The organism is Paraburkholderia sp. EG287B (assembly GCF_040965595.1).
Lineage (GTDB): Bacteria > Pseudomonadota > Gammaproteobacteria > Burkholderiales > Burkholderiaceae > Paraburkholderia.
Window position 1 is genome coordinate 113,206 of record NZ_JBFRCG010000015.1, and the last position, 56,414, is coordinate 169,619.

Consider the following 56,414-nt stretch of genomic DNA (forward strand, 5'->3'; position numbering starts at 1 on the left):
GCAGGCCACCGCCAAACACGTGGGACTGCATCACCGCACCGTGTTGTCGATCGGCTTCGTCGCCTCCGTTCTGTATTCGGGGCTGCCGCCGTTGATGCGCAAGCTGCGCCAGAACGCGCCCGAACTCGACATCCAGATGGTCGAACTGATGTCGGTGCAGCAGATCGAGGCGTTGAAGGAAGGCCGCATCGACGTCGGCTTCGGACGCGTGCGCCACAGCGACCCCAACGTGGCCGGCATCGTCCTGCGCGAAGAGCCGCTGGCGGTGGTGGTGCCGATCGGCAGCGAGATGGCGCAGGAGTCGACGCCCATCCCCATCGAGCAACTGGCCGGACAGAAACTGATCGTCTACCCCAAGGAGCCGCGCCCCAGCTTCGCCGATCAGGTATTGAACGTGTTGCACGGCGACGGCGTGCAACCGGGTGAAGTGCTGGAAGTGCGCGAAATCCAGACGGCGCTGGGTCTCGTCGCGGCCGAGTTCGGCGTATGCGTGATCCCCGCTTCGGCGCGGCAGTTGCGCCAGGACGTGCACTACCGGCTGATCGACAGCGACCACGCGACTTCGCCCATCATTCTGAATCATCGCGTGAACGACAACTCCGTCTACGTCGATCTCGTGAAGCAACTGGTCAAGGAAATGTACGCCGAGCCCCAGACATGGCTGCCTGCGAAGAAGCAAAAGGCTTGAAGCGACGTGCCGCCTACGCCAGTTCGTTCAGGAATGCGCGCACGGCCGCGCCGATCTCGCGCGGCGAATCCTCCTGAACGTAATGGATTCCGCCACCACGGTTTCCCGCTGGGCACACCGTCACTGCGCCGCCAGCCGCTCCGCCGAAAAACGCAAGCCGTCGAAGAGCCGCTCTGCCACCCGCTCGGGAAAGCCTTCCGGCAGCGCCGCCGCGACTGCTTCGATCGCACCGGGCGTACGCGCCAGCACGCGCTCGATCAGCGGCCCCGCATCCGGCCCGTAGTGGCACAGCCGCGCGGTGGCGTCGAAATGCGTGCGCTTCACGTCGCGCATGCGATAGTGGCGCGCCTTGCCCCACACCGCCATGGCGAGCGACGCCTTGTGCCACGACCATTGATTGCCGCCGTCGCCCTCCACGGGCCAGATCGACATGACGTCATAGAGCGGCGCGAGCTGAAAGCGCCCTGCCGGCAGCAGGCGGATGCTGAAATTCTTCGCGTGACCGTCCGGCGCCGCGAGCATCCAGAAGACGATTTGCGCGGTGAGAAACGTATCGAGGTCCTCGCGCGCCTGCAGCGACTGGCGCAGGAGCCCCGCAATTTCGCGCACACCGGGGCCGCCGTGCGCTTCGTACTTGCGATGCGGCGGCACGCCGAGCGCCTGGCAGAAGTCCTCCTGCGGCAGCCGCAGCAGGCCACCGGTGCGCGAGCGCGTACGATCGAAGCGCTCCACGCTGAGCACCTTCTGCGCGCCGAACTGGAGGATCTGCGCCTGCGAAGCGGGCAACCCGTAGGCCCTCAGCAGTGCCAGGCAAAGCCATTCGTTCTCGACCGAGGTATTGAAGTCCACCTTGCGATGGCCGATCAGCCCCAGCGGCAGCTTGAGAATATGGGTGGTGGGCGTGGCGCCGCGCGGCAGCAGCCATTTGCCGCGGTGGCGCAGGAGCGCGGTCTTCTCCTGCGCGCCCGCCAGTGAAATGCGCAGATCGTCGGTCTCGAGCGCCCCACCGGGCAGCGCACCGGCCGTTTCGAGCAGCAGACGCTCGATGACGGCATCGCTCAGCGCCGTGCCTTCGATGCGGTCGATGCGCCCCGGCGTTTCGTCCTCGCCCAGCAGTTGCACCGCGCCCACGCAATCGCGCCCGATGGCCTTGAGCAGGTCGAAGGCCTCGAGCGTATCGGTGCGAAAGCGCGTGGCAATGCGGCGGCGAATGGGCTCGCTGTCGGGCAGGAGGTTGTCGAAATAGTGCGTCACGCGCTCGCCGCGCAACGGCACGTCGCCGATGCCGAACGGCAGCGAGAGCGAAAGCGGCCGGCCTACCGCCGAACGCTTCCAGGCGTCGTCATAGCGCAGCTCGGTGTCGCCGGCGGGCGTCATGACCCACGTGCCGACACGCTCGCCGTTGGCCCAGATCGATAGCGCGCGCGAATGCGATTTACGGCCCATGCTCACCACTCCGGCGCGCCGGCCGCCGCCTCGCGCGACTGCACGCAGAGTTCCAGCCCGTAGAGCGCGAACAAAGCGAGCATCTGCTCGAGCGAGAGGCTGGCGGCGCCCGTGGTTTCGAGCGCGGAAAGACGCGGCTGGCCGATGCCGAGATGCGCCGCGGCCTGCGCCTGGGTCAGGCCGCGCGCCTTGCGCGCCGATTGCAGAATCTCGCCAAGCCCGCCTGGCGTCTGGACGATGATCTTCATGGCATATTCCTGTGAGGCATAAATCGATTATATGCCTGTGGGGAATATTTAACAAATATCACTCACGCGAATAAATCGAAAACATCGCTCACACGAATAATCGCCCGGCGAGCCCCCTGGACCCGGCCCGCTTGCCGCGCACGGCGGCGCTCACGCGCGCGCGGACTCCTGGGCCCGCTCACGCGCACGCACGTCGAACGCACCGCCCGTCAAGGCCTGGTCGCGCAGCGTCACCGGCTTCTTGCCCGGCAGCAGCGGGAACACCAGTTCGGCGAAGCGGATCGCCTCTTCGAGGTGAGGATAGCCCGAGAGCACGAAGCTGTCCGCGCCGGCGTCCACGTATTCCTTCAGGCGCGCCGCCACGGTTTGCGGATCGCCCACGAGCGCCGTGCCCGCGCCGCCGCGCACGAGGCCCACGCCGGCCCACAGGTTCGGGCTGATCTCGAGCTTGTCGCGGCTGCCGCTGTGCAGCTCGGCCATGCGGCGCTGGCCCACCGAATCCATGCGCGCGTAGTTTTCCTGGGCGCGGCGGATGTCGTCATCGTCGAGCTTGCTGATGAGGCGCCCGGCGGCGCCCCACGCTTCGTCATTGGTCTCGCGCACGATCACGTGCAGGCGCACGCCGAGCCTGAGCGTGCGTCCATGGCGCGCCGCCCGCGCGCGGATATCGGCGAACTTCTGCGCGACGGCCTCGGGCGGCTCGCCCCACGTGAGATAGGCGTCCACGTGCTTTGCCGCCAGTTCGTGCGCCGCCGGCGACGAGCCGCCGAAATACAGCGGCGGATGCGGCGTCTGGACCGGCGCGTGAAAGTTCTGCGCGCCCTGCACGCGCAAATGCTTGCCCTCGAAGTTCACCGTCTCGCCGCGCAGCAGGTCGCGCCAGATCGTCAGGAATTCGTCGGCGGCTTCGTAGCGCTCGTCGTGCGAGAGGAACACGCCGTCGGCCGCGAGTTCGGTGGCGTCGCCGCCCGGCACGACGTTGAGCAGCAAGCGGCCGTTCAACGCCTGGTCGAGCGTGGCCGCCTGGCGCGCCGAAGCGGTAGGACCGCCGAGCGACGTGCGCAGCGCGACGAGCAACTTGATGCGCTGCGTGACCGGCGCGAGGCTCGCCGCCGTCACCCACGGGTCGAGGCAACTGCTGCCGGTGGGAATGAGGAGGCCGTCATAGCCGAGTTCTTCGGCGGTCACGGCGATCTGGCGCATGTAGGCGTTGGTCGGCGCGCGGCCGAAATCGGATTTGCCGAGGTAGCGGGTGTCGCCGGAAGTCGGCAAGAACCAGAAGATATCGAGGCTCATCAGTGATCCTGCTGCGGGTAAATGAAGGCGCGGGTGAAGACTGGAAGCGTGATGGCACGCGGCGCAATCGCGTGACTATCGCCGCCCGTGCGTCGAACTCAGTCGCGCCCTCATTGAAACAGCCTGCAGCGTTTTCCCCTACCAGTTAATCTGCAATTGCATATGATGTATTCGGCTAAACACCCGTATTTCCCCTTTCGCGAGGAACCCAGCCATGGACACCCGGACCGTCAAGATTCCCGGCCCCGATCATCCGATCACGGTCGAACCGGCGCACACGCGCGTGGTGGTGAAAGCAGGCGGCCGCGTGGTCGCCGACACGCGCCGCGCGCTCACGCTGCAAGAGGCGAGCTATCCTGCCGTGTTCTACATACCGCGCGAGGACGCCGACATGTCGCTGCTCTCGCGCACGGAACACAAGAGCTGGTGCCCGTACAAGGGCGAGGCTTCGTACTACTCGATCACGCCAGGCGGCGCGCGAGCCGTGAACGCGATATGGACTTATGAAACGCCGCATGAAGCGGTGTCGGCGATCAAGGACCACCTTGCGTTCTATCCGAATCGTGTCGATTCGATCGAAACGTCCGACTGAGCGCCCTGCGCCGCCTTTCGATGCGTAGCGTATCGCCTGGCGAGGTGACATCTGCATCGTCGATGCCCACTCGGGCCCCAAGGTGTGCCAGGATTCGGTAATTCGTGCGGTGCAGCCCGCCGCACCCCGTTCCCTTACATCCAACCGACATGCAACAAGGCACCCCGGCCACCGCGGCCAGTTTTGCCAACATGGGCGTCGATCTGCTCGACTTCTTCGACGTGACGCCCACTTCGCTGTGGCTCGAAGACTATAGCCAGCTGCGCGCGCTGTTCGACCGCTGGCGCGCACAAGGCGTGACCAGCCTGCGCCAGTTCCTCGAAGACGATCCGCGCCGCGTGGCCGAATGCTCGGCCTGCATCCGCGTGCTCAAGGTCAATCGCCATACGCTCGATCTTTACGGTGCGCGGGACTACGAAGAACTCGCCGCGCATCTTCCGCAGGTGCTGCGCGACGACATGTTCCAGGCGCACGTGGGCGAACTCGAGCAGATGTGGGCCGGCCACGCCACGTTCGAGAGCAAGAGCGTGAACTACACGCTGCGCGGCCGGCGCATGGACATCCTGTTGCGCGGCGTGATCCTGCCGGGCCACGAAGCCGACTGGAGCCGCGTGCTCGTGGCCATCGAAGACGTCTCGGCGCTCGAAGAAGCGCGCCATCGGGCGACCGTGAGCGAGCAATACGCGCTCGGCGTTTTCGAACACTCGCCGGTTTCGCTGTGGGTCGAAAACTTCTCCGCCATTCGCGAGCTGCTCAACGAAGTCCGCGAGCAGGGCATCGTCGACTTTCGCACCTTCACCGACGTCCACCCTGAATTCGTCGAGCGCTGCATGAGCGAAATCCAGGTGCTCGACGTGAATCACTACACGCTGGGCATGTTTCGCGCACCGGACAAGGCCACGCTGCTCGCGCGCCTGCCCGAGGTGTTCCGCGACGAAATGCGCCCGCACTTCCGCGAGCAGTTGCTCGATCTCTGGGAAGGCCGCCTCTTTCAGCAGCGCGAGGTGGTGAACTACGCGCTCGACGGCAGCGAGGTCAACGTCCACCTGCAGTTTTCCGTGTTCCCGGGCCACGAAGCGCAATGGGACCTCGTGCTGCTCGCGCTCACCGACATCACGGCGCGCAAGAAAGCCGAGGCCTACCTCGAATTCCTCGGCAAGCACGACGTGCTCACGAAGCTCAAGAGCCGCTCGTTCTATGTGGACGAACTCAATCGTCTGCATCGCAAGGGGCCGTTCCCGGTAAGCGCGATCGTCGTCGATATGGACAACCTGAAGACGGTGAACGACCAGCTGGGCCACGCGGCCGGCGACGCGTTACTGCGCCGTGCCGGTGAAGTGCTCGCGAAAGCGATCCAGAAGCCGTATCAGGCCGCGCGCATCGGCGGTGACGAATTCGCCGTGCTGATGCCCGGCGCCGACCTGCGCGATGCGGAAACCGTGGTGGACAGCATCACCAAACTGGTGGAGTTGAACAACCAGTTTTACGGCGGACCGAAGCTGAGCTTTTCAATGGGCTTTGCGAGCTGCGGGGAAGGCGAAAGCGTGGAAGCGATGCTGCGTGAAGCGGACGCGGCGATGTACGAGGCCAAGCGCCGCCGCAACGAAACGAGCCGCACGTCGCTGGAAGCCGACGCCGCGCGTGATGCGTGACGATCGAGAAACGCTTCGGATACCGTAAGAAAGGCGGGGAAGAAAAAGCGGCCGGCATGTGAACATGCCGGCTTGCCGAGGGCCTTGCGCCCTCGTTTCACGCACTCAGGCCAGCGGCGCGACGCCACCTGCCCGAGTGCGGGCCACCGCACTGGCGTGATGCTGCGCCGCGCGCCAGCAAGCTAGCCGGCAACGCGCGCGCCGCCATGACGGCGGACCTGGCATCACGACGCGTTGACGGCGTCCTTGAATGCCTTGCCAGCGGTGAACTTCACCGTCTTGGCGGCGGCAATCTGGATCTCCGCGCCCGTGGCAGGGTTGCGGCCCACGCGGGCGGCACGCTGGCCAGTCGAGAACGAGCCGAAGCCGACCAGTTGCACGGAGTCACCCGAGGTGACCGCACGCGTGACGACGTCGAGGATCGCGTCGATAGCTGCGCCCGTGGCTGCCTTGGTCTCGCCCGTGCTAGCGGCGACTGCGTCAATGAGTTCCTGTTTGTTCATCTGCTACCTGTGTTGAGTTGAGAAAACCTGCATACCCTACCTCACGCGGGCGAAACAGGCAAATCGCGTTGCATATGGAAACGCGCCGATCGCCCGCCCGGCACGTGTTTTGCCTCCGACGTGCATGACGGCGAAAGCCGAATCAATAGCACAACACGGAGTCAGTGTGTAGACAAAAACACGTTAAAAATGGGCAAAAATGCACAAAAACGACATTGCGGCGGTTTCAGGCGGGTTTATGCAGGAATAATTCGTGCAGATGGCCGCTGAGGCGTAGCGAAAATCGGCGATATTTCCGGTAATCACCAAGCCAGAAAAAAATGTCTCGCCGGGACTGCCGCCAGCCTGCTCTCCCCCCTCGGAGAGGTCGCCCGGCAGCATCCGGCGAGCCAGCCGGGCCGCATCGACCGCGGCGCCTGGGTCGCCCCGCAGCTTCGGCGGCGTCCTCCGGAATGGGGATCGCGGCGGCCCGAATCGCATCCTGTCTTTCAGTTGCGCAACGTAAGGCGGCATGCGCGCCTTTCGACTCTGGTGTCGTCCGCGCAAAGGGAAATCGCGTCGTCAGCCAACGGATTGATCAGTGATGCTGATTACCGCGGTTCAGGTGAAAACCCATAGCACGCGCGCGGGCGCATCGGCGAGATTGGCGTAGCGAAAGCGGCAACGCGCCGGCAACTGAAAGCTGTCGTTGGTCCGCAGCGTCACGGGCTCGTCGCTGCCCTCCACCCAGACCGTCAGCTCGCCTTCGAGCACGAAGCCGCCCTGCTCGTCGCTGTCGTCCACGGGGCGCTCGCCGCTCGTCGCGCCGGGTTCGAGCCGGCTCTCCAGCATCGAGAAACCCGACGACATGCTGGGCGAAACGAGCACGTCCGTAATGCCGCCGCCATAGTAGAGCGTGCGCCGCTCGCCAGGCCGCGTGACCCACGGCAGCTCGCGCGGCATGCTCACGCTATAGAAGTACGTGGTGGGCGTCTGCAGCGCCTCGCCGATGGCCGTGAGATCCGCCACCGTGGGCCGCGAAAGCCCCCGCTCGACCTGCGAAAGAAAGCCCACCGAGCGGCCGATCTTTTGCGCGAGTTCGGCGAGCGTCACCTTCTTGTGCTTGCGCAGATCGCGAATGAGGATTGCGAGGCCTTCGATTTCGTCCTGCTGGTCCATGCGGTTCTCTCTGTCACACGACGTCGCGCAGGCGATACCACAGCTTGCCGAGCGCCTCGAGCGGCGCGGCGAAGCGCTCGCCGCCCGGAAAGCGCGGATTATGAATGCGCTCGTAGAGCGAGAGCAAGTGCGGCTCGCCGAGGATGGCGTCGGCAACGGCACGCGCCGCCGCGAGCGTCGGCAGGATGCCGTGCCCGGAAAAGCCCTGCAGCCAGTAGCGATCGCGTGCGTGACCGACGTCGGGCGTGCGGCGAATGCTGATGTCGATATGACCGCCCCACGCGTATTCGAATTCGATGCCGCGCAACTGTGGAAACGCACGCTCGAGACTCGGCCGGATCGCGGCGCCGATGTCCTTCGGGATGCCGCCGAGATACGTGCACGCGCCGCCAAAGAGCAGGCGATCGTCCGGGCTCAGGCGAAAGTAGTCCGGCACGAACTGATTGTCGATCACGCAACTGTTGCGCGGCAGCAGCGAGCGGGCAAGCGCAGGGTCGAGCCTGCGCGTGGCGATCTGCCAGGTGCCCACGGGCAGCACGCGGCCCGCCAGCTCGCGATCGAGCCGGTCGATGTAGGCATTGCAGGCGAGCACCAGCGTGCCGGCGCGCACCGTGCCTTCCCGCGTGCTCGCCACGTAGCCCCCCGGCGTTTCGCGATAGGCGAGCACGCGGCTTTGCTCGAAGATGGCGCCGCCCGCGCGCTCGATGGCGTCGGCGAGGCCGAGCGCCAGCTTGAGCGGATCGAGATGCCCCGCCTCGGGATCGTAGAGCGCCGCGCGATAACGGCGGCTGCCGATCCACTCCGGCATCTCTGGCTCGGTGATGACGCGCAGGCGATCGTAGCCCCACTTCTGCGCGGCCTCGTCGCGCGCGGCTTCGAGCATGGCGACACGCGAGCGCCGCACCGCCGCCCACAAGCTGCCTGGCCGGTAGTCGATGTCGAAGCCATGCCGCGCGGGCAACTCGCGCACCTCGGCGGCGGCCCAGCGCATGCTGTCCCACAGCGCCCGCGCGCCCGCCAGACCCAGCGCCTGCTCGAACGGCGGCATGTCGCACGACCAGCCGGGCAGCGCCTGACCGCCGTTGCGCCCCGAGGCGGCCCACGCCACGCGGCTCGCCTCGACAACCGCGACGCGGCGGCCGGCCAGCGCGAGCCGCAACGCCGTGTGCAGGCCGCTGAAGCCCGCGCCTACGACCAGCACGTCTGCGTGGTAGTCGCCTGCCAGCGCGGGGCGCTCGGGCAGCACCCCGCGCTGGGCGTAGTGACGGGCGTAATAGCTTTCGATATGACGAGTCGATTCGGCGAACATGACGGGTTCGTGAAATTTTTCATGTTAAATTTCATGAAAAACTAGCACGACAATTTCACGTGCGCAAATCGGCATATTCCCGGTGGCGACACCCCCGGAGTCCGCTTAGCCTGGATCACGCCGGGCAAGTGCGGCCCGCGCCGGTGTTCGCGGTTATATCGTCATCCTCATCAATTGGTTAAAAGCCCGGCTCACGTCGCGTGAGCAGCGCATTGGCGATCCACTGCAACGCACCGCACAGCAGCAGATAGACGAGCCCGACGAACAGGAAGATTTGCGCCGGGTACACCAGCAGACGGTTATTGAGCTGATTGGCGAGGAACGTGAATTCCGGCACGCCGACGATATAGGCAAGCGACGTATCCTTGATCAACGCCGCCCACTGGTTGACGAACGACGGCATCATGACCCGCACGGCTTGCGGCAGGATGACTTCGCGTAATGCCTGCCAGCGCGTCAAGCCCAGCGAAAGCGCTGCTTGCCGCTGGCCTTCGCTGATCGACGTGATGCCCGCATAGACCGAATGCGACAGATACGCCCCGCCGATCAGCGCCAGCGCGCACACGACGGTCGCAAGACCAGGAACGTCGATGTGCAGCAGGATCGGCATCAGGAAGAAGGTCCAGAAAATCAGCATCAGCACGGGTATCGCGCGAAAGAACGCGACCACGGTGGTCAGCGCGAGACGGACGCCGCCGCGCGTCATGGCGAGCGCGACACCCAGCGCGAATCCGGTCAGGGCCGCGAGCAGCGCCGACACCACCGAGAGCGCGATCGTCAATGCAACGCCTCCCAGCGGCCCCGCCGGAAATGCGCCGATCAGCAAATAACGCAAAGCAGGAAACCACGCGAACCCGTTCACGCACGGCCTCGCTGCAAACCGTGCAGGCCGGCGCGTTGCCAGAGCACCAATGCGACCTCGATGACCGCGATGGCCAGCACATAGAATACGGTCGCGGTGCCGAATGCCTGGAAGGTCCTGAAGCTTTCGGTATCGACCTGCCGCGACATGTACGACAGTTCGCCCACGCCTATCGCCATCGTCAGCGACGAGTTCTTGATCACGTTCATGTATTGGCCAGCGAGCGGCGGCGTGGCGATGCGCAACGCTTGCGGCAGGATCACGTAGCGCAGGGTTACGTACCGGCGCATGCCAAGCGCCGCGGCCGCCTGCCACTGCGCGTGGTTCACGCCGCGCAAGCCGGCCAGAAACTCTTCGCCGATGAACGCCGTGGTGTAGCAGGTCAATCCGACCCAGCCGGCGAACAGTTCGAAGCTCGGCCAGCGCAGCGTGAGCGGCCCGAACGTCGCCAGGTGCGGCGTGTTAAGCCAGGTCATCCAGCCGGACGGCAGCAAGGCCGCGACGCCGAAGTACCAGAACAGCAATTGAACGAGCAATGGAGAATTGCGGAAGACGAACACGTAGAGCGCCGCAGCGCGCGCAATCGCGCGAGTGCGGGCCGTGCGTGCAACCGCCAGCAGAAAGCCGAGCGGCGTCGCACACGACGCCGCGCAGGCAGAGAGCATCAGCGTGACGAAGAAGCCTTGTTCGAGCCACGCGAGATACTTCGGTTCAAGCCAGTTATGCATGAATCAAGCGCCGCGCTCAACTGTTCTTTTGCGGGTCGCCGATCTTGAAGAGACGGGGCAGCGGCGCTGCACTCTTCGGGCCGAACCACTTGTCGTAGATCTGCGCGGCCTCGCCGTCGCTTTCCAGGTGCGTCAGCGTGCTGTTCACCGCATCGAGCAGACGCGTCTCGCCTTTGGGCACGCCAACGCCTTCGTAGTCGTTCGAGATCGTGAACGGGGAAATCTCGTAGCCCGCCTTGTCCGGCGCGCGTGCCAGCAGCGCGACGAGCTTCGGGCCGTCCTGCGTGATGGCCTGCACGTTGCCCGTGCGCAGCGCAGCGAAAGCGAAAGGCGTGTCATCGTAAGCGACGATGGTTGCGCCCGGGAATTTCGCCCGCACTTGCTGTTCGTTGGTCGTGCCTTTGTCCGCGCCGATACGCAGGCCATTGAGCTGTTCCGAAGACTTCAGCACGCCCTTCTTCGCAATGAACTGGGTGCCCGACGCGAAGTACGGCGTGCTGAAATCCACTTCCTTCCTGCGATCGTCGGTAATCGTAAAGTTGGCGAATACCAGATCGACCTTGCCCGACTTCAGAAAGGCGATGCGATTGGCGGGATTGGTGGGCTGAACTTCGAGCTTCACGCCCAGGCTTTTGGCGACGGCGCGCGCATAGTCCACGTCGAGCCCAACGATCTGATTGTCTTGCGGATCGACGAAACCGAACGGCGGATTGCTGTCGAATGCAGCGACGCGCAATACGCCCGCCCGCTTGATGTCGTCCAGACGATCCGCCTGCGCGGACGTCGATGCCACCACCAGAAGTGCCGTCAACAGTGCGCCTGGCACTGCGCCCCAGATGCTGCTTTTCATTATCGCTTTTCCTTTTTTTCTCGTTGCCCTTGCGCTGCCGCTGAACCTGCGCGCCGGCGAAGTACGCAGCCTATCTGCATGATGGGTGCGAACGAACCAAGTATTTCTCAGATCGAAAGCATGGCTGGCGATATCGGCCAACGGCACGCCGCCTGCCGCAAGTAATGTTGACGCGTGCTTCTCTGCATGCAGCCTCGCGCTGCAACTCTTGCCGGGAAAATCCATTGAGCCGGTAATGTCGACTATCGCGAATGCCATAGACATGCATTTCTTTCGCGCGAAAAAATTGAATGCGAATAGGTTCTTAAGTTCTTACAAATTCAAAGGGTTATCACTCTTGACCTGGGCACATCGGCTGCTTAGCATCAACGTGGGACTTTGCTTTGAGCTTCTTCATCGATGCGTCGATGAGTCAGTTTCAGACTTCAGCAAGACTCACTGTAAAGCCCGGTTTGTCTGCATTAGGGGGACTTGTATGTCTTACCGCCGCTGGACGTCTCCTGCCGAGACCGCAGAATGGATCATCCTCGTCGGCGCGGCGTTCGCAGTGCTGGGCGGGTGGATACCCTGGATGGGCCACGCGCCTTACTACTTCGTTGCCGGCGTTGCACTGATCGGCGCTGGCATCCTCATGCTATGGAACCGCTCAGCGGGACTATGGTGGTATTTCGGCATGTTCGCCGCCGCCCTGGGCTGGTCGATCTTCAAGGTTGGGCTGGATGGCTTTAGTCTGCTGCCGCGACTCTTCGTGCTCGCGCTGATCGGCATCGGGATAAGCCTGGTCGTTATCACCAGCAGTTCGGCAGTCGGCCGGCCGCTCCGCGTGGCGGCAATCATCACGGCAGTGTTCTACCTCGTCGCAATCGCCAGCATGCTCTGGTCCGCCATCGCCTGACCAGGATTGAACGCGACCGTTCGCGATCAAATTTTACGGGCTCGGCAATCGCCATGTTCGTCGTCGGTCGGATCTCCACGTAGTTGATCATTCAACGGACTAATCGAGCGGCAACTCATGCCGAAGGCCAAACGCATTCATGCGATGGTGCGGTGCGTTTTACCGCAAGTCCGTATTCCTCCTACCACCCTTTCACCAGGCATTAGTCGTCCGCCGCCAATTTCAAGCAATCGGAATACTTTCGCGCGCTGTGCGAGTTATTTCGATGGATCATATGGATATGCCTCCGATGTTCATACGTATCTCGTTCGGAGTCCATAGCGATAAGGAAAATGTGAGATTGACGCTCCGCCGAATCGGACTACCGGGACAACATGATGCGAAACTCACCGACCGAGACTGCTTTCCTTCCCGACGTCGCCGCCCGCGCGACCACGGGTAGCCTTCGCCACGAGATCCGCGTATGCAGCACCCACGCGGATTTCCTGAAACTGCGCCCTTGCTGGGAAGCCGTCTGCACGACGTGCCCGGCGACACTCGAGTTTACCTACTGCGAACTTGCGGCGGCCAAGGCATTCGCGCGCGGCGCGGCGGTCAGTGTCGCGCTGGTCTACGACGGCGCCGCGCTCGTCGCGCTCTGGCCGCTGTGCATTGCGCGCGAAGGCGCGTACCGGGTCGCACGCGCACTCGGCTGCGGCAGCAACGAGGAATATGGCGGCCCGCTCGTATCCGATCGAGGCGACGCGCGCTTCCATGACGCCGCCGTCGATGCGTTACGCAGCGTCGACGCCGACGTGCTGGAGATACGCTTCGTCGAATGCAATGGCCCGCTTCACGAGTCGCTCTCGCGTGCGCCTCTGTCGTGGGTCTTGCGCGCGCTGCCGGAGCGATGGCGCCTGCTGTCCGGGTACTCCATGGAACTGTCGCGGTTCCCCAGCTTCGACGCCTTCATCGCCACGAGGCCCGACTCGCTACGGCGACCATTGCGACGTCTGGCAAGGCGGCTTTCGGAGGACGGCGCAGTTGAATACGGCTGGTGCAAGGGCGTCGACGACGCCCGAGCAGTACTCACGTGGCTCTTTGCGACCAAGCGCAACTGGGTGCTCTCTCGCGGCCTCGACGCCCCGTATCTGATGAATGACGACGTGCGCGACTTCTTCATCGAACTCGCCGGGCGGACCGATCTCGTCACGACTCCACTGGTCTCGTTCGTCAAACTGGACGGCGTTCCGATTGCGGCATCCGTCAATCTGACTGGGCCGCGCAGACTGGAGTATTTCATCACGACGTATGACGAGGCCTACGCCGCCCGCTCCGTCGGCAACCTGCTGGTGGACAGCATGGCGCGATGGGCGCTCGCGAACGGCCGCGATTTCGACTTCCGCCCATACTTCTCGAGCTACAAGGAGCGTTGGTCAAATCATAAAAGCTGGTACGAGTCGCATTTCGTCGTACTCACCTGGCGCGGCAGGCTCATTGAATTTCCCCTCGCCGCGGAGCAGCTTCGGCGCGTATTGCGCAGAGCGCGCGAGTTTGCCATCGACCCGCTGCGCGCGAAGCTGCACTCCCTCACGTCGGCGCGGTGAACGCCGCAGTCCGTGGTCAGCCGTCGCGCCGGTTTGACCAGGTCTTCACGTAAGCCGGAGCCTCGCGCTCCGGCGTTGCGGTATCGGCCACGGGCGGCAGCGGCGCGAGCGTCAGCGGCAGCACGCCTGCCCAGACGGGACGATCCATGTCCTCCTCGTCGTCCTTCGGGCCGCCTGTGCGGATCTTCGTCACGGACTCCGCGAGCGCAATGCGCATGACCGTGGTCGCCGCCAGTTCCTTGCGGTTGCCCGCCCGCACTTCATGCCGGCGGCCCGGCGCGATGTGCTCCATGAAGGCATCGAGCACGGCTGCCTTGTGTTCCTCTGTCACGACCTCGAACACGCCGTAAATCACGGCGGAACGATAGTTCATCGAATGATTGAACGCCGAGCGCGCGAGCACGAGGCCGTCGAGATGCGTCACGGTCACGCAAACCTGGGCGCCATCGGCCGCGAGGCGCAGCATGCGGCTGCCGTTCGAGCCGTGAATGTAGAGATGATCGCCCTCGCGCCAGCATGCAGTGGGGATGCAATGCACGCCGTGCTCGTCGCTGAAGGCGACGTGGCAGACGTAGGCTTCGTCAAGAATCGCATGCAGCGTCGCTGCGTCGTAGTGCGCGCGCTGCGCGACCCGGCGCACGCGCGTGCGTTGCGAAGGCGCCGCGCTGGTGTCGGCGGCGGGTTCGTTGACGGCATCGGCGAAGGACATCGTTTGGCTTCCTCTACGGTTCGGGTTGAGATGCCGCCTACGATAGACAAGCAGTGGCCCCATGGGTAGATCCAGACTTGCCTTGCGTGGTGGAGCCACGGGATGGCCGAGCGCCGATTGGCCGTAGGTAATACACCGTAACCCGTTATATTCCCAACTTAATCCTCCCCAATCCGCCTCATCGAGATTTGTCAGGAAAAAGCTGCAGGATCAAAAAATCTCCTGTACAATCCGGCCTCCTTGATTCCCCGATAGCTCAGTCGGTAGAGCGCCGGACTGTTAATCCGTAGGTCCCTGGTTCGAGCCCAGGTCGGGGAGCCAGACATGCGGGAGTAGCTCAGTTGGTAGAGCGCAACCTTGCCAAGGTTGAGGTCGCGAGTTCGAGACTCGTCTCCCGCTCCAGCATCCAGGCAGGCCATCCGCCTGCGATCGGCACAGCGTCTAAGCGCGCCTGCCACCGCCTCCGCCTCCGCCTTGAGGCAGCGAAAACCGGAAGCACGCCCCTTTCCCCTCCAGCGAAGCCGCTTCGATCTGTCCGCCATGCCCGGTTATTCCGGCCATTCGAGCGATTCGGGGTCGGCCAGGCGAGCGCCCCACGCCTCCAGCGACGCGGCGAGGATCATCGCCCCCGAATTCAACGGGACCTTGTAGCGGCGCGCCAGCGGCCGGAAAACCGCATCGCCTCGCTTGATGTGCTCGCCGGACAGCACACAGATGCCCGACTTTCTGGCGATTGCGCGCTTCCAGACCTGCTCGCGGTAGCTGCAGCGCGTCGGGTCGCTCCACGAGAGCGTAAACGACGAATTGGCCAGCCGCTCTTCTATCTTGACCGTGCAACTTGCGTAGGTGCTGTGATCCGCGGCGCGCAGATCGCTGCGCGTGCGCACTGCGGGCGCGCGGCGCGCAACGCTGGTTCTCGAAGCCGGCGAGGCCAGCAGGCCCGAGACCACGTGCGCCCACGGATTGCGCGTGCAATCCGGCGCTACTGCTGCGGCGTCGCCATCCGGCGCGTGTGTTCGATCGTTGGGGTCATCGGCACCACACGGCTGCACGAGGCGCATGTTTTCGCCGGGGCCGCCGCCATCGAGCGCGCCTCCCGCGTATGTCGACCGCCACGAATCCAATCTCACCACGGCTAACTCCCATATTCTGGATGAGCGTGTATGTCACGCATGCCCCGTCTGCCGAAAGCGGAACGTCCTGTGTCTTGCGCCCACTCATTGCGAATGACTGAAGCTTAAGGACAAGCGCGGCTGGCCGCTATTCTTCCCGCGCATAAACGGACAGACGCTTTTGGATGACGCCCCCATACGTAGGTATACCGTCGTCGTTCAGTGCACACAGAATAGCGGCAAGCGGATTACCATAACGGCCTCGCCGCATGACGGCAACGCACGAGATTCATAGAGGGCCTTTCCATGCATCAGCGGCTGTATGAGGCCCCTGCGCTGATTTATGTCCCGTCTTTCGCTTTCGCAACTCATTGTCAGGTACGCATTCATCGCGCTCACGCTAGCGGCCTGTGCCGCGGCGTTCGCATGGACCGCGGGCTGGATACACTGGCCCGGCGCCCGGGCCGCGCTCACGCCCGACCGGCTCATCGACGCATTCGAACGCAGCGCCGGCACGCATCCCGGGTTTCGCCGCAACCATGCAAAAGGCATCTGCGTGAGCGGCTATTTCGACAGCAACGGCAACGGCACGGCGCTGTCTCGCGCGAGCGTATTCGAGCGTGGCCGCACGCCGTTGCTCGGGCGCTTCTCCGCGCCCGGCGGCAATCCCGCTGAAGACGACGCGGACACGACCGTGCGCAGCTTTGCGCTGCGCTTCGCGATGCAAGACGGCGAGCAATGGCGCACCGGCATGAATTCCGCGCCCGTATTCGCGGTGCGCACGCCACAAGCGGTTTACGAACTGCAAGAGGCCATGGAGCACGACAAGCGCACGGGCCGCCCCGACCCCGCGAGACTCGACGCGTTCTTTGCGAGCCACCCCGAAACCAACGCGCTGCGCGACTGGCTCGCCGCGCATCCGCCGGCTTCTGCGTTCTATAACGCGAGCTATTACGGTATCGATGCGTTTCGCTTCACCGACGCAAGCGGCAACACGCGATTCGTGCGCTGGAGCGTCGTGCCCGACGTGCCTTACGCGCCGCTAGATACGCATGATCCGGACGCGAGAGACCCCGACTTTCTCGCGCACGACCTGAAGGTGCAATTGGAATCGGCTCCGGTGCGCTGGCACCTCATGCTGACGCCCGCGGGTGCGGGCGACCCGGTGGACGACGCCACCCGCGCCTGGCCCGTCGAACGCGAGCAGCATCGCGTCGATGCGGGTACCATCGTCATCGAGCATGCCCAGTCGCAGATCGACGGCCCCTGCCGCGACATCAATTTCGACCCAACGGTGCTGCCGGTGGGCATCGCGCCCTCCGACGACCCGCTGCTCGCCGCGCGCGCCGCCGCTTACGCGGTGTCGTTCGACCGGCGCACGAGCGAAGAAGCGCGCGCCGGCACGAAAGGCCGCTGAAGGCCATTGAAGGCGGCGCGAACGCAACCCGAACGAAAGCATGGAATAAAGCCCACCGGCCAGGTGTTTCGTTACTAGTTCACCAAAATGGCCCGAGCCGCGCGCCCTTGACCAGACGGTCGCACACGACCGCAGCGCACGCCAGTCCGGATTGAACGGGGATCGTGGAGAAAACCCTTCGATGAGCGGTACAGACTTACCGGGGATGCTTCCCGCCATGATTCCGCGGCTTTGGGCGTTTGCGCTGCGCCTGTCCGGGGACCAGCACGACGCCGAAGACCTCGTGCAGCGCGCCTGCCTGCGCGGGCTCGAACGCGCGCATCAGCTTCAACCCGACACGGCTCCGCTGAGCTGGATGTACTCCATCATGCATTCCACATGGATCAACGAGCTGCGAGCCCGCAGCGTGCGCAAGCGCGCGAGCTTCGAGTGGGACGACGATTTCCTCGAAAATCTCCCCGATCCCGTCGATAATGGCCCCGAAACACAACTCATGCATAGCCAGATCATCGAGGCAGTCGAGCGCCTGCCCGAAGCCCAGCGTGTGGTGATGCTGCTCGTCGCGGTCGAAGGCATGACGTACCAGCAGGCCGCCGACGTGCTCAAGATACCCATTGGCACCGTAATGAGCCGGCTCTCGCGAGCGCGGCAATCGGTCGGCGCCATGTTCAGCGGTGCAGCGCCCAAGGCGCCGCCCGCCCCGCAGCAGAAGGACTCACTCGCATGATTGCCGACGACGCACAGTTACTCGCCTATGTGGACGGCCGCCTGTCGCCGGACGAGCGCGCCGCGATCGAAGCGCAGTTGCGCGAGTCCGCCGAGGCGCGCAAGAAGGTCACGCTGCTGCGCACCTCGCAGGTCGATTTCGCCGGTGCCTTCGCCCAGCAAACGCTGCCGTCCGTGCCCGAATCGCTGCAACTTGGCATCGAGGAAATGGTGCGCGCGCAAACCGGGCAACCCGCGCAACCGTCTTCGAGTGCGAACGACGCCACGATGCCAGCCGCGGAGCAACAACCCTCGGCGCCCGTGAGATCGCGCCTGCGCCGCGTGCCGGTCTGGCTCGCGGCGGCATGCGTGGCGGGCGCGTTCGTGGCCGGCCAGTTCGTGCGCTTCGACGCGCTGTTCGGGCCTGGCGGCCAGGGCTCCGGCGCCTCGCAACTCGCGAGCGCATCGGAGCCGTCGCCGTGGGTGAAGGCGGCGGTTGGCTACCAGAAGCTCTATACACGGGAAACCGTCGCCTACCGGCAGGACGATCCGGCGCTCGCCGCCCGGGTCGTCGAAGACATCCGCCGCGACGACCGTCTCGCGCTGCGCGTGCCCGATCTGAGCAGCGCCGGGCTCACCTTCAAGTCGGTGCAGCGCCTGCGCTTTCACGACAAGCCGCTCGTGCAGATCGTTTATCTGCCGCGCAGCGGGCCGCCCATCGCATTGTGCGTGATGAAGGACGCGCGCCCGGACGAAGCGGTCGCCTCGCGCACCGTCGACTCGATGGGCGTCACCACATGGCGGCAGAACGAGCTGGCCTACGCGCTGATCGGCCAGGCGGGCGACGTCGATCTCGCCGCGCTCGGCAAGCGCATCTCCAACCTCGATACGGCCGCGCTGTTCAGCGAGGCTCAGGAAGCCGTACAGCCGCATAACGGATAAGCGCCAGGGTCGGCGCGGAATAATTTCGCCGCCGGGCTGTTGTGTTGAGGAACCCTCGATCAATGGCTCGGCATGATTCATCGATTGCACATCTGGGTAGCGGGCATCGTCATCGCGGCGGTGCTCGCGTCGCCTGCGCAGGCCGCCTGGCGGCTCGCGAGCACCGATGCACCCATCGGCGTCGTGCGCGGCGCGAGCGTGACCTCGGCAGCGGCGGGCGACACCTTGCGCGACGGCGACCTGCTCGAATCGCGCGATGGCGTGGCGCATCTGCAGGACGAGCACGGCACGCTCGTCGCGCTCGGTCCGCGAACTCGCGCGATGCTCGTGGCCGACGCCCATGTCGCCTTGCTCAGCGGCTGGCTGAAGGTCGCCGCAGCCGCGTGTGCCACCGCGCCCTGTGCCCAGGTGCGCGTGGACACGGAACCCGGCGCGCTCGATGTTGGATCGAGCGCGGCGGCGATCATCGCAGCGCAAGAAGGCACGCAAACGGTCAACGTTTTCAGCGAAACCGGCACGCATGCCTTCGCGGCCAGGCCGCCCACGCAGATACCAACCGGCCGCTTCGCGAGCATCGGCAGCCCTGGCCATGTGCAGATATCGGCGCGCCCCACCGACGCTTTCGTCACGGGCATGCCGGTCGCATTTCGCGACGCCTTGCAGCCGCTCGCCGTCGCCAGGCCCGCACACACTGCGCCGCCATCGCACGCCGCCACTTACGACGACATCGCGCCGTGGCTGGACAGCAAACTGCCCGCGCGCAAGAGCTTTCCCGCACGTTTTCGCTCGCGTCTGACCGATCGCGCGTTTCGCCACGATGTTCAAGCGCATCTGAACACCCTGCCCGACTGGCGCGCCCTGCTCTATCCGCCCGAGCGCCCAGGCGTTCGCAAAGTGCGCTATCCATAAGGCTCGAACCTTCACTGCCATGAAGCCCGGACTCTCGCTCAGCGTCAAATTCAACCTGGTATTCCTGATCATCTTCGCAATCGCGCTGGTGGTGATCGGCGTGGTCTCCGACCGTCTGCTGCAAAAGCAGGCGCTCGAAGAAACCGCGCACGACGCCAACATCCTCGCGAGCGCCGCATCCTCGATGCAGAGCTACACCGCGGCGCACGTCACGCCGCTGCTCGCCACGCAGATCAAGTACAGCTTCGTGCCCGAATCGATCCCTGCGTTTTCGGCCATCGAGATGCTCAAGCTGCTGGGCAAGGACTTTCCGAACTTCTCGTACAACGCCACGATGCTCAACCCGACCAATCCGCGCGACCGCCCGACCGACTGGGAGACCGACGTCATCCGCCATCTGCACGATCATCCGGAACTCAAGGAACTGACCGGCCAGCGCGATGCGCCGGGCGGCCGCTCGTTCTTCCTCGCGCGGCCCAGCAGCATTACCGACACTGCCTGCATGCAGTGCCATAGCACGCCGAACGCCGCGCCCGCGACGATGATCGAGAAGTACGGCACCTCGAACGGCTTCGGCTGGACCATGAACGAGGTGATCGGCGCGGAGTTCGTGTCCGTGCCGATGGCGCAGCCCATTGCGCGCGGGCGAGCCGTCTGGCGCACGTTCATGCTTTCGCTCTCCGCCGTGTTTGCGGTCGTGCTGATCGTCATGAACGTGATGATGCACGTGCTGATCACGCGTCCCATCCGCGCGCTGTCACGCGCCGCCGACGAAATGAGCCTCGGCAAGCTCGATGCGACCACGCTGCCAACGGGCGGATCGGACGAAATCGCATCGCTTGCGGTGTCGTTCGGACGCATGCAGACCAGCCTCATCGAAGCGTTCCGCATTCTCGACGAAGAGCAGACGTAAGCGATGTCCCACTCCGCCGACATCCCCTCGACCTTCGACCGCTACGTGATCGAGCGCGTGCTCGGGCGCGGCGCAATGGGCGTGGTGTATCTGGCGTTCGACCCGCGCATCGAGCGCAAGGTGGCGCTCAAGACCATCGAGCGGCCTGCGGGCGGCGAAGCGGATCACGAACTCACCGCGCGCTTTCTGAACGAAGCGCGCGCCGCGGGACGTCTCGCCCATCCTCACATCGTTGCGGTGTACGACTATGGCGAAACGGGCGACACCGCCTTCATCACGATGGAATACGTGCGCGGCGCAACCCTCGCAGCGCATCTCGCGCAGCACGCGCGCGCGGGTGCGCAGATGAATCCGCTGGCCGCTCTGCGCTGGTTCGCGCAACTGCTCGATGCGCTCGACTACGCGCATGGCGCAGGCATCGTACATCGCGACATCAAGCCCGCCAATCTGCTGATCTCGCCGCGCGGCGAATGCAAGGTCGCGGACTTCGGCATCGCTCAGCTCGACACGTCCAAGCTCACGCAAACCGGCACGCTGCTCGGCACGCCGAGCTATATGTCGCCGGAACAGTTCACCGGCGACGCCGTCGACGCACGTTCCGATCTCTTCAGCGCCGCCGTCGTGCTCTACGAAATGCTTACCGGCGTGTGCCCGTTCGCGGGCACGCCGGGCGCCGTGATGCGCAAGATTCTCGACGAGATGCCGCCTCCCCCTTCCGCCGTCGTGCGCGGCTTGCCTGCGTATGTCGACGCCCTGGTGATGAAGGGCATGGAGAAGCGCCCCCAGATGCGCTATGCCGGCGCGCGCGCATGGCGCGATGCGCTGCTTGCGGCACTCGCTGCCGATGTCCATGAGGATGCCGAACGAACCGTGCTCGCGCATGCGGCTCTCGAAGCGCCGATCCCCACGCCGCCCACGCAGACCCAGCTCGACCCCGAACTCGTCGCGCACCTGGAGAAGCGCCTCGCGAGCCATGTCGGGCCCGTGGCGTCGCTGCTGGTACGGCGGGCATGCGTAGGCGCGACGAACATCGACACGCTGCGCGAACGCCTGAGCGCTCACTTGCCCACCGACGATGCGCGGCGCGACTTCGATTCGCTGTTGCTTCCGGTGGGCGCCGGTGCGCCGCGCACGATCGGCGCGCAGACCATCAGCGCCGAAAGCGTCAACGAAGCTACCTCGCGCCTCTCGACGCTTCTCGGCCCCATCGCCCGTATCGTGGCGCGCCGCGCCGCCACCCACGCCACCGATCTGCGCGCCTTCCACACGCAACTGCTCGACGCCGTGCCGGAACCGCACCGCGAAGCGCTGCGCCGCGAATGGGATGTCGACAGCGACTAGCGTGCGATATCGTAGGCTTCGAGCAGATCCAGGAACAAGCTCGCATCGAGCGCGCCCTCGTGTCGATGCGTTGCGCCATCCTCCTGAGTCCACCACATGCTGGCGCCTTCGCACGATGCCAATGCGACTGGCTGCTCGTGCAGCGTAGCAAGTTTCGACTCGAACGCCGTTAGTGAAAACGAAGGCGCCAGCGTCGAGAGGGCAAGCGCACATGCCTCGACGTGCCAGCGCGAATCGACGGCACGCGCTGCGCCTTCGATTTGCCGCGCAATCACGAATGGAAAATAGCGCCCCACGGCGTCGATGCCGGGCATGAGCACGCCGGTGCACGCGCAGTCGTCGATCACGGAGGGTGGCGCCGAAAAACGCCACACGGGCATCTCCAGATAGCGCTCGAGCCAGCCTCCGGCATGGCGCTCGCGCGCGGCCAGCAGGCCGCGTTGCAGCCACGCGTCCCAACGGCCGACGAAAGCTGCGGATAGTCCGCGTCCGACGAAATCGCCATGCGTGCGGACCTTCCCGTAAAAGCCGGCGTCGATTCGATCATCTGCGTTCATAGCGACGTCGGGCAACGAAAGCCACTGAGCACACCCGCGCGCAACGGATTGTTCACGCTGCCGGCCACGAGCGCGAGCATGACCTTGCCGCCGTCGAACGTGGCGTTGAAATGATCGGCCTGCCCGGCCTGCTCGATGCGCGCGGCGTCGAGCAGATGGAACAGCGCCCAGGGGCCTTCCGCGCGAGGCGGAGGCACAGGCGCGGGGTCGAGTTCGACATGTGCCTGCCCCGTGCCCTTCCCGCTCGGCCACTGGAACGCGGCGGTGGCGTTGGGCGCATCGCTCGTCGCGCTCAGTTGCGTGCCGTCGATATCGAGCACGAAGCGCTTCAGCGAAGGATCGAGCGAAACCACCTTTGCCGAGAAATGCACGGACACGTCGTGGCCGCCGTCGCGAAACAACGCATCCCGCAAGGTCGCCGCACGCTGGAACGCCACCGGCACATCGTCGGGAATACCGAGGGATTTCGCCTCGGGCCGCCACTTCCATACCGTGCCGGACGTATCCACCCGATTCTGCAGATTCTTCTGGAAGAACGCGTCGATCAAACCGCCCGGCGCCAGCACGCGCGCGAAGTCGTCGGGCGCGGCGTCGCGCGTCGAGGTCCTCACGAGCGGGTAGCGGCCGTCGAGTGCCTGCCTGCACGCGGGCGCGACCGTCGTGGCCCAGAGCGTCTGCAATTGCGCACGCTGGCCCTGGATCTGCACGGTATCGGCGTTGCCCGCTACGCCTTGCAGCACCGCCGCGAGCGGCGCGGGCGCGTTCTGCGAGAGCAGCTTCAGGTGGTCGAGCGGGCCCGTGGCGGGCGGCGGCAGCGACTGCCTGCGCGCCGTGTCTTCCGCCTGCAGGGTCGCCGCGGCGTCCTTGAGCGCGTTGATGTATTCGTCGAGCGCCGCGCCCGCCAGATCGTGCAGCGCCTGAAAATGCGTATCGACGGGCGTCGGCGCGGCGGGCGGCTCCGCCTGCGCGCCGATGCGGTTCTTGAGCGCGTCGAGCTTGCCGGGCGCGGCGGCCGGCGGCGTGAAGGTCGTTTCGCGCGCGACGCCCTGGATCAGCGCGCGCAACGGTGAATTCGCCGAGCCGAGCAGGTTCGCGATGCGCGCGCCCTGATCCGGCGCGCTGAACGGCACGACGGCGATATCGGCAAGCAATGCGTCCCACTGGCGGATCGCCTCCTCGCTGTAGAGCCGCGTGAGCGCCGCGCGCAATGCCTCGGTGCTTTGCACATCCGTATGCGTCTGGCCCGCGCCGAGCACCCAGTCGTCCTTCGACAGATTGGCGAGCGCGTCATCGCGCAAACGCACGAACGCGTCGAAGCCCGCACGCGTGTAGGCGCCCTCGATGCCTTGCGTGAGCGGCGCGCCGCTGCGTCTCACGAACACGATCTGTCCGCTCGGCCCTGCCGCCTTCGCCACGGTGAAATCCGCCAGGCGCAGTTGTGCGAGTTGCTGATCGATACGACCTGTCAGGCGCTGCGCGAGCGGCACCCGGTTGAGCACGGCGCGCGCCTGGGCGATCAGGTTCTGATCGAGCGGCAAGTTCGCATCGAACTCGCCACGCCGGAACAACGCCTGCAAATGCTGCTCGATGTCCGCGCGCTGCGCGTCGCTCGCGTCTTTCATCGAAGCCGTTCGCCAGGTACGCAACGCCCAGACCTGCAGCGCGTCCGGGTCGAAATGCGTCGGGTCGCCCAGCATCAGGTACGCGCGCAGGGCTTCGTAGAGCGTGGCGGGATCTTCCGCGCTGCCGCGGCGAAGCTGGTCCTCCATGCTTTGCACGACGATCGGCAGCAAGGTCTGCCGCAACAAGCGCTGGTACACACGCTGCGCTTGCAGGCCGAGCTTCTCGCGCTGATCGAGGCCAAGGTGCGCCCACCACGGCGTGTCACGCGAAGCACGCTCCGCTTCGCCGCCGGGCAGATCGCGCGCGGCGTCGAGCAGCGGCAGAACCGTAAGCGGACCGTCGCCCGCGCTGGTCCTCTTCGCAAGCTCGGCGAGCGCGGCGGTCTGCTGACGGCTTGCATCGACGAAACGGCGATTCGCACGGTCGCTCGCGAACAGGGCGATCAGCCCCGCCGCCAGCAACACGGCGATGCCCGCGATCGTGGCCTGCTGAATGCGCGCGCGCCGCCGCACGGCGCGCGGATCGCTGCCCGCGATGCCCTGCTCGGCGAAAATCACGTCGCGCAGCAGGCGCTTGACGAAATACGCGCGGCCGCTCGAGGCGTCCGCCATCACGACCTCGCGGCTCAAGCCCAGCGATGCCGCCATCGCGCTCATCATGCGGTCGAGCGGACGTCCGCTCTGCGTGCCGCTCGTGAAGTACACGCCGCGCAGCGACGGCGCGCGCGCGAAACGCGATTCGCCGAATGCCTCTTCGAGAAACCGCCGCAACGCGCGCTCGATGCCCGCGAACTGCTGCGGGAATGCATAGATCAGCGCGCGACGCCGCGGGTCGGTTTCCTGCTGCATGCGTTGCAGCACACGGCCTTGTAGCTGTGCATGCAAAAGGCCGAACTCTTCGGAGAACTGCGCGAGCGGCGCACTGCCTTCGCCGGCCTCGTTCTCCGCAGCGAGCGGGAACGTCATGCCCCACACCTGCTCGCGCTCGTCGCGGCCGAAGTCGTCGAAATACTCGGAGAAGCCCGCGAGCATGTCGGTTTTCGTCACGACGACGTACACCGGCAGATGCACACCGAGTTGCTGGTTCAGTTCGGCAAGTCGCTCGCGGATCGCGGCGGCATAAGTGGCGCGCTGCGCATCGGACTGTTGCAGCAGATCGGCGGCCGAAACCACGGCCATCACGCCGTCGAGCGGACGGCGCGGCCGGTACTTGCGCAGCAGCCCGAGAAAGCCGAGCCATGCGCCGCGATCGGCCTGCTCGTGGCTGTCCTGCGTGGTGAAGCGGCCCGCCGTGTCGAGCAGCACGGCGTGATCCGTGAACCACCAGTCGCAGTTGCGTGTGCCGCCCACGCCGCCCACCGCCTGCGCGCCGAGCCGGTCTGCGAGCGGGAAGCGCAGCCCCGAGTGCGCCAGCGCAGTGGTCTTGCCCGCGCCCGGCGCGCCGACGAAGAGATACCACGGCAAGTCGTAGAGCGTCTCGCGGCGCGGGGCGAGCCACGCGAACAGGCGCCGCATGCCGCGCGCGCCGCTGGCAGGCGCGCGCGACTCGCGCAGTGTCTTCAGGGCCGCCTCGAAGCGCGTGCGCAGTACCGCGACGTCGGCATCGGCGGCCTTGCGCGCGGGGTCCGGCGCGTGCTTCGCGGGATCGAGCGCATCGGACACGAGGCGCTGCACGAACGTCGAACTGGCGATGCGCGCCTTGGCAAACCGGACGCCCCAATAGAGCGCCCAGCACGCGAGGATGAACGCGATCACGGCCCAGCGCCTGGCGCTGCTCTCGAGCGGCGCCGAGCCATTGAACGCCACGAGCGGCCCTTCGAACCAGACCAGCGCGCAAAGCGCCAGTACGCCCGCAAACGTGACGACAGCGGGCCTTTTGAACCACTGGATCCACTTCATGGCGCGGCTCCCGGCGCAAGGATGGCGATGGTCACGCGGCGGTTGCGCGCGCGGCCCGCCGCGGTGTCGTTCGATGCGACCGGCTCGGTATCGCCGCGGCCTTCGGCGCTCACGCGCGCAGGGTCCGCGAGATGCGCCGCGAGGATCGCGCGCACCGTATCCGCGCGCGCCTGCGAGAGCGCGACGTTGGAAGGAAAGCGCGCCGACACGATGCGCTGGTCGTCCGTATGCCCGATCACGACGACATTGCCCGGCTTGTCCGCCAACGCCTCGCCGATGCGCTGCACGAGCGGCACGAAACGCGGGTCGAGTTCGGCGCTGCCGGACGCGAAGATCTGCGTGCCTTCGGCGCTGTTGTTGATGGTCACGGTCGTGCGGTCCCCCGATTCGCCGACGGTGACCAGCCCTTGCGCGATCTCCGGGGCGAGAAAGCCATCGAGCGCCGACCCGAACTTCGGCGCAGCCTGCGTCTTGGCCGCGAGCACGGGCGCGGGCGCCACCCGAATCCCGCGCATCGCCTCGAACACCGGGTCGGAGAACGCGTTGATGCGCAGCCCGAGCACGAGGCTGGTCGCCATCAGCACGAGGGCCGCGAGCGCCAGCGCGACCCACAGCGGCACGAAACCCAGCGTCCGTTCGCGCGCCTGCTCCGCGGGTTGCCAATGCGGCGACAGCGCGCGCTCGACCGGGCCGCGTTGCGCGCGGATCATCTGTTCGAGGCGTTCGCGAATCTCGTCGAGCTGACGCTTGCCGCCTTCGATGAGCCGGTAGCGCCCGTCGAAGCCAAGCGCGAGCATCACGTAGATCAGTTCGAGCAGGTCGATATCGGCGGCGGGGGTTTGCGCGAGCCGCTGCAACATGACGAACAGCCGCTCGCCGCCGGAGGCCTCGTTGTGAAACGTCACGAGCAGGCTCCTGCGGCCCCAGACTCCCGCGCCCCACGGCGTCGCCGCGATGGCCTCGTCGATGAAGGTGCACAGGCAATAGCGCGCCGGGCCGAGCTGCGTGTCGGGCACGCCGAACGCGCGGCCGTCGGCTTCGAAGCGGCGCACCATCTGGATCAGCTGCGCGCGCAGCGTGTCGAGGTCCGGGTGGCTCGGCAGGCGGCGCAGCGGCAGCGCGAGTTCCAGCAACGGATTGGCCGCGCGCAGCAGCGGGTTGCGCCCGGCGATCGCGGCATCGAGCGGCACGAGCGCGGGCCCGGCGGCTTGCGGCTTGCGCTGCGGCGCGGGTTCGGCTTCGGCGCCGGCCGCGCGCTCGCGCTTGCGCCCCGGCGTCGGCATGCGGATCGTGCGCGCCGCGTCGAGATAGTCCGCGTCGTCGAGCGGCGCGTTCGTGCTATCGGTCATGGCAAGGGTCCTCGATGCGAGACTTCAATGACGGATGGCCCAGAGTTCCATCGCGAGCCCCGGGAACTCGCCCGCCACGTGCAGCGCCATGCCCGCGGAAGCCGCCAGCGTTGCCCACGCTTCGTTGTGGTCGTCGAGTTCGAAATAGCTGTAGCCCGCATGGAACGGCAACTGGCGCGGCGCGACCGCCAGCGCGCGCAACGCGATGCCTGGCAGCTGCAGGTTCACGAGATCGCGGATCTTCTCGATGCTGCCGATCTTCACCTGGCTCGTGAACGCGGAAATCAGCGTGCCGGCCGGCACCTGCGCCCGCACCGCGAGCACGAAGGTCGCGCCGGCAAAGAGCGTGCGGTCCGCGACCCGCGCCACCCGCAAGCCATATTTGCGTTCTTCGAGCGCAATCGCCACGACCTGCGGATCGGCGACGCGCGACAGCGCGAGCCGCAGCGCATCGATCACGGGCTCGAACGTCTCCTTGAGCCGGTCGTGCCGGTAGGCCGCGAACGTGGGCGGCCGCCGCCCCGCCTGGCTGAAGGTGGCCAGCTCGCCCGCCAGCGCGATGCACGACTGATAGAACGCTTCGGGATGCAAACCATCCATCGCATTGAAGTGCGTGACGAGCGGCTGCGCGCGATTGACGATCTGCAGCAGCAGAAAATCGGCGATTTCGGCCATGCCCGCGCCATCGGGTTGGGCGAGGCGCCCGGCGAGCGCTTCGCCGCGCTGCTGAAGCAGGCCGCCCAGTTCGGTCGAGAAGCGCGCGAGGCGGCCCGCCACGCGATAGTCCAGGCACGGCGCGCAGTAGTCGTCGTCGAGTACGACGCGGCCGTCGCTACGGCGCTCGACCACGTGCGCCACGCCCGCGCACGCATGCGCATTGGCCACCTCGGGCGCGAGCGCGAGGCGCAGGCGCAGCTTGCCGATCTGCAGCAACGTGCTGGGCGCGTCGGCGTCGTTGCTGTCGTGCACTTCGAAGTCTCCCGCGCCGTAACGCGCGAGATCGTCAGCGTGCCCGTCGCCGCCCGACTCGGGCGCGCCGGCGCGGCGCACCGGCAGCGCGAGCATCACCGTGACGTTCGCGGCGTTTTCGGGAATATCGAGCGGTTCGGGCAGATCGTCGTCCGCGGGCAGGTTGAACGGCGTGCCGTCGGGCAGCACGCCTGCCGCCGCGCGCAACGCCAGTTTGCCGAGCTTGAGCAGCGCCTCGTCGATCTCCAGCGTCGTGAATCCCCAGCCATAGGCGCGCAGGCCGTTCACGCGGCCCGCGAGCAGCGCCTCGACGTGCCGGTCGTGCTGCTGGAGATGCTGCGGCTGAAGGAACATGCCCTCAGACCAGATGACTCTGTTGTTCCAGTACATGCTATGACTCAATCCTTCGGAAATTGCAGCGCGTCGAGCTGTGCCTGATAGGCGCGGCCGAACGGTTCGCCAAAGCGCTGCTGGAAATCGTCGCCCGCGTCGCGCGACACCTGCTCCCACGTCTTCACGAAGCGCTGCCACAGGCGCGCCCGGCGATTGCCGACGAGCGCCTCGAGGCCGGAGGGCGCATCGAGCGAGCGCTCGATCGCGGCGGGGTCGAGGCGCGCCATGGCGTCGTCGAACGCGGCGCGCATGCCGGCGACGAGCGCGAGTTCGTGGGCCTGGATATCGCGGTAGGCGGCGCGCAAGGCTTCGTCCGGCGCGAGATAGCCGCGCCCGGGCGCGCCCAGCATTTGCGTCAAGGCGCGGTCTGCGTCGGGGAAGAACTTGAGCGGGTTGTTGTCGCGCGCCTCGATCATCGTCATCGCCATGCGGGCCTCGCGCCGCGCCATCGCGCGCGAGCGCAACACGCTCATCGTGCCCTCCGTGGCTTCGCGCAGCAGCGCACCGGCGAGGCGCGCGACTTCCGGCGCGCTCAGGTGGGCGACATCGGCGGGCGCGATGCCGAGGCCCTCCAGCAATGCGTCGAGCACCGCGGAATCGTCCGCGCGCCGGGCCGCGGGGCGCGTCTTCGGCACTGCGGAATCGTCCGCGCGCGGGGCTGCGGGGCGCGTCTCCGGTGTCGCGACGCGCGCGTCCTCGGACCGGTGTACCGGTAGCGCAGCCAGCGCTTTTTCCGGCGACACATGCTCGAAACTGCGTGACGCCGCGGCTGGTTCGCGCGCCACCCGCGCGGGCGCGTCGCGCAACGGATCGGCGGCGCCCAGCACGTCCAGCAGCGCCTGATTCGCTTCGCCGCCGAAATGGCCCGGTTCGCGCAGCAGCGGCGTCGCCGCGAGCGGGTCGGGCGTGAACGGCGCGTCGTCGCGCAGTGGCGGCGGCGTGCCGGAAGCGCGCGGCGCATCCCAGTCGTCGGGGATGAGCGGCGGGCCCGGCGGCGTCTCGAACTCCGGCGTGCCCGGCAGGCTCGCCGCAGGCGGCTGCGTGGGCGTGGGTTGCGTCATCAGCGTTTGATCGAAGGGCGCCCAGCTTTCCTCGCCTTTTTCGAGCGAGACCGCAAGCGTATAAGCGCCGATCCGGATCTGGTCGCCATCGGACAACACCGCCTCGCGCGAGCCGTTCAGCGCCTCGCCGTTCAGGAGCGTCGGATTGCTGCCGGCATCGACCAGCACGTAAGTGTTCCCACGGCGTTCGATGCTCGCCTGCATGCGCGAAATACCGCGTTGCGCGTCGTTCAGCACCACCGTGCTTTCCGGCGCGCGGCCAATGGTTGCGCGTTCATCGATCTCCATGGTGTGAGGCGCGGCGTGCTCGCCGGCTTCGCCGCCCTCTACAGTCAGCGTCAATCTCACGGGGCCTCCTGAATGCGAATCTTGCTCGTGCCGTCGTCGGCGTCGCGCGGCGGCCTGGGCGGCGCGGGCGGCACGGCAAGCGGCACCGGCGGCACGCCCGGGCCGAGCGGAATCGGAAAGCTCGACATCTCGATCGTTTCCGGGCCGATGAGGATGTACGCCGCCCCCGCGCGCAGCGCGATGGTCGCGCTCGCCTCGATCTCCACGGCCGCGCCCGCCTTGATGTGCACGGCCGCGCCGGCGTCGAGCGAATACGCCTCGCCCACGAACTGCTCATGCGTCGTCATGCTCGCCGCCGAGACGCTGCCAAGCACACGCGACGTGCTGCTGCCCAGCACCGAATCGTTGCGCGCGCCGCGCGTCTCGCGAAACTCGCCGCCGCCGACGCGCAGATGCCGCTCGCCGGTGACGTTCATCAGCGCGTCGTGCTTGACCCATGTTTCGTGATCGCGCTCGGCGTGAAAGAACATCTGCTCGCCGCCCTTGCGGTCGTCGAAGCGGACTTCGTTGTAGCCGTTGCCGCCCTTCGTCGACTGGCTCTTGAGCGTGGACACCGCGCTCTGCGCGGGCAGGTCGTACGGCGGCATGTTGGTCGAGTTGTAGACCGCGCCGACGATCACAGGCCGGTCGGGATCGCCTTCGATGAAATCCACCAGCACCTCCTGGCCGATGCGCGGCAGGCACATCGCCCCCCAGCGCCGGTTCGCCCAGCCCTGCGCCACGCGCACCCAGCAGCGATCGAGCCGATCCGCGCCGCCTGCCTGCGAAAGCTGCTCCCAGTGGAACTGCACTTTCACGCGCCCGTACTTGTCCGTGAGAATCTCCTCGCCCGGCGGGCCGATCACGACCGCGGTCTGCGGGCCCGCCGCGCGAGGAACGGGCGTGATGCGCGGCGAACGGAACGAGTTGTCGCTGCGAATCGCCCTGAAATGGCAGTCGAACAGCGGCTGCGTGGGGTCGCTCGTGGAGACGTAGGCATCCGATACGATCTCGGCCTGATTCTCGATCACCAGATACTGGCGGTTCTGCGCGCCGCCCGGATGATCGCGCAGCCCGAACAACCCGGCCGCCGCGATGCCGCGCGCGGTGGTGCGCCCTTCCATCGCGTCGTTCTGCGTTTGATGGATCTCCACGTTGATGCGCGCGAGCCGCTCGCCGTCGCCCGCTTTCAGATGTCCGCTCAGATGCTCCTGCATCAGATAGCGCGGCGGATCGTAGGGTGCGTTGCGTGTCGCGCGCGAAACGAGCCCTTCGCTGTTGCTCACCGAGGCCTTTTCGAAGTCGTAGTCGTTGACTTCGTAGCGCCCCGTTTCGAGCGTCGCGCCCGCGTGCCAGCGATAGACGCATTCTTCGTCGGGTTCCGGCGTGTCCCAGCCCTGAAACGGCACCGACTCGTAGTGCGCGATGGGCCGATGCTCCGCGCCGGAATCGGCCAGCACCAGCGTATGCTTGCCGCCTGCGTGTTCGAAGAAGTAATGCATGCCTTCGCGTTCCATGAGGCGGCTCACGAAGTCGAAATCCGTCTCGCGATACTGCACGCAATGGTCGAGCGGCGGATAGCTCGCCGTACAGGCGTTGCGAAAGTCGATGTCGTACGTCTCCAGCACCTGCGCGACGATTTGCGGCGCCGTGCGCTGATGGAAGAAGCGCCGGTGCGAGGCGCGCGTGAGCAGCCACAGCCGCGGATGCACGACCGCCTCATAGCGCGCCATGCGGTTCTTCGTGGCGTCGCCGGGTGCGAGCAGACGCAGTGTCGTGACGATGCCGTTGAACTCGCGCGACCCGCCCGCCGGATAATCGAGCGTCACGGAAAGGTTCTGCCCGAGCACCGCACCCGGTTCGATATCGTTGTGCAGGCTCAGAAATGCGATCTCGAAGCGGCTCAGGCGTCCCAGCGCCTCGCTCGTCGACATGCGCAGAAACACCGCGTCGTCGCCGAGCGCCGCACAGGTCATGCGCACATGGCGGTCAGTCGAAGGCATAGCCGAACTCCTCGCCCTCGACGCTCACGTGCACGCGTGCAAGCGCTTTGCCGTCCATCACGCGCGCAAGATACTCCGTGCTGATGCGCGGCAGCACGCTGTTGGTGAGGATGGCGTCGATCATGCGGCCGCCGCTATCCATGCGGGTGCAGCGCTGGGCAATTTGCGCCACCACGCTCTCGTCATACGTGAACGGCACGCCGTGCGTGAGCGTCACGCGCTCGGCCACGCGGCCGAGTTGCAGCCGGATGATGGCGCTCAGCATCTCGCTGGAAAGCGGGTAATACGGAATGGTCACCAGACGCCCGAGCAACGCGGGCGGGAACGTCTCCACCAACTGCGCGTGGAGTTCGCGTTCGATCACCTCCATCGGCGGGTTCGTGCGCGGATCGCGGCACAGTTGCGCAATGCACTCGGTGCCCGCGTTGGTCGTCAGCAGAATGAGCGTATTGCGGAAGTCGATGGAACGGCCTTCACTGTCGTCCATGCGGCCTTTGTCGAAGACCTGGAAGAACAGCTCGTGCACGTCCGGATGCGCCTTCTCCACTTCGTCGAGCAGCACGACGCTGTGCGGCCGCCGGCGCACCGCTTCGGTCAGGACGCCGCCCTCGCCGAAACCCACGTAACCCGGCGGCGCGCCCTTGAGCAGCGACACCGTGTGCGCTTCCTGGTACTCGCTCATGTTGATGGTGATGAGGTTCTGCTCGCCGCCGTAGAGCGCCTCGGCGAGCGCGAGCGCCGTCTCGGTCTTGCCCACGCCCGATGTGCCCGCGAGCAGAAACACGCCGACGGGCTTGTCCGGATCGTCGAGACCGGCGCGCGAAGTCTGCACGCGCCGCGCGATCATTTGCGTAGCATGCTGCTGGCCGATGATGCGGCGGTCGAGCACCTCGTTCAGGCGCAACACATTGCCGATCTCGTTCTTCAGCATGTTGAGCACGGGCACGCCGGTCCAGTCCTGCACGACCGCCGCCACCGCATGACGGTCCACGCCCGGCAGCACGAGCGGCGCGTCGCCCTGATGCGCGGCGAGCTGCGCCTGGCGTTCGCGCAACGCGGCCAGATCGGCGTGCGGTGCGCCCTCCCGCAGCGCCTCGCGGCGCACGAGGATGTCCTCGACCATCTCGCGCTCCACCTGCCAGCGCGCGTGCAGATCGGCAAGGCGAGCGGTTTCGGTTTGCAATGCCGCCGCCGCGGCGTCGCGACGTGCCGCCGTATCGATGCCGATCGCCGTTTCGCGCCCGATCACCGCCAGCTCCGTGTTGAGCGCATCGATACGCCGTTGCGCGTCGTCGACGGCAGGCGGCGTGGCGTGCTGGCTCACCGCAACGCGAGCGCATGCGGTATCGAGCAGGCTCACCGACTTGTCCGGCAGTTGCCGCGCGGGCAGATAGCGATGCGAGAGCTTCACCGCCGCCTCGATCGCCTCGTCGAGCACCTGCACGCCGTGATGCGTTTCGAGCGCGGCGGCCAGGCCCCGCATCATCGTCACGGCGCGCGCCTCCTCGGGCTCGTGAACCTGCACGACCTGAAAGCGCCGCGTGAGCGCCGGATCCTTTTCGATGTGCCTGCGGTACTCCGACCACGTCGTCGCCGCGACGGTGCGCACGCTGCCGCGCGCGAGCGCGGGCTTGAGCAGATTCGCCGCGTCGCCGGTGCCCGCCGCGCCGCCCGCGCCGATCAGCGTGTGCGCCTCGTCGATGAAGAGAATCACGGGATGCAGCGCCGCCTGCACGGCCTCCAGCACCTGGCGCAACCGCGCCTCGAATTCGCCTTTCACGCCCGCACCGGCCTGCAGCAGTGCAACGTCGAGCGCGCACAGGCTCACGTCGCGCAGCGCGGGCGGCACGTCGCCCGCCGCGATGCGCAGCGCGAGGCCTTCGACCACCGCTGTCTTGCCGACGCCCGCCTCGCCCGTGAGGATCGGATTGTTCTGCCTGCGCCGCATGAGGATGTCGACGACCTGGCGAATCTCCGCGTCGCGGCCCACCACGGGATCGAGCCGGCCCTCGCGCGCCTGGGCCGTGAGGTCGACGGTGAAGCGCTGCAAGGCGTCGTCGGTGCGATGCGCCGTGTCGGGTTCGTGCGCCACGACAGCCGCCGGCGTCGACGCTTCCGGCGAACCGTCGAGCACGTCGGCAAAGTTGGCGACGAGGTCGTCGAGCTTCACGCGGTCGAACTCGCGCGAAATGCCGCGCAATGCGTTGCGCAGCACCGGCGTCTGCAACATGCCGACGAGCACATGCGCGCTGCGCACCTTCGGCGCGTCGAAGAGCAGCGAGGCATAAACCCAGCCGCGCTCCACGGCCTCTTCCAGTTGCGATGCAATATCGCTGACGGAGGCCGCCCCGCGCGGCAGCCGGTCGAGCGCCTCGGTCAGATCGCGCGCGAGCGCGGCGGGCTCGATATGGGCGTGGCGGATCACGCGATGCAGGTCCGAATCGGGCAACTGCAGCATCTGATGCAGCCAGTGTGCGAGCTCGACGTACGCGTTGCCGCGCAAGCGGCAGAACGTAGTCGCGCTCTCCATCGCGCCGAAACTGAGCGTATCGAGTTTGCCGAACAGGACGGCACGGCTGATGTCTGCCATTGAACTAGTCCTTTGCATGAGAGGGGGCCGACGGACGCAGCTTGAGTTGCGACGCGTCGGCCGCGGCCGCGCGCGCGTGCAGCCAGGTCGTGTAGCCGAGGCGCTGCTTGCGCCCCAGCGCGAGACGCGGCACCTGCGCGCGCCGCAACTGCAGGTTCACGTCCCATTCGAGTGGATCGCGCACGTACAGACGCACCCAGTCGGCGAGCCGCGCGAGGCTTGCGCCGCCCGGCAGGAAGCGCTCATAGTCGTCCAGCGAAAGCGGTCCGAGCACCACACGGAACTTGTGCTGCCGATCGAAGACTCTCGCCCCGAGCATCGTGCCGACGCCCATGCGGGCGCTTTCGTCGCGCAAACCGACGCGCGTCAGCGCAGCTTCGGGCAGCTTCATCCAGTGCCCCACGTTTTGCACGACCGCCACCGGCAAGCCAAAGAATCGCGACAGCACGATCCGCAAACCCGCCGCGTGGCGCGTGGGCCCCGCGAGCAGCCCCGCGAAATGCAGCTTGGCGAAATCGGGCACGGTATCGCGATGGCGCAGCGCGCCTTCGTTCAGGCCAAACACGGTGCCCACGTAGGCGGAGAACCGGTCGTCGACGTCGCGGTCGAGGCTCACCACCGGCTGCGCCGTGGCCCACGCGCGATAGAACAGCGAGGCCATGCGGTGATGAAAGACGTCGAGAAAACGCGCAAAAGTCGGATCGCCCGCGTTACGCGCGCGGTGACGCACGTATTCGGTCAGATGCGTGGGCATCGGGCCATTCGGGCCGAGCAGACCGAAGAAGTTCACGGCGAGCTTCGGTGCGGTGTCCTGCGTGCTGGCGAAACGGCGCAGCGCCGTCGGAAAGAATATCAATTCGGGTTCCTGACCGAATCGCACCGCGTCGTCGCGCGGGCGCAGCGACGACCCCACGCGCGGCAACCCACGATGCGCGCATTCGACCAATCGCACGGCCTGAAAGAAGTCGAAGCGGTTCGCCTCGGCGGAAAAGCGCTCGAATAGCATCACAGCGTCCGGCATTGCCCGCTCCCCGGCGCCCAGCGCATGATTTCACCGCGTGTAGTCGAACTCACGCAGGTTTCGGTAAATGAATTCATCGACACGTATTGCTCGAAGAAGCGCGCGAGCACCGCGCCGAACAAAAACGCGCTCGCCCCTTCAAAACCGCTCTCGTCGAGCAGCACATCGAGCGCGAGGCCGCGGCCGAACACGATCGGCCCGCGTGACGGCAAGCGGCGCGTGACCGCCCGCGTGCCGATGGAGCGCAGGCCTTCGATCTGCCGCGCGGCCGCGCCGTCGCCTTCGGGCGCGTAGAGCGCGAGCAGGTCGCGCATGGCGCGCGCGCCGCTCCCGTTCGCGTCGTCCACGAGCGATGCGTAGTTGAGCGACAGGTGACTCAGGAGGCGCCACGCGACTGCCCCTTGCGCATAGGACGGCAACGGGCGGCTCGGGCCGGCGACACAGCGCACGCCGGAAACCGGCGCTTCCAATTCCAGCGTGAAGTCGGTTTCGCCGCGCCCGAGCGGCAGGGTCAGCGTGAGATCGCGGTTGGTGCACAGCACGCTGACACCGAGTTGATGCAGATCGCCGGGATACGGCGCTTCGTGCGTATCCACCAGCGCGATCCAGGTTTCGCTGCCCGCATACGACGAACGCGCGCCGCGCTCCTGCTCGCGGGCGGACGGCAGACGCTTCTCGCGCCGCACCTGATAAAACGCCGTGTCGGGGTCGCCTGCGCCGAGATCGCGCATGCGGTAGAACGGCTGAAACTCGACCGGCGCGCTCCCGCCCGAGCGATGACCCGTCACGCTCTGCACGCGATAGACCTCGAAGTCGCGCGGCCGCGTGCGGTCCACCACCACGTGATGCTCGAACTGCTCACCCGTCACCGCGATACGATCGGCGCGGCGCGCAAAGAGGTTGATCGCGGGCGTGCAATGGAGCGCGAAATTCTCGCGGTCGACCCGTTGCTCGAGCGCGGTATCGCCCTTCGAAAGCAGGACGACCAGCTCGATCTCGCGGCTTTCACAGCGAGCGAAATGCGCATGCAATCCATCGATGCCGACGAACATGAAGCGCTGCGCGAATGCGAAATACTCCTGCAGCAGCCGATAGCCCGGAAACGATTGATCGCTCACGGGCAGCAGCGCTTCTTCGTCGGAGAAGCCGAGCGGGCGCAGCGACGAAGGCGGCAGCACGCCACTGGGCGTCGCGATGGCGAGCGTCGAGCCGACCAGCAGTTCATGGAGCTTTGCCGCCGTGCCGTCGCTGCCGCGCAGGTAAATGGGCAGATGATCGATGGCGAGGTCGTTGATCTTGCGTTCGCCGAGTGCGCGCAGCTTGAGGCGCAAGCCTGCCTTCACGCCGCGCGGCATGGCGGCGGGGACGCCGGGCAGCGCGCCGGCGTGCGTAAACAGGCGCGCCTCCACCAGTTCGAGCAGCGACAAGGTGAGCGCGTGCGCCGTGCGAAACTCGCAGCGCGTCGCACGCTCGCCGTCGAACCGGCCCTGCAGGGGCGTGCCGCGCGGCACGGCAACGCCGTCCGCAAGTGCGGGGTGAGTCTTGTCGGGCTGCAGTTGCACGACCGTCATCGCGGGCGTCGGCGCGAGATAGTGCGGGTACACCAATTCGGCGAGATGCTGCGTGAAGCGCGGGAACTCGGCATCGATTTTCATCTGCACGCGCGCGGCAAGAAAGCCGAAACCTTCGAGCAAACGCTCCACATAGGGATCGGCGCAGTCGAACCCTTCGAGGCCCAGCCGTCCCGCGATCTTCGGAAACGCCTTGGCGAACTCGCCGCCCATCTCGCGAACATGCTGCAGTTCGCGGCTGTAGTACTGGAGGAAGTCGGGGTTCATCGGGGCGTCACCTCTTCGTACACGTTTGCCTTGCCGGCTTCCAGGTCGAGTTCCGTGCGCAAATAAAGCCGCTCGGGCACCGGATGCGCATGGAGATCGCCTTCGACGATGAACGCCAGCGCGTGGTGTGCGATATCCACGCCACCGGACTGAATGGCGCGCACGCGCAAGGTGCCGCGCACGATGCGCGGCTCGAACGCGCCGATGGCTTCGGCGATCAGCCGTTCGACCCGCGTGACGTCCACGTCCGACGCGCTCTTGCCCGCCAGCTCCGCGAAGCCGAAGTTGAGCACCGAGTCGGCCACGCGCGGATAGCGCGCGATCTCCTGCGCCGACGCGATGCCCCGCGCATTGAGGAGCCAGCCGATATCGCGCATGACGCTCAGGCGCTGCGCACGCGCCGAACTGGCCCGATGCTCGCGGACTTCGCTGGTCGCTTCGGGCGCATGGTCGGTCAGCCGCTCCAGCAGCGAGGGCTGCACGCGCTCGGCGTTTCTCGTGCGCATGATCCGCTTACGCCGTGGCGCTGGCCGGAATGTTCCACTTGCACTCGACCACGCCGCCGAGCGCCGAGCCAGTGGTCGGGTCCTGCTGCTGGTAGGTCACGTGGAACTTCTCGAAGTTGAGCGTCACCGTTTCGGTGAAGCGGTCCTCGCCGTCCGAGCCGCCCGTCGCGTAGTTCGTGACGAGCACCTTTTCGAGGTCGATCGTGTAGTACTCCAGCGGTTTGGTGCCGCCCGCCTTGCGCACGGTGAGTTTGCCGGTGGGGAAGTGCTTGCCCGTCACGCACGCGGTCATGATGGCCGGCGTGGCATGATCCGTGTACTTGGTGATCGACAGATCATGCACGTCGACCTTGCCGCCGCCACCGCCCGTGCCGAGGTGCATCGTGCCGGACTGATCCATGCTCCAGCTCCAGGAGAGCACGTCGATCTCGTCCTTGTGAGTCTGATCCAGCGACTCGCCCGTGACCGTGCCAAGTTTCAGAAAAATATCGACTGCCATTTGGATTCCTTATTGATCGGATTCGTACAGAGTTAACAAGCCGCCGCGGTTCAGGCCGCTTTGGCCGAGGGTAGCCGCGAAACGAGCCGCAACGAGACGGTCAGGCCTTCGAGCTGATAATGCGGACGCAGATAGAATTTCGAGGTGTAGTAGCCCGGATTGCCCTCCACCTCCTCGACCACGACTTCCGCGGCCGCGAGCGGCCGGCGCGACTTCGTCTCTTCCGACGAGTTGGCGGGGTCGCCGTCCACGTACTGAAGAATCCAGTCCTGCAGCCAGCGCTGCATGTCGTCCTTCTCCTTGAAGCTGCCGAGCTTGTCGCGCGCAATGCACTTGAGGTAGTGCGCGAAACGGCTGCAGGCGAACAGATAAGGCAGGCGCGCGGCGAGGTTCGCGTTCGCCGTGGCGTCGGGGTCTTCGTATTCGATCGGCTTGTTGAGCGACTGCGCGCCGATGAAAGCTGCGATATCCGAATTCTTCTTGTGGACGAGCGGTATGAAGCCGTTCTTCGCCAGCTCGGCTTCGCGGCGGTCGCTGATGGCGATCTCCGTCGGGCACTTCATGTCGACGCCGCCGTCGTCGGTGGGAAACGCGTGGACCGGCAGATTCTCCACCACGCCGCCGGACTCGATGCCGCGAATGCGCGAGCACCAGCCCCACGTCTTGAACGAGCGGTTGATGTTCACGGCCATCGCGTAGGCCGCATTGGCCCACGCGTACTTCGACGCGTCCGCGCCCGCGGTGTCTTCCTCGAAATCGAACTCCTCGACGGGGCTCGTTTTCGCGCCGTAGGGCGTACGCGCGAGAAAGCGCGGCATGGCGAGGCCGATATAGCGCGAGTCTTCGGAATCGCGCAGCGAGCGCCATGCGGCGTGCTCGGGCGTCTGAAAGATCTTCGTGAGATCGCGCGGATTCGCCAGCTCCTGCCACGAGTCCATCAGCATGACGGCCGGGTCCGCGCCCGCGATGAACGGCGCGTGCGCGGCGGCGGAAATCTTGCCCATCTGCGTGAGGAAATCGACGTCGGGGCCGCTGTTGTCGAAGTAGTAATCGGCCACCAGCGCGCCATAAGGCTCACCGCCGAACTGACCGTACTCTTCCTCGTAAAGCCGCTTGAAGAGCGGGCTCTGGTCCCACGCCACGCCCTTGTACTTGCGCAGCGACCGGTGCAGGTCGGCCTTCGAAATGTTCATCACGCGCAGTTTGAGGCTCTCGTCGCTCTCGGTATTGGTGACGAGGTAGTGCAGCCCGCGCCATGCGCTTTCGAGCTGCTGGAACGGCTCTGCATGCAGGATGACGTTGATCTGCGCGCTCAGCTTTTCGTCGATGCGCGCGATCAGCGCTTCGATGGTCGCGAGCGCATCGTCGGACACGCGGTGCGTGTCGAGCAGCGCCTGCTCGGCGAGCGTGCGCACGGCGCTTTCCACCGCTTCGCGCGCTTTCTCCGTGCGCGGGCGGAATGCCTTCTGCAAGAGCTGTTGAAACTCGCCGGAGGGGCTTTCCGCGTCGGCTTCCTGCCTTTCTGGCTGCGCGAACGCGGATGGATCGAGTTGAGTGTCTGCCATCTTGGGTCCTTTATTCGGAGTCGGTCGCGTCCTGCGGCTTCGGCGCGGCGGCGAGCGCATTCATCAGCGCGGGGTCTTCGAGCAGGCGAGCGACGAGCTTTTCCGCGTCGGTCTTGCCGTCCATATAGGTCAGCAGGTTCTGCAACTGGCTGCGCGTTTCGAGCAGCCTCGCGAGCGGCTCGACGTTGCGCGCGATCGCGGCGGGCTCGAAGTCGTCCATGCTCGCGAAGGTCATGTCCACGCCGATCTTGCACTCGCCGGTCAGCGTGTTGTCGACCTGCATCGCCACGCGCGGCTTCATCGAGCGCAGCCGTTCGTCGAAGTTGTCGATGTCGATCTCCAGAAACTTGCGTTCCGCAACGGGCGGCAGCGCTTCCTGCGGCTGCCCCGAAAGATCGGACAGCACACCCATCACGAAAGGCAAGTTGACCTTCCGCTCCGATCCGTACACTTCCACGTCGTACTCGATCTGCACGCGCGGCGCCCGATTGCGCGCAATGAACTTCTGACTGCTCTCCTTGGCCATTTGACCGTTCTCCTGGTTGAGTTGCGTTGCAATGCGGCTTCGATCATTCCACCGGCGTTTCGACGGCAGCCGTACCGACCACCTGGGTAAGTTGCGCGAGCCCTTCCGGCGCGAGGTCCTTCAAGAGATCGACGAAGGTCTTCTCGACGAGGCCGCGCGCCCTTTCGAGCAGTAACGGCACGGGGCTGGCAGGTTCGTGTTGCGCGTACCAGGCGCAGATCCGCTGCAGCGCGGCGGCCACGTCGGCGCGGCTGCCGATGGCATTGGTGGGGGCGTTACCGTTGGCGCCGACGGGCGACGCGACACCGGTCTCTTCTGCGTGCTGCATTTGCGCTTCGTCCCGGTGCACGCCCACGCCCGTTGCAAGCAGCGACGATGCGCGCGCCAGCAACGCCTTCAATGAGGCGAAATCGAGCGATTGGGTCGCGCCAACACGTTGGGCAAGCGTCGCTTCGATCGCGCGGACGCTGTCGTACGCGGTGTCGAACGCCTTCTTCGCGTTGCGCGCGGCATCAGGCGACACAGCGATCGACGCTTCGATCGCCGCGAGGCTCATCGCCGTGTGCCCCACGGGCGCGACGGCTTCGCCATTCGCATACGACCACTCGCGCAGCGTGACCGGGCAAATACCTCCCAGCAGCGGGCTATCCATCAGACCGGCGAGCACGCCGCCCGCCTCCGTCCATCCGGCAAGCGCGTTGATGCGGGCCGTCGCGTCGTCGCCGTCGCCGGCGTCGAGTTGCGGGTGCACGTGCCCCCAGTGGCGCTCCAGCAGTGCGGCAGTCAGGACGAGCCCGTCCGCAAGACCGGCAATGCCCTCGCGAACCCAGCGCGCCCGCGCCAGATGCATCACCACGCGAAGGTCTCGCGTGCGCGCCATCAACGCGGTGCCCAGCACATCGGCGGCCTCCCAGTCGGGCGGGACCGCGGCCACGAGCGTGGCGCCATACTCTGCCTCCGGACGCCCGCTGACCGCTTCTTCGAGTTCGCGCAATTGCGCGTCATATTCGAGGTCGGGGCCGCAGGGTTCGGCCTGCGTGAGTGGCTCGAGCCACGCGGTCCAGTCCTGATGCGTAATGAAATCGATGGTCATGGCCAGGTTGAATCGATTAACTTTGCATTCCGAACTAATTGTCGATCCATCTTTCCTGACGGACCGTACAGTGATCGGTCTTCTTACCGATAGAAGATGTAATTCGCGATATAGGGCGAACTACCCGACTCGTGCTCGACGGTGCACGGCGCAGCCGGCTTTACGCCGCCAACCGTCCTGACCCGTTGCACGTAGCGCACCGGGGCGAGCATGCCCTGCGATCCAGTGGAGTGCGCCTCGAGCAGCAGTTGAGGCACACTGCCTGGCGTATCACTGGGCGCTTGCGCGACGACTTTTCCCTCGATGCGGCTGCCGTCGCGCGCTTGCCACGACGGACCGGCCGAATGCTCGATCACCTCGGCGCCGTGTGCGTCGTAGAGCGTGGCGCGCGGCTGCTGGAAGACCCAGCCGAGTGCGTGATCCGCACCGTACTCGCAGGCGTAGATCTGCACGCCCGCTGCGGTCGTGCTCAGAAACGGCTGTGCGCCCGGCATGTCGACCGATTCGGCTTGTGCGGACGGTCCGCTCATCATCGAAATCAGCCCAGCCCCAATTGCAATGTGCTTCCCGCGTGAGAGGCGATGCATGGAGACGCTCCTTTGGCTCAGCGGGGTCGATCCAGTTCGATCCGCTCTTCCACAACAGCCCGGCGCGGAAAACTATTCCATTTGTTTTTGCAGCCGGGTGCCAGGCACGGGCGGGAATATCTGGAAACGTCCGGCTGTTATGGCTGCATCCGCAATTGAATGGAGCCAGGCCATGAAAGCCCGCATGACGATTGCCAGTCTCGCTGTGCCCTTGGAGCGGATCAAACCCATCGGCGGGCGCTCCTCCAGGGGCACCGCGGGTCATCAGTTCGACCTGACGTTTCGCGCCGAGGTCAAGGCGCCCATGCTCGGCAAGCTCATGGCCGATGACATCGAATGTCCTCAACTGGAATGGAACGAGTGCATCGAATGGTTCAGGTTAGACACCGCGACGCAGAAATGGGACTTCGAAGGCAGGATCGTGCGAAACATGTATGCGCACAATCGCGAGTCGAATACCTTCAGGAACTGGCACAGGTCGCGTTATACGATCGCGACCGATGTGACCAACCGTCCGCCCGCCGCACTCATGGCCATGAAGCGCGAGGAGGATGCAAAGAAGTGGATTGCGCGCCATGGCTTCAGCTGGAATCTCCACATCCGGGATATTCCCCAGATGGGCGTGCTCGGCGGCACCGGTGGCGGCGGTGGCCTGAGCCTCGTCACCGGGGATACGCGTCGCCGTGTCATCTATTTCGATCTGGGCTTCGAGGGCCAGCGGGAGCGCGCGCGGCTAGTGCAGATCCTGGAGACACAGCAGGGGCGGCTCACGATTCATCACCTGATTCGCGGCGACATCGAGAAGAAGACCGTGGATGAACTCTCGAATCTCGAGCGCTGGCGCTTTCAGTTACGCACGAGTCACGGCTAACGCCCGTGCGCGCTGCGCAACCTGCAATCAATATCTGGCCAGCTTCGGGATCATTCCGTGCGGGTGCGCGTGGCCGTGCCCTCTGTGCGGCGTCGTGACGGCCAGCCATACTCGGCCGCTTGCCAGGCAAGCAGCCCGGGCAGATAGAACATCAGATCGCGCACGCGCCTTGCGCCTGCGAGCGCGAGGCAAGTGGGCGCATCGAAGCCCAGCAGTCCGCCGATTATGACGAAGCCGCCCTCCTGCACGCCAAGGCCGGCCGGCACCAGAAACGCGATGCTGCTCAGCATCTGGATCAGGGCTTCGATCACGAACGCCTGCACGAAGGTCGCGTCCGTGCCGAGCACGCGCAACGCGATCCAGATTTCGAGCGCGTAGCCGAGGCATTGCAGCGTCTGCCAGACGAGCACGTAGCGCACGACTACGCCGGTCTGGCGCCAGATCAGCTTGAGGGAGAGATCGACGCGCGCGGACTTGCCCACGAGATCGACGACCTTGCCGCTCGTGACGCGGTTGAGCGTGCGTGCCGCGCGCTCGAACGGCCGCGCATGCTGCACGAGTGCAAACAGCACGAGCAGCGGGATGAAGCCCGCGAGGCCCCATGCGAGCCGCCCCACGAACCGCGCGGTATCGGAAGAGGAATGTTCGAGCAGATAGCCGGCTGCGAGCAACGCAAACAGCACCTGGCTGATGAGCGTGAGCTGCATGTCGGCGATGAGACTCGCGACCGCCGTGGCCGGCCGTACGCCCGCACGGCCAAGCAGGCGGAACGACACGAGTTCCCCGCCCACGCGCGCCACCGGCAGCAAGCCGTTGATCGACTCGCGAATCCACACGAGTTTGAGCATCGTCGCGAACGACGGACGCTGCGCCGCGCGAATCAGGCTGCCCCAGTCCCATGCATTCGCGCACATCGGCAGGATATGCACGATGGCCGCCAGCACAAGGCCCATGCCCGCGCCGCGCAACAGTTGCAGCACTGCCGCGGGATGTTCGCGCCATACGAGCCATACGGCGATCGCAAGACCGACCAGGGCGGCGATACGTCCCATGTGCTTCATCTGCGGGTATGCTCCCGTCTCATTGTGCCCCCCAATCTACTGTGACGCTCAGGTCTCGTGGACTGGCGAAAGCATGCCATTCCTGTCGACGCGAAAGCGCGTGCCGCGCCAAACGACGCCAGACGAACAAAAGCTCGCGACATAGATCGCGAACTGGACCATTTCCCAAAGCGGTAAGCATAGCAGTCCGCTGGACTTGTCGCCGGTCGCGCGATCGGTCCGCCAGATCAGCCACGCGCGCGCGCACAGCGCCACGGCGGCCAGGATCCACGCGGGCGCCGCGCCGCCGGACAAGGCCACGGCAAGCATGGCGAGCGCGAACGGATGCATCAGCACAGCGCCCAGATGTCCCGAGCGGTCCGCCGCGCGAACGGTGCGACTCCAGCGCAACTCGTGCGCAAAGAGCTTGGCGAACGTATTCTCCACGCACGCGTGCCGCACGAGAATGGGCGGAATGGAAACTTCCGCGCCGGCGCGGCGCACGGCTTCCCCAATCGCGTGGTCTTCGGCGAGGTGATGCGCGAACTGCGCCAGACCGCCAATGCGGTCGAGCATTTCACGCGTCATGGCGATGGACTGGCCAAAGCACGGCCGCGCGCGCCCGATGGCGAGCCCCGTGACGACGCCGGGCAGGAAATGATAGTTCGTCAAGGCCGACGCGACGCGCGGCCAGAATCCCGGCGCGCACAGGCCCCGGTAAACCGCGCTCACGAGGCCGACGCCCGGTTGCTGCAGCGCCCCGACCACCTGGCGCAGATAGTTCTTGTCGACGAGCACGTCGCTATCGGCAAAGCACAGCACATCGTGCTCGGCCTTTTCGAGCATGTTCACGAGATTCGCGATCTTGCGGTTGGGACCGTACAGGCGCGCATCGGCGACGACCGTGATGTGTGCATCGGGATAACGCGCGCGTAGACGCTCGATGGCGTTGAGCGCCTCATCACGCGCATCGTGAACGCCGAACAGATACTGGACTTGTCCAGGATAGTCCTGCTCGAAAAAGCTCGCGAGGTGCTCCTCGAGGTGCCATTCGTCGCCGTGCAGCGGCTTGGCAAGCGTGATGGCCGGAAAGTGCTGCGGCGTCGCCACCTCGCGTGCGAAGAAACGGCCGACCAGCGCGCTCGCCGTGCAGGTATAGATAATGCCGACCACGGCGCAAACGCCGCTCAGGACCGCGAGCGAATCGAAGAGCAGGTGCGAGAAGCCCGGCAATTCAGCACGCATGACTTCGATTGCCGCAGAAGCGACCGCAAGCACCGTCACGGCCATCGCAACGATGGCGCCCGTTCGCCCCGTCGCATGCGCGCGGTCCATCATGCCTCGTGTGCGCGCAGGAAGCGGAAGAACTCCACGCCTTCGCGCAGACGCCGCTTCATCATGTCCCAGCTCGTGAGCATCTCTCGCACGATCTCCCAGATCTTCGACGGACGGAAATAGAACTGGCGATAAAACTGTTCCAGGTGGTGATAGATCTCGTCGCGCGACAGATGCGCATAACCGATCGCCGCCAGCTGCACACCTTCCTTGCTCACCAGGTTGATGGTCTTGTTCTCTTCCATCCAGCCGTTTTCCACGGCCTGCTTGTACAGCGTCGTGCCCGGATACGGCGCGGCGAGCGACACCTGAATCGTATGCGGATTGATTTCCTTCGCGTACTCGATCGTCTTCCTGATCGTGTCCTGCGTCTCGCCCGGCAGCCCCAGAATGAAGGTGCCGTGCACCTTGATGCCGAGCTTCTTGCAGTCGGCGCTGAAGCGGCGCGCGAAATCCGTGCGCACACCCTTCTTGATGTTCACGAGAATCTGGTCGTCGCCCGACTCGAAGCCCACGAGCAGGAGGCGCAGGCCGTTTTCCTTCATGACCTTGAGCGTCTTGTACGGCACGTTCGCCTTCGCGTTGCACGACCACGTCCAGCCGAGCTTGCCGAGGCCAATGGCGATCTCTTCAGCACGGGGCAGGTTGTCGGTGAAGGTGTCGTCGTCGAACATGAGTTCCTTGACTTCCGGCATGTTCTCGCGAATCCACTTCGCTTCCTCGAGCACGTTCTCGACCGAACGCGTGCGGTAGACGTGGCCGCTCACGGTCTGCGGCCACAGGCAGAACGTGCAGCGCGACTTGCAGCCCCGGCCCGTGTAGATCGACACGTACGGGTAGTTCAGGTAGCCGATGAAGTAATTCTCGATCTTCAGGTCGCGCTTGTAGATCGGCGCGACGAACGGCAGCGAGTCCATGTCTTCCAGCACCGGACGGCCCGGGTTGTGCTCGATCGAGCCGTCCTTCGCGCGCCAGGAGATGCCCTTGACCTCGGCGAGCGGCATGCCTTCGGCGACTTCCTTGCAGGTGAAGTCGAATTCTTCGCGGCAGACGAAATCGATCGCCTCGCTTGCCGTGAGCGAATTGTGCGGATCGACCTGCACCTTCGCGCCCACCAGCCCGATGACGATCGACGGCTTGCGCTTCTTGAGGTCTTCGCAGAAGAGCGCGTCGGTCGGGAACGACGGCGTGCTCGTGTGGATGATGACGAGGTCGTACGCGGCTGCAATCTTCAGCGTCTCTTCGACGGAGAGGCTGTCGGCCGGCGCGTCGAGCACGCGGCTGTCGGGCACGAGGGCCGCGGGCTGCGCGAGCCAGGTGGGATACCAGAACGAGCGGATCTCGCGCTTTGCCTGGTAGCGCGAGCCCGCGCCACCGTCGAAGCCGTCATACGACGGGGCCTGCAGAAACAGCGTTTTCATATTCCTCGATTGTCCGCGCAGTATGGTGAAACCCGGTTAGCGATCGCGTGCGCCTATCGGCTTGCACGGCCGGCGTCCCGCGCCGTGCAATTCCCTCGAAATGCATTACGAAAATCATACGATCAGCATTCCGGCTCGCATGTTTGTTGTCGAATTGAAGGACTTGGCGCCACGGGTGAACCCTAAGATATTAAGCCGAAAATCTGATGCTGACCTTAAGCGCTTTCCCTTCTTCCGATGTATTGAAACATGCCAAACCTCCAGTGTGACGCATTGATATGACAGTTTTCATCGCACCGCGCCAATTGATGTCCATTGTGATGACAATCAGTTACGAACCACGCATAACCCGCCCTCTGGCACTTGGAAATCGCGTCAATCGAACCAGGCCAGCAAGTCGTGTGCCATTCCGTGTGTGCGCCTTGCGTATTCCTCGGGAGAATTGACCGGCAAGGTTTCATCTGCTTTGCATCGCCTCCGCCATATCGGACAAGTTTTCGCTGATCACCGACATTGCGTAAAAACGCCTCGCAATCGGGTTACGATGCAGCAAACGGCGCGACTGCGAGTCCCCGCCGCGATTGTGCGAGCGGTTTGGCGCAGCCAACGCTGCCCGGCAGGTCAGGACGACTGTCCGGGATTTCATGCAGGCCAGGCACCCGTGGTGCGCTGCCTGCTCAACCAAGCGCCACCGTGAGCCGTCATTGTCCATGCGTATACTGTTCGTCATCGGCAACCTGGGCGACTATCACGTCCCTCGCTACGAGGCTCTCGTCAGCGCAGCCTCCAGTCGCGGCCACCAGGTGGCGCTGCTCGAGGTCTTCGCGCGCTCGGGCGTCTATGGCTTCCCGCAGGAACGCCGCGCGGCATTCTTCGCGAACCGCCCGCGTATGGCGGAAACGCTGGTCGAGAACGGCGCCGACAGCGACGGCCTCGGCGCGCTCGACACCGCACGCCTGATTGCGAAGGTGCGCAACTTCGAGCCCGACGTGGTCATCACGCTCGGCTACAACACCGGCTATTCGGCCGTGCTCTGTTTCCTCAGACATCTCACGCGGCGCTTCAAGCTCATCTACATGTCGGACTCGAAGGCCGACGACGGACTGCGCCAGCGCACCAAGGAGCGCCTCAAGCGTTTCATCGTGAGCCGCTTCGACGGCGCGCTCGTCGCGGGCGAGAAGCATCGCCGCTACGCGCAATCGCTTGGCATCCCGAAGGAACGATCCCGCATCGGTTTCGACGTGATCGACGTCGACTATTTTTCGGATCTCGCGCAGGCCGCGAGCGTCAACCCGGAGGCCGTGCGATCCCGCTTTGGCCTGCCGCAGCGCTATGTGCTGTGCGTGAGCCGCTTCGTCGCGCGCAAGAACGTCGACGTGCTGATCGACGCCTACCGCAAATCCGGGGTGTACAACGAAAATATCGGCCTCGTGCTGGTGGGTCAGGGTCCGCTCGAAGCGCAATTGCGCGCGCGCATCGATTCGCTCGGCCTCACGCCGCACGTGACGATACTCAGCTCACTCGCCAACCAGGAAATGCCGAATCTCTATGCGCTCGCGGAATTCGTCGTACTCGCGAGCGAATTCGACCAATGGGGCCTGTGCGTGAACGAAGCGTTCGCGGCCGGGTGCCCTGCCATCGTCACGCGCACCTGCGGCGTGGCTGGCGAAGTGGTGATCGACGGCGTGAACGGTTTCGTGGTCGAACCGCGCGACGTCTCGACGCTCGCGCAGCGTATCGGCGAACTGGGCGGCGAGCCTGAGTTGCGCGAACGCTTCGCCGTCGGCGCGCAAAGCACGATCCAGCGCTGGACCCCCTTGCTCTTCGCCTCGAGCGCGCTGGAACTTGCCGAGGTCACGACCCGCCGCGCAAGCGATCCCGCGCGGCACGAACTCGTGTAGCAGCGCGCCATATCGTTCGCTACACGACGCCCCGCCGCTCAGAGATTGGGGGCGAACACGCGCCCGGGCGCAATTTTCCGTTTAAGCGTACGCATCAGCAAATAAACCGTGCCGTGGCGCTCGACGCCCAGCCGCTGCGTGAGCGTCGCGCCGAATCCATTGAGGAAGCTGAATGTCGACGGGCTCGAAAAGCCGTCGAAGTCGAAAGTGAGCTTGCGCTCCAGCGCGCGGCCAATGCCGGTCCACAGCAGCAGGCTGATCGAGCCGCTGTGCGCGTCCTGCGCGCGCGACGACAGCAGGTAATACATGGCCTGATGGTCCCAGACGAGGCCGACCGCCGCCACGAGCTTCCCGCCTTGCCCGTAGGCGCCGAGCAGCATCCCCGCCTTGCGCTCGACGAACGCGTTGACGAGGTCGCGCATGACCGCATCCCCGTACGCGTTGGTACGCGAACGCGCCGCGAGATTCGCTTCGTAGAACGCGATGAACTCGGCGGGCGCGATGTCCGGCACGACGGTCAATTCACGGGAGGCGCTGCGGATCACGTTGCGCGTCTTGCTGTTCAGGCGCTTCCATGCTTCGTCGGCCGTCGTGTTCCGGTCGATGCGGAACGTGTAGCGCGCCGTCACGGTAAAGCCGTGCAGCGCGAACGCCAGGGCGTCGTCGATGCGCGGGTCGAGCACCTGAAAAAAGCTGTCACAGTCGGGCAACTGCTCGATCAGCTTGCCGGTGACGTCGAGTTCATGATGCAGTTGGCGGGCCTCGCTGCCCGTCACGGACTTGATGACCGGCCCGAGCGTGCGCGTGAGCGGCGGCAGGTGCGAGACACGCCATAGTCGCGTGCGCTGCATCGCGTACGGCATCTCACCGATGACCTCGTCGTCCTGCTTCACCACCGCAAGCTTCCAGTCGCCTTGCGTGGCGATGTCGAGCCACCAGCGCTCATGAAAGATCGAAGGCGCCGCGCGTACCGGCACCGGCGTAGCAGTTGCAGCCGGTGCCTCGAGAACGGGCAACGTCCGGTCGTTTATGGTCGTCATCGATCACCGGTATATTCTGACTGCAAGCGCCGCGGGATCACACATGCGCTCCACCTCCCCCAGCACCTACGCTCCTCAATGACTTCTCGTCGACGTGGCAGCGGCGTGTACTCAATATGACAGTTCACGCGGAGGGGTTTTGCCCCTCCCGGGTCTTGCAGGACTACACGCAAGACGGCGCTTCGGGCGTTTCTGTTTTCGTTTCCGGAGTCACCGGCTCGCGCTGCGATGGATTGCAAAGCTCCATGGCGGCGAACTGCCATTTCGTACACCGCCTTCAGTCTACGAATAGCCACCTGACCGTTTACGCCAAAACCAAGACGCATGCGAACAGGTTATCCCCTGGTCAATTTTCGTCCGACCATACTGCTCGATTTCGCAATGCAGCAATGCAGCAATGCGCGCGCCTGCTGAACGTCTGCACGCCAATCATCCAATGAGAACGATTCGCGATCAGAAGATTTAGTTAGGAATGCGTTCGACTGAATCGATCCTCGCCCGTCGTCGCTCAAGCCAAAGGTTGCGTCGTCATCGCTCGCGTGAGCCCATGCATGGGACGGCGCACCGCCACATCGAACGGGTTCGTTTGCGGCCCGATGATTTCGGCCTGCCGCTTGAGCAATTCGACGATCGTCGGCAACCGGTCTTCCGTGAGACGAGCAGCCAGCGTGCCCACGCTCAATGCGCCGACGGCGCAGCCGGTCTGGTCGAGAATCGGCACGGCCACGCCCGCCATGCCCTCGAGCACCCCGGTGTTGCGCCCCGCGTAGCCGAGCTTGCGCACGCGCTCGATCTCCGTGCGCAAGTACACCTCGTCCAGCACGCCGTAGCTGCGCAAGCGCGGCACGTTGAAACGAATGATTTCTTCGCGCTCGGCCTCGGGCTGGAAAGCGAGAATGGCAAGACTGCCCTGGCCCACGCCCAGCGCTACGCGCCCGCCGATATCGCCCGTGAACGAGCGGATCGGAAACGGACCTTCGCACATGTCGAGGCACACCGCGTCGAAGCTGCTCTTCACGAGCAGGAAGATGGTGTCGCCAAGGCTTGCGCACAGGCGCAGCAACGCGGGCCGGCATAGCGTGCGCATGCCGCTGGGATTGCCTGCCTGCGCTGCGAGCGCAAAAAAATCCACGCTCAGCCGATAGCGCCTCGTGCCTTCGTCCTGCTCGACCACGCCTTCGGCGATCAGCCCCTGCAGCAGCCGATGCACGGTAGCCTGGGTCAGGCCCACGGCCTTCGCGAGCGCGGTCACGCGGCTGCCTTCCGCCTGGCTCGCCCCCAGTGCGCGGATCACCGCGAAGGCGCGCTGCAACACGCCCGCGCCGCGCGCGTCGTCGGCCGGCGTTCCACTTTTCTCGTTCATTGACCTCATATCGACCTCGATTTATTCCATACAGCGGAATCTCCGCCGACGCGCGTACGAATTGGCGCACTACCCGAAAGGTGGGACCGCCAAACGGCGCTGCGCTTGCGGCTAGATCGTTCAGGGATTTCCCGAAGTTCATCGGGTGAAACGATCAACAGACCAACTCGCACGCGCATTCCATCAAACGGAATATAAGTCAGATTCCTATCGCTTGATGGAATTTTAAATTGACGACCAAAAATTTGGCTAGCTACAGTCGGTTCAACGCCCTGCATCGCGATCCGCTCAGCGGGTGCCGGCGCAACCCAAGCACTGGAAGGCCACACCATGTCGTTCCTCACCCTGACCGATGTATCGAAATCGTTCGGCGACCTGCAGGCGGTCGCCGGCGTCAATTTGTCGGTGGAGAAAGGCGAGTTCGTCTCACTGCTCGGCCCCTCGGGCTGCGGAAAAACCACGACGCTGCAGATGATCGCCGGCTTCGTGGAAACCACGCGCGGGCGCATCACGCTCGACGGGCGCGACATCACGCACATGCCGCCGAACAGGCGCGGCCTCGGCATCGTGTTCCAGAGCTATGCGCTCTTTCCGCACATGAGCGTGGAGCAGAACGTGAGCTTCGGCCTCGAAATGCGCGGCGTGGACAAGACCGAGCGTCGGGATCGCATTCGCGAGGCGCTCGCGCTCGTGCGCCTCGACGCCTACGCGCAGCGCTTTCCGCGCGAGCTGTCGGGCGGCCAGCGCCAGCGCGTGGCGATCGCGCGCGCCATCGTGATCGCGCCGCCCGTTCTGCTGCTCGACGAGCCGATGTCCAACCTCGACGCCAAGCTGCGCGAAGACATGCAGTTCGAGCTGCGCGCCATTCAGCGCAAGATCGGCACGACCACGCTGATGGTCACGCACGACCAGTCGGAAGCGCTCTCGATCAGCGACCGCGTGGTCGTGATGGAAAGCGGCCGCATCACTCAGGTCGATACGCCTTATCGCGCGTATGAGCGGCCCGAGAACGACTTCGTCTCGCAGTTCATCGGCAAGGCCAACATGCTCGCGGGCCGCATCGTCGCGCGCGAGGGCGACACGATTCGCGTGGATCTCGGCAACGACCTCGCGGAAACGGGCTCGACGGCGCAACTCCCCGAACGCGGCCGCGCGGTGGGGGTGGGCGACGCGATCACGCTGTGCATCCGCCCCGAAAAGCTCAAGCTGTGCGCAACCGGTTCGGGACGTCTCGCCGGACGCGTGACGAGCCGCTTCTTCCTCGGCAGCCAGTGGCTCTATCGACTCGACAGCCGCGCGGGCGAAATGCTCGTGTGCTGCCAGAACGAGGGCAAGGAGCCGCTAGCTGAGGGCGACCAGGTGGGCATTGACTGGCATAGCGACGCGATCCGCTTCATCCACCAGGAGGGCGCCCGTGTCTAGTACGCTGCGCACTTCTCAGCCTGCCCCGCGCGCCACGGTGCGCGCCGGCTGGCAGGCTTACGTGCCGCTCTGGCTCATGAGCGCGCCCGCGCTGCTGCTGTTCGCCGCGCTCGTGCTCGTGCCGCTCGCCATGACCTTCGTGCTCACGTTCTACCGCTTCGATCCGATGAGCGGCCCCATCGCCGCGTTCGATCTGCACAACTACGTAGAAGTGCTCGGCTCGTCGTACTTTCACACGATCTTCCTGCGTACCTTCGGCATTGCCGCACTCACCACGCTGCTGTGCGTCGTGATCGGCACGCCCGAGGCGTACATCCTCTCGCGCATGCGCGACCCGTGGCGCTCGCTCTTCCTGCTCGTGATCCTCGCGCCGCTGCTGGTTTCCGTGGTGGTGCGCGCGTTCGGCTGGAGCATGCTGCTCAACATGAACGGCCTCGTGAACCAGTTCTTCGGCCTGTTCGGCGCGGGGCCCTTCAAGCTCGAATACACGACCTTCGCCATCGTCATCGCGCTCGTGCATGTGATGCTGCCGTTCATGGTGATTCCGGTGTGGACCGCGCTGCAAAGGCTCGATCCGCAAACCGAAAACGCGGCGCTGTCGCTGATGGCCTCGCCGGTCACCACCCTGCGCCGTATCGTGCTGCCGCAGCTCATGCCCGGCATTCTCTCGGGCAGTCTCATGGTGTTCGGCCTGTCGGCGAGCGCCTTTGCGATTCCGGGCCTGCTGGGCGGCCGGCGCCTGAAGGTGGCGGCCACCGCCGTGTACGACCAGTTCCTCAGCTCGATGAACTGGCCGCTCGGCGCGACCATCGCCGTGCTGCTGCTCGTCGCCAATCTCGTGGTGATGCTCACCTACTACCGCGTGCTCGAACGGCGCTACGCGCGCAGCATGGGCTAAGGCCCCAGGACACAACATCATGCGCAAAAACGGACCGCTCGCCCTCACGTTCCATAGCTTCGTCATCCTGTTCGTGCTGGCGCCGCTCGTCATCGTCATCCTCGTGGCCTTCACGCCCGACGAAACCTTGACGCTCCCCACGCACGGCCTCTCGCTGCGCTGGTTCCGCGCGATCCTCGACTACCCCGACTTCATCACCGCGTTCTTCAACAGCCTCAAGCTCGCGTTCGCCTCGGCCACGCTCTCGCTCGTGATCGCGTTGCCCGCGGGCCTCGCGATCGGCCGCGCGCGCTTTCCGGGCCGCGGCTTTCTCAACGCGCTGCTGCTTTCGCCGCTCGTGATTCCGGGGCTCGTGCTGGGCATCGCGCTGCTGCGCTTTTTCGCGCTGATCGGCGCGACCGGCTCGTTCGCGTGGCTGATCCTCGCGCACATGATCATCATCACGCCGTTCGTCATGCGGCTCGTGCTCGCCTCCGTGAGCGGCCTCGACCGCAGCATCGAGCATGCGGCCGCGTCGCTCGGCGCGAACGCGTGGACCACCTTCCGCCGCGTCACGCTGCCGATGATCGTGCCCGGCATCACGGGCGGCTGGCTGCTCGCCTTCATCAACAGCTTCGATGAATTGACGATGTCGATCTTCGTGACCTCGCCGCAAACCGTCACGCTGCCCGTTCGCATGTACATGTACGCGACCGAGTCGATCGACCCGATGATGGCTTCCGTTTCCGCGCTCGTCATTTTCATCACCGCGGGCGCGATGTTCCTGCTCGACCGCGTGTACGGGCTCAACCGCATTCTGATCGGGCAGCACTGAACGCCGCCCGCCTCTTTCGATTCCAGCTGCCGCGCCACCGACCTTCCATGAGCACCGTCACGCTGCTTTCTCTTGCCCAGTTCGTCCGCGTTGCCGAAACCGCGCGCGCGAGCGTTTCCTTCGTGTTGGACGGCGTCGAAGTCAAGGCGCTCGCGGGGGATACGCTGCTCACCGCGATCCTCACGCATCAGCGGCACGTGCGCCGCAGCGAGTTCAGCACGGAACCGCGCGCGGGCTTCTGCCTGATCGGCGCCTGCCAGGACTGCTGGGTGCGCAGCGAAGACGGCACGCGCCTGCGCGCCTGCTCCACGCCGCTGCGCGAAGGCATGCGTGTGCTGACGCGCACCGCTTCGGAGACCGAATCTTATGACGGAGGTGCGCGATGAGCGCGGCCAGGCCTGATCGCATCGTCATCGTCGGCGCGGGCCCGGCCGGCATTCGCGCCGCGCAAACGCTCGTGGCCGCGGGATTGCGCCCCACCGTGATCGACGAAAACGCGCGCTGGGGCGGCCAGATCTATCGTCAGCCCGCCGACGGTGCGGGCTTCTCGCGCACGAAAATCGCGCTCTACGGCTTCGAGGCGAAGAAGGCCGATGCGGTCCATCGCGCCATGGCCGAACTGCTCCCGAAGATCGACTACCGGCCCGACACGCTGGCCTGGTCGTGCGAGCCGGGCCGGCTCGACACCTTGCGCGAGGGCCGCGAAGCGAGCGTGCCGTGGTCGCATCTGATCATCGCGAGCGGCGCCACCGACCGCATCGTGCCGCTGCCCGGCTGGACGCTGCCAGGCGCCTATACACTCGGCGGCGCGCAGGTCGCCCTGAAGGCGCAGGGCTGCGCAATCGGTCAGCGCACCGTGTTCGCCGGCACCGGGCCGCTGCTCTACCTCGTCGCTTATCAGTATGCGAAAGCCGGGGCGCACGTGGCCGCCGTGCTCGACACGAGCCCGTTCGCGCGCCAGGCCGCCGCCGCGCCGAAGCTGCTCAATCAGCCGGGAACCTTCGCCAAGGGCGTCTATTACGTTGCGTGGCTCAGGGCGCATGGCGTGCGCATGGAGCATGGCGTCTCGCTCGAAGCCATCGAAGGCGGTGCGGCCGTGCAATACGTCCGCTGGCGTGCGGCCGACGGCAAGGAGCACGCCATCGCCTGCGACGCGGTCGGCCTCGGCCACGGCTTGCGGCCCGAAACCCAGCTCGCCGATCTCGCGGGCTGCCGCTTCGCCTTCGACGCCCTCAACCGCTGCTGGCTGCCCGAGCGCGATGCGGCGGGCCGCAGTTCCGTGCCGGGCGTCTATCTGGCCGGCGACGGCGCGGGTATCGCAGGCGCCGATGCTGCCGAACTCGCGGGCCGCCGCGCCGCACTCGCGGTGCTCGAAGACATCGACATCGAAGCGCCAACGCACGATGCCGATTTGCCCGATGCGGCAACGATCGAGAAGCGCCTCGAACGCATTACGCGCTTTCGCGTGGGCATCGAGCAGGCGTTCGCCCCGCCGGCCAACTGCGCCGCCAGCTGGCCCGACGATCTGACCGTCTGTCGCTGCGAGGAAGTCGACGCGGGCACGCTGCGTAGTTGCATCCGCAACGGTTTCGCCACCGAGGTCAACCGCCTGAAGGCGCTCACGCGCATCGGCATGGGGCGCTGCCAGGGGCGCATGTGCGGCGAATCGGCCATGGCGCTGCTGAGCGCGGAGACCGGCAAGCCGCTGCACGAGGTGGGCCGCTTGCGCAGCCAGGCGCCCATCAAGCCGATTCCCATTTCACCAATGCTGTTCGACGACGGCGTGCAGGTCATCGAAGAGGAAGCCCATGATGAGTGACACGCGCCACTTCCAGGTTGTGATTGCGGGCGGCGGGCTCGTCGGCGCATCGGCGGCGCTCGCGCTCGCACGCAAGGGCGTGAGCGTCGGCTTGTTCGAGCGGCGCTTTTGCGGCGCGCAGGCGAGCGGCGTGAACTACGGTGGCGTGCGCACCCACGGCCGCAGCGCCGAGCAACTGCCGCTTGCGGTGCGCGCCCGGCGCGTGTGGAGCCGCTTGCCCGAGC

The 56,414-nt window shown here is 65.8% G+C and carries 51 protein-coding genes and 2 tRNA genes (2 of these 53 only partly in view); 21 read left to right on the forward strand and 32 right to left on the reverse strand.

The genetic code is table 11. The features are described from left to right. Positions 1-688, forward strand: partial view of a LysR substrate-binding domain-containing protein gene (locus AB4Y40_RS27220; protein WP_368690463.1) — the 3' portion only. It extends 233 nt beyond the left edge of the window; 688 of the gene's 921 nt are visible here — the last part of the coding sequence; its start codon lies off the left edge, out of view; its stop codon occupies positions 686-688. A 120-nt stretch (positions 689-808) separates the two neighbouring features. On the opposite strand, the gene AB4Y40_RS27225 is transcribed toward AB4Y40_RS27220, so the two are convergent. The 3 genes from AB4Y40_RS27225 to ssuD form a co-directional block, all read right to left on the reverse strand. Next, positions 809-2,134 (reverse strand): type II toxin-antitoxin system HipA family toxin, encoded by a 1,326-nt coding sequence (locus AB4Y40_RS27225; protein ID WP_368690464.1) that lies wholly within the window; start codon positions 2,132-2,134, stop codon positions 809-811. A 2-nt stretch (positions 2,135-2,136) separates the two neighbouring features. Further along, complete coding sequence (locus tag AB4Y40_RS27230) at positions 2,137-2,382, reverse strand: helix-turn-helix transcriptional regulator (RefSeq protein WP_342923347.1); 246 nt, start codon at positions 2,380-2,382, stop codon at positions 2,137-2,139. Positions 2,383-2,532: 150 nt separating this feature from the next. Then, positions 2,533-3,678, reverse strand: a complete 1,146-nt coding sequence (gene ssuD / locus AB4Y40_RS27235; RefSeq protein ID WP_368690465.1) for an FMNH2-dependent alkanesulfonate monooxygenase — start codon at positions 3,676-3,678, stop codon at positions 2,533-2,535. A 214-nt stretch (positions 3,679-3,892) separates the two neighbouring features. Here ssuD and AB4Y40_RS27240 point away from each other — a divergent pair, with 214 nt between their 5' ends. Beyond that, on the forward strand, positions 3,893-4,270 hold the full coding sequence (locus AB4Y40_RS27240; RefSeq protein WP_368690466.1) for a DUF427 domain-containing protein: 378 nt from the start codon (positions 3,893-3,895) through the stop codon (positions 4,268-4,270). Positions 4,271-4,419: 149 nt separating this feature from the next. Next, positions 4,420-5,922 carry a diguanylate cyclase gene (locus AB4Y40_RS27245; RefSeq protein WP_368690467.1) on the forward strand — a complete coding sequence of 501 codons (1,503 nt, stop codon included), beginning with the start codon at positions 4,420-4,422 and terminating at the stop codon, positions 5,920-5,922. Between the two features lie 224 nt (positions 5,923-6,146). Here the strand turns inward: AB4Y40_RS27245 and AB4Y40_RS27250 are convergent, their stop codons facing one another. The 7 genes from AB4Y40_RS27250 to AB4Y40_RS27280 form a co-directional block, all read right to left on the reverse strand. Then, entirely contained in the window at positions 6,147-6,425 is a 279-nt protein-coding gene (locus AB4Y40_RS27250) for an HU family DNA-binding protein (RefSeq protein WP_028207645.1), read from the reverse strand. Between the two features lie 183 nt (positions 6,426-6,608). Then, positions 6,609-6,938: a hypothetical protein gene (locus AB4Y40_RS27255; RefSeq protein WP_368690468.1), complete on the reverse strand. Its 330-nt coding sequence runs from the start codon at positions 6,936-6,938 to the stop codon at positions 6,609-6,611. Between the two features lie 87 nt (positions 6,939-7,025). Next, the gene (locus AB4Y40_RS27260) at positions 7,026-7,583 is read right to left on the reverse strand and encodes a helix-turn-helix domain-containing protein (protein ID WP_368690469.1); all 558 of its coding nucleotides are present in this window, start codon (positions 7,581-7,583) and stop codon (positions 7,026-7,028) included. A 13-nt stretch (positions 7,584-7,596) separates the two neighbouring features. After that, entirely contained in the window at positions 7,597-8,892 is a 1,296-nt protein-coding gene (locus AB4Y40_RS27265) for an NAD(P)/FAD-dependent oxidoreductase (protein ID WP_368690470.1), read from the reverse strand. 178 nt (positions 8,893-9,070) lie between these two features. Beyond that, on the reverse strand, positions 9,071-9,754 hold the full coding sequence (locus AB4Y40_RS27270; protein ID WP_368690471.1) for an amino acid ABC transporter permease: 684 nt from the start codon (positions 9,752-9,754) through the stop codon (positions 9,071-9,073). Then, positions 9,751-10,482 (reverse strand): amino acid ABC transporter permease, encoded by a 732-nt coding sequence (locus AB4Y40_RS27275; protein ID WP_368690472.1) that lies wholly within the window; start codon positions 10,480-10,482, stop codon positions 9,751-9,753. The genes AB4Y40_RS27270 and AB4Y40_RS27275 overlap by 4 nt, the downstream gene beginning before the upstream one ends. A 16-nt stretch (positions 10,483-10,498) precedes the next feature. Continuing rightward, positions 10,499-11,332 carry an ABC transporter substrate-binding protein gene (locus tag AB4Y40_RS27280; RefSeq protein ID WP_368690473.1) on the reverse strand — a complete coding sequence of 278 codons (834 nt, stop codon included), beginning with the start codon at positions 11,330-11,332 and terminating at the stop codon, positions 10,499-10,501. Between the two features lie 475 nt (positions 11,333-11,807). Between AB4Y40_RS27280 and AB4Y40_RS27285 the strand changes: the two genes are divergently transcribed. After that, the gene (locus AB4Y40_RS27285) at positions 11,808-12,227 is read left to right on the forward strand and encodes a hypothetical protein (RefSeq protein ID WP_342923355.1); all 420 of its coding nucleotides are present in this window, start codon (positions 11,808-11,810) and stop codon (positions 12,225-12,227) included. 374 nt (positions 12,228-12,601) lie between these two features. After that, positions 12,602-13,813: a GNAT family N-acetyltransferase gene (locus AB4Y40_RS27290; protein ID WP_368690474.1), complete on the forward strand. Its 1,212-nt coding sequence runs from the start codon at positions 12,602-12,604 to the stop codon at positions 13,811-13,813. A 16-nt stretch (positions 13,814-13,829) separates the two neighbouring features. Here AB4Y40_RS27290 and AB4Y40_RS27295 read toward each other — a convergent pair whose 3' ends face one another. Then, positions 13,830-14,522, reverse strand: coding sequence for a pyridoxamine 5'-phosphate oxidase family protein (locus AB4Y40_RS27295; RefSeq protein WP_368690475.1), 693 nt, complete (start codon positions 14,520-14,522; stop codon positions 13,830-13,832). A gap of 245 nt (positions 14,523-14,767) precedes the next feature. Between AB4Y40_RS27295 and AB4Y40_RS27300 the strand changes: the two genes are divergently transcribed. Together AB4Y40_RS27300 and AB4Y40_RS27305 are read left to right on the forward strand one after the other, a co-directional pair. After that, positions 14,768-14,843: transfer RNA gene (locus AB4Y40_RS27300), tRNA-Asn, on the forward strand. Between the two features lie 5 nt (positions 14,844-14,848). Further along, positions 14,849-14,924 (forward strand) — tRNA-Gly (locus AB4Y40_RS27305). Between the two features lie 146 nt (positions 14,925-15,070). On the opposite strand, the gene AB4Y40_RS27310 is transcribed toward AB4Y40_RS27305, so the two are convergent. Next, complete coding sequence (locus tag AB4Y40_RS27310) at positions 15,071-15,655, reverse strand: DUF3331 domain-containing protein (RefSeq protein WP_368690476.1); 585 nt, start codon at positions 15,653-15,655, stop codon at positions 15,071-15,073. A 322-nt stretch (positions 15,656-15,977) separates the two neighbouring features. Here AB4Y40_RS27310 and AB4Y40_RS27315 point away from each other — a divergent pair, with 322 nt between their 5' ends. From AB4Y40_RS27315 to AB4Y40_RS27340, 6 genes are all read left to right on the forward strand, one after another. Beyond that, positions 15,978-17,051, forward strand: coding sequence for a catalase family peroxidase (locus tag AB4Y40_RS27315; RefSeq protein WP_368690477.1), 1,074 nt, complete (start codon positions 15,978-15,980; stop codon positions 17,049-17,051). 181 nt (positions 17,052-17,232) lie between these two features. Further along, positions 17,233-17,778: an RNA polymerase sigma factor gene (locus AB4Y40_RS27320; protein WP_368690478.1), complete on the forward strand. Its 546-nt coding sequence runs from the start codon at positions 17,233-17,235 to the stop codon at positions 17,776-17,778. After that, a complete protein-coding gene (locus AB4Y40_RS27325) occupies positions 17,775-18,698 on the forward strand; it encodes an anti-sigma factor (protein ID WP_368690479.1) in 924 nt (307 codons plus the stop codon). Before AB4Y40_RS27320 ends, AB4Y40_RS27325 begins: the two co-directional genes overlap by 4 nt. Before the next feature lie 72 nt (positions 18,699-18,770). Further along, entirely contained in the window at positions 18,771-19,607 is an 837-nt protein-coding gene (locus tag AB4Y40_RS27330; protein WP_368690480.1) for a hypothetical protein, read from the forward strand. A gap of 19 nt (positions 19,608-19,626) precedes the next feature. Further along, the gene (locus AB4Y40_RS27335) at positions 19,627-20,520 is read left to right on the forward strand and encodes a DUF3365 domain-containing protein (protein WP_368690481.1); all 894 of its coding nucleotides are present in this window, start codon (positions 19,627-19,629) and stop codon (positions 20,518-20,520) included. A gap of 3 nt (positions 20,521-20,523) precedes the next feature. Next, on the forward strand, positions 20,524-21,861 hold the full coding sequence (locus AB4Y40_RS27340; RefSeq protein ID WP_368690482.1) for a serine/threonine-protein kinase: 1,338 nt from the start codon (positions 20,524-20,526) through the stop codon (positions 21,859-21,861). On the opposite strand, the gene tagF is transcribed toward AB4Y40_RS27340, so the two are convergent. From tagF to AB4Y40_RS27415, 15 genes are all read right to left on the reverse strand, one after another. Then, positions 21,858-22,418 carry a type VI secretion system-associated protein TagF gene (gene tagF, locus AB4Y40_RS27345; protein WP_368690483.1) on the reverse strand — a complete coding sequence of 187 codons (561 nt, stop codon included), beginning with the start codon at positions 22,416-22,418 and terminating at the stop codon, positions 21,858-21,860. The genes AB4Y40_RS27340 and tagF overlap by 4 nt on opposite strands. Next, positions 22,415-25,939, reverse strand: a complete 3,525-nt coding sequence (tssM, locus tag AB4Y40_RS27350) for a type VI secretion system membrane subunit TssM (RefSeq protein ID WP_368690484.1) — start codon at positions 25,937-25,939, stop codon at positions 22,415-22,417. Before tssM ends, tagF begins: the two co-directional genes overlap by 4 nt. After that, a complete protein-coding gene (gene tssL, locus AB4Y40_RS27355) occupies positions 25,936-27,288 on the reverse strand; it encodes a type VI secretion system protein TssL, long form (RefSeq protein ID WP_368690485.1) in 1,353 nt (450 codons plus the stop codon). The genes tssM and tssL overlap by 4 nt, the downstream gene beginning before the upstream one ends. Positions 27,289-27,312: 24 nt before the next feature. Then, positions 27,313-28,647, reverse strand: coding sequence for a type VI secretion system baseplate subunit TssK (gene tssK, locus AB4Y40_RS27360; protein WP_368690486.1), 1,335 nt, complete (start codon positions 28,645-28,647; stop codon positions 27,313-27,315). Positions 28,648-28,655: 8 nt separating this feature from the next. Next, positions 28,656-30,059, reverse strand: coding sequence for a type VI secretion system-associated FHA domain protein TagH (tagH, locus tag AB4Y40_RS27365; protein WP_368690487.1), 1,404 nt, complete (start codon positions 30,057-30,059; stop codon positions 28,656-28,658). Further along, positions 30,056-32,041: a type VI secretion system Vgr family protein gene (locus AB4Y40_RS27370; protein ID WP_368690488.1), complete on the reverse strand. Its 1,986-nt coding sequence runs from the start codon at positions 32,039-32,041 to the stop codon at positions 30,056-30,058. The genes tagH and AB4Y40_RS27370 overlap by 4 nt, the downstream gene beginning before the upstream one ends. Beyond that, positions 32,028-34,631, reverse strand: coding sequence for a type VI secretion system ATPase TssH (tssH, locus tag AB4Y40_RS27375; RefSeq protein ID WP_368690489.1), 2,604 nt, complete (start codon positions 34,629-34,631; stop codon positions 32,028-32,030). The genes AB4Y40_RS27370 and tssH overlap by 14 nt, the downstream gene beginning before the upstream one ends. Positions 34,632-34,635: 4 nt before the next feature. Next, positions 34,636-35,652: a type VI secretion system baseplate subunit TssG gene (tssG, locus tag AB4Y40_RS27380; RefSeq protein ID WP_368690490.1), complete on the reverse strand. Its 1,017-nt coding sequence runs from the start codon at positions 35,650-35,652 to the stop codon at positions 34,636-34,638. After that, a complete protein-coding gene (tssF, locus tag AB4Y40_RS27385; RefSeq protein ID WP_368690491.1) occupies positions 35,637-37,490 on the reverse strand; it encodes a type VI secretion system baseplate subunit TssF in 1,854 nt (617 codons plus the stop codon). The genes tssG and tssF overlap by 16 nt, the downstream gene beginning before the upstream one ends. Continuing rightward, a complete protein-coding gene (tssE, locus tag AB4Y40_RS27390) occupies positions 37,487-37,996 on the reverse strand; it encodes a type VI secretion system baseplate subunit TssE (RefSeq protein WP_368690492.1) in 510 nt (169 codons plus the stop codon). The genes tssF and tssE overlap by 4 nt, the downstream gene beginning before the upstream one ends. Before the next feature lie 7 nt (positions 37,997-38,003). Next, entirely contained in the window at positions 38,004-38,495 is a 492-nt protein-coding gene (locus AB4Y40_RS27395; RefSeq protein ID WP_069268864.1) for a type VI secretion system tube protein Hcp, read from the reverse strand. Between the two features lie 50 nt (positions 38,496-38,545). Then, on the reverse strand, positions 38,546-40,060 hold the full coding sequence (tssC, locus tag AB4Y40_RS27400; RefSeq protein ID WP_368690493.1) for a type VI secretion system contractile sheath large subunit: 1,515 nt from the start codon (positions 40,058-40,060) through the stop codon (positions 38,546-38,548). A gap of 10 nt (positions 40,061-40,070) precedes the next feature. Then, positions 40,071-40,586 (reverse strand): type VI secretion system contractile sheath small subunit, encoded by a 516-nt coding sequence (tssB, locus tag AB4Y40_RS27405; RefSeq protein ID WP_368690494.1) that lies wholly within the window; start codon positions 40,584-40,586, stop codon positions 40,071-40,073. Positions 40,587-40,629: 43 nt separating this feature from the next. Beyond that, positions 40,630-41,679, reverse strand: coding sequence for a type VI secretion system protein TssA (tssA, locus tag AB4Y40_RS27410; protein WP_368690495.1), 1,050 nt, complete (start codon positions 41,677-41,679; stop codon positions 40,630-40,632). 83 nt (positions 41,680-41,762) lie between these two features. Continuing rightward, positions 41,763-42,266, reverse strand: coding sequence for a DUF3455 domain-containing protein (locus AB4Y40_RS27415; RefSeq protein ID WP_368690496.1), 504 nt, complete (start codon positions 42,264-42,266; stop codon positions 41,763-41,765). Between AB4Y40_RS27415 and AB4Y40_RS27420 the strand changes: the two genes are divergently transcribed. Then, a complete protein-coding gene (locus AB4Y40_RS27420; RefSeq protein WP_368690497.1) occupies positions 42,265-43,137 on the forward strand; it encodes a hypothetical protein in 873 nt (290 codons plus the stop codon). The two genes, AB4Y40_RS27415 and AB4Y40_RS27420, sit on opposite strands and share 2 nt — an antisense overlap. Positions 43,138-43,187: 50 nt before the next feature. Here the strand turns inward: AB4Y40_RS27420 and AB4Y40_RS27425 are convergent, their stop codons facing one another. The 3 genes from AB4Y40_RS27425 to hpnJ form a co-directional block, all read right to left on the reverse strand. Continuing rightward, positions 43,188-44,198 (reverse strand): lysylphosphatidylglycerol synthase domain-containing protein, encoded by a 1,011-nt coding sequence (locus AB4Y40_RS27425; protein WP_368690498.1) that lies wholly within the window; start codon positions 44,196-44,198, stop codon positions 43,188-43,190. A 48-nt stretch (positions 44,199-44,246) separates the two neighbouring features. After that, positions 44,247-45,422, reverse strand: a complete 1,176-nt coding sequence (gene hpnI, locus AB4Y40_RS27430) for a bacteriohopanetetrol glucosamine biosynthesis glycosyltransferase HpnI (RefSeq protein ID WP_368690586.1) — start codon at positions 45,420-45,422, stop codon at positions 44,247-44,249. 89 nt (positions 45,423-45,511) lie between these two features. Further along, positions 45,512-46,933 carry a hopanoid biosynthesis associated radical SAM protein HpnJ gene (gene hpnJ, locus AB4Y40_RS27435; RefSeq protein ID WP_368690499.1) on the reverse strand — a complete coding sequence of 474 codons (1,422 nt, stop codon included), beginning with the start codon at positions 46,931-46,933 and terminating at the stop codon, positions 45,512-45,514. Positions 46,934-47,643: 710 nt separating this feature from the next. Here hpnJ and AB4Y40_RS27440 point away from each other — a divergent pair. Then, positions 47,644-48,834: a glycosyltransferase family 4 protein gene (locus AB4Y40_RS27440; RefSeq protein WP_368690500.1), complete on the forward strand. Its 1,191-nt coding sequence runs from the start codon at positions 47,644-47,646 to the stop codon at positions 48,832-48,834. 38 nt (positions 48,835-48,872) lie between these two features. Here AB4Y40_RS27440 and AB4Y40_RS27445 read toward each other — a convergent pair whose 3' ends face one another. Continuing rightward, positions 48,873-49,874, reverse strand: a complete 1,002-nt coding sequence (locus AB4Y40_RS27445; RefSeq protein ID WP_368690501.1) for a GNAT family N-acetyltransferase — start codon at positions 49,872-49,874, stop codon at positions 48,873-48,875. Positions 49,875-50,382: 508 nt separating this feature from the next. Continuing rightward, positions 50,383-51,246: an IclR family transcriptional regulator gene (locus tag AB4Y40_RS27450; RefSeq protein ID WP_368690502.1), complete on the reverse strand. Its 864-nt coding sequence runs from the start codon at positions 51,244-51,246 to the stop codon at positions 50,383-50,385. Positions 51,247-51,567: 321 nt separating this feature from the next. Between AB4Y40_RS27450 and AB4Y40_RS27455 the strand changes: the two genes are divergently transcribed. The 6 genes in view from AB4Y40_RS27455 to AB4Y40_RS27480 are tightly spaced (at most 47 nt apart) and all read left to right on the forward strand, a layout consistent with a single transcriptional unit that may run on beyond the window. Then, positions 51,568-52,659, forward strand: coding sequence for an ABC transporter ATP-binding protein (locus AB4Y40_RS27455; RefSeq protein WP_368690503.1), 1,092 nt, complete (start codon positions 51,568-51,570; stop codon positions 52,657-52,659). Beyond that, positions 52,652-53,557 carry an ABC transporter permease gene (locus tag AB4Y40_RS27460; protein WP_368690504.1) on the forward strand — a complete coding sequence of 302 codons (906 nt, stop codon included), beginning with the start codon at positions 52,652-52,654 and terminating at the stop codon, positions 53,555-53,557. The genes AB4Y40_RS27455 and AB4Y40_RS27460 overlap by 8 nt, the downstream gene beginning before the upstream one ends. 19 nt (positions 53,558-53,576) lie before the next feature. Continuing rightward, positions 53,577-54,371, forward strand: a complete 795-nt coding sequence (locus tag AB4Y40_RS27465) for an ABC transporter permease (protein ID WP_368690505.1) — start codon at positions 53,577-53,579, stop codon at positions 54,369-54,371. A gap of 47 nt (positions 54,372-54,418) precedes the next feature. Next, positions 54,419-54,757 (forward strand): (2Fe-2S)-binding protein, encoded by a 339-nt coding sequence (locus AB4Y40_RS27470; RefSeq protein ID WP_368690506.1) that lies wholly within the window; start codon positions 54,419-54,421, stop codon positions 54,755-54,757. Next, positions 54,754-56,190: an FAD-dependent oxidoreductase gene (locus AB4Y40_RS27475; protein WP_368690507.1), complete on the forward strand. Its 1,437-nt coding sequence runs from the start codon at positions 54,754-54,756 to the stop codon at positions 56,188-56,190. Before AB4Y40_RS27470 ends, AB4Y40_RS27475 begins: the two co-directional genes overlap by 4 nt. Next, on the forward strand, positions 56,183-56,414 hold the 5' end (the start) of the coding sequence (locus tag AB4Y40_RS27480) for an NAD(P)/FAD-dependent oxidoreductase (protein WP_368690587.1). Its footprint extends 905 nt past the window's final position; 232 of the gene's 1,137 nt are visible here — the first part of the coding sequence; its start codon is at positions 56,183-56,185; its stop codon lies off the right edge, out of view. Before AB4Y40_RS27475 ends, AB4Y40_RS27480 begins: the two co-directional genes overlap by 8 nt.

What these genes read in the sequence shown, in the direction of transcription:
- AB4Y40_RS27225 (WP_368690464.1), bottom strand. Translation starts at nt 2,134, where the DNA reads ATGGGCCGTAAATCGCATTCGCGCGCGCTATCGATCTGGGCCAACGGC.
- AB4Y40_RS27230 (WP_342923347.1), bottom strand. Translation starts at nt 2,382, where the DNA reads ATGAAGATCATCGTCCAGACGCCAGGCGGGCTTGGCGAGATTCTGCAA.
- ssuD (WP_368690465.1), bottom strand. Translation starts at nt 3,678, where the DNA reads ATGAGCCTCGATATCTTCTGGTTCTTGCCGACTTCCGGCGACACCCGC.
- AB4Y40_RS27240 (WP_368690466.1), top strand. Translation starts at nt 3,893, where the DNA reads ATGGACACCCGGACCGTCAAGATTCCCGGCCCCGATCATCCGATCACG.
- AB4Y40_RS27245 (WP_368690467.1), top strand. Translation starts at nt 4,420, where the DNA reads ATGCAACAAGGCACCCCGGCCACCGCGGCCAGTTTTGCCAACATGGGC.
- AB4Y40_RS27250 (WP_028207645.1), bottom strand. Translation starts at nt 6,425, where the DNA reads ATGAACAAACAGGAACTCATTGACGCAGTCGCCGCTAGCACGGGCGAG.
- AB4Y40_RS27255 (WP_368690468.1), bottom strand. Translation starts at nt 6,938, where the DNA reads ATGCCGCCTTACGTTGCGCAACTGAAAGACAGGATGCGATTCGGGCCG.
- AB4Y40_RS27260 (WP_368690469.1), bottom strand. Translation starts at nt 7,583, where the DNA reads ATGGACCAGCAGGACGAAATCGAAGGCCTCGCAATCCTCATTCGCGAT.
- AB4Y40_RS27265 (WP_368690470.1), bottom strand. Translation starts at nt 8,892, where the DNA reads ATGTTCGCCGAATCGACTCGTCATATCGAAAGCTATTACGCCCGTCAC.
- AB4Y40_RS27275 (WP_368690472.1), bottom strand. Translation starts at nt 10,482, where the DNA reads ATGCATAACTGGCTTGAACCGAAGTATCTCGCGTGGCTCGAACAAGGC.
- AB4Y40_RS27280 (WP_368690473.1), bottom strand. Translation starts at nt 11,332, where the DNA reads ATGAAAAGCAGCATCTGGGGCGCAGTGCCAGGCGCACTGTTGACGGCA.
- AB4Y40_RS27285 (WP_342923355.1), top strand. Translation starts at nt 11,808, where the DNA reads ATGTCTTACCGCCGCTGGACGTCTCCTGCCGAGACCGCAGAATGGATC.
- AB4Y40_RS27290 (WP_368690474.1), top strand. Translation starts at nt 12,602, where the DNA reads ATGATGCGAAACTCACCGACCGAGACTGCTTTCCTTCCCGACGTCGCC.
- AB4Y40_RS27295 (WP_368690475.1), bottom strand. Translation starts at nt 14,522, where the DNA reads ATGTCCTTCGCCGATGCCGTCAACGAACCCGCCGCCGACACCAGCGCG.
- AB4Y40_RS27315 (WP_368690477.1), top strand. Translation starts at nt 15,978, where the DNA reads ATGTCCCGTCTTTCGCTTTCGCAACTCATTGTCAGGTACGCATTCATC.
- AB4Y40_RS27320 (WP_368690478.1), top strand. Translation starts at nt 17,233, where the DNA reads ATGAGCGGTACAGACTTACCGGGGATGCTTCCCGCCATGATTCCGCGG.
- AB4Y40_RS27325 (WP_368690479.1), top strand. Translation starts at nt 17,775, where the DNA reads ATGATTGCCGACGACGCACAGTTACTCGCCTATGTGGACGGCCGCCTG.
- AB4Y40_RS27330 (WP_368690480.1), top strand. Translation starts at nt 18,771, where the DNA reads ATGATTCATCGATTGCACATCTGGGTAGCGGGCATCGTCATCGCGGCG.
- AB4Y40_RS27335 (WP_368690481.1), top strand. Translation starts at nt 19,627, where the DNA reads ATGAAGCCCGGACTCTCGCTCAGCGTCAAATTCAACCTGGTATTCCTG.
- AB4Y40_RS27340 (WP_368690482.1), top strand. Translation starts at nt 20,524, where the DNA reads ATGTCCCACTCCGCCGACATCCCCTCGACCTTCGACCGCTACGTGATC.
- tagF (WP_368690483.1), bottom strand. Translation starts at nt 22,418, where the DNA reads ATGAACGCAGATGATCGAATCGACGCCGGCTTTTACGGGAAGGTCCGC.
- tssM (WP_368690484.1), bottom strand. Translation starts at nt 25,939, where the DNA reads ATGAAGTGGATCCAGTGGTTCAAAAGGCCCGCTGTCGTCACGTTTGCG.
- tssL (WP_368690485.1), bottom strand. Translation starts at nt 27,288, where the DNA reads ATGACCGATAGCACGAACGCGCCGCTCGACGACGCGGACTATCTCGAC.
- tssK (WP_368690486.1), bottom strand. Translation starts at nt 28,647, where the DNA reads ATGTACTGGAACAACAGAGTCATCTGGTCTGAGGGCATGTTCCTTCAG.
- AB4Y40_RS27370 (WP_368690488.1), bottom strand. Translation starts at nt 32,041, where the DNA reads ATGCCTTCGACTGACCGCCATGTGCGCATGACCTGTGCGGCGCTCGGC.
- tssH (WP_368690489.1), bottom strand. Translation starts at nt 34,631, where the DNA reads ATGGCAGACATCAGCCGTGCCGTCCTGTTCGGCAAACTCGATACGCTC.
- tssG (WP_368690490.1), bottom strand. Translation starts at nt 35,652, where the DNA reads ATGCCGGACGCTGTGATGCTATTCGAGCGCTTTTCCGCCGAGGCGAAC.
- tssF (WP_368690491.1), bottom strand. Translation starts at nt 37,490, where the DNA reads ATGAACCCCGACTTCCTCCAGTACTACAGCCGCGAACTGCAGCATGTT.
- tssE (WP_368690492.1), bottom strand. Translation starts at nt 37,996, where the DNA reads ATGCGCACGAGAAACGCCGAGCGCGTGCAGCCCTCGCTGCTGGAGCGG.
- AB4Y40_RS27395 (WP_069268864.1), bottom strand. Translation starts at nt 38,495, where the DNA reads ATGGCAGTCGATATTTTTCTGAAACTTGGCACGGTCACGGGCGAGTCG.
- tssC (WP_368690493.1), bottom strand. Translation starts at nt 40,060, where the DNA reads ATGGCAGACACTCAACTCGATCCATCCGCGTTCGCGCAGCCAGAAAGG.
- tssB (WP_368690494.1), bottom strand. Translation starts at nt 40,586, where the DNA reads ATGGCCAAGGAGAGCAGTCAGAAGTTCATTGCGCGCAATCGGGCGCCG.
- tssA (WP_368690495.1), bottom strand. Translation starts at nt 41,679, where the DNA reads ATGACCATCGATTTCATTACGCATCAGGACTGGACCGCGTGGCTCGAG.
- AB4Y40_RS27420 (WP_368690497.1), top strand. Translation starts at nt 42,265, where the DNA reads ATGGAGACGCTCCTTTGGCTCAGCGGGGTCGATCCAGTTCGATCCGCT.
- AB4Y40_RS27415 (WP_368690496.1), bottom strand. Translation starts at nt 42,266, where the DNA reads ATGCATCGCCTCTCACGCGGGAAGCACATTGCAATTGGGGCTGGGCTG.
- AB4Y40_RS27425 (WP_368690498.1), bottom strand. Translation starts at nt 44,198, where the DNA reads ATGAAGCACATGGGACGTATCGCCGCCCTGGTCGGTCTTGCGATCGCC.
- hpnI (WP_368690586.1), bottom strand. Translation starts at nt 45,422, where the DNA reads ATGCGTGCTGAATTGCCGGGCTTCTCGCACCTGCTCTTCGATTCGCTC.
- hpnJ (WP_368690499.1), bottom strand. Translation starts at nt 46,933, where the DNA reads ATGAAAACGCTGTTTCTGCAGGCCCCGTCGTATGACGGCTTCGACGGT.
- AB4Y40_RS27440 (WP_368690500.1), top strand. Translation starts at nt 47,644, where the DNA reads ATGCGTATACTGTTCGTCATCGGCAACCTGGGCGACTATCACGTCCCT.
- AB4Y40_RS27445 (WP_368690501.1), bottom strand. Translation starts at nt 49,874, where the DNA reads ATGACGACCATAAACGACCGGACGTTGCCCGTTCTCGAGGCACCGGCT.
- AB4Y40_RS27450 (WP_368690502.1), bottom strand. Translation starts at nt 51,246, where the DNA reads ATGAGGTCAATGAACGAGAAAAGTGGAACGCCGGCCGACGACGCGCGC.
- AB4Y40_RS27455 (WP_368690503.1), top strand. Translation starts at nt 51,568, where the DNA reads ATGTCGTTCCTCACCCTGACCGATGTATCGAAATCGTTCGGCGACCTG.
- AB4Y40_RS27465 (WP_368690505.1), top strand. Translation starts at nt 53,577, where the DNA reads ATGCGCAAAAACGGACCGCTCGCCCTCACGTTCCATAGCTTCGTCATC.
- AB4Y40_RS27470 (WP_368690506.1), top strand. Translation starts at nt 54,419, where the DNA reads ATGAGCACCGTCACGCTGCTTTCTCTTGCCCAGTTCGTCCGCGTTGCC.
- AB4Y40_RS27475 (WP_368690507.1), top strand. Translation starts at nt 54,754, where the DNA reads ATGAGCGCGGCCAGGCCTGATCGCATCGTCATCGTCGGCGCGGGCCCG.